The organism is Pseudarthrobacter arbutini (assembly GCF_054510915.1).
Map to the genome: position 1 here is coordinate 230,687 of NZ_JBTNDQ010000003.1, position 57,671 is coordinate 288,357.

Consider the following 57,671-nt stretch of genomic DNA (forward strand, 5'->3'; position numbering starts at 1 on the left):
AAATCGTGGCTACCGCGAAGCTCGTCTCGGCGGACCTGACCGCACGGCGCTAAACGCCCGGTGCTGGCCGCGGCAGGCAGCCGCGCGAACAGGCAGCAAATGCCCCCAAAACGCGAATCTGAGGGAATTAGCTGCCAGTTCGCGCAAGGGGTCATAGACTCGAGCCAACTACGTCCGTAAGGGAGTTGGCGGTTTGAAACTGGGCATACCGCGGGAACGTCATGAGGGTGAGCGGCGTGTGGCCGCCACGCCGGAAACGGTCAAGCAGCTGGCGGGGCTTGGCCTGGACGTCCTGATCGAGGCAGGTGCAGGGGCCGCCGCCGGCCACTCAGACCACGATTACGCCGACGCCGGCGCCCGCATCGTCCAGGACCTGGATCCCGGCGAACTGAACGTCCTGGTCCACGTCCGCCCGCTGGAACCCCCGACGGCGGCAGCCCTGAAGAGGGGCGCCGTCACCGTTGGCCTGGCCTCGCCGTCGTCCGAACTCGCCACCGTGCAGGCGCTCGTGGAGGCCGGCGTCACCGCCTTCGCCCTGGAACTGGTGCCGCGCATCTCGCGCGCCCAGTCCATGGATGCGCTCAGCTCCCAGGCCCTGGTGGCCGGCTACCGCTGCGTGCTCGAAGCCGCCATCCGGCTGCCGCGCTTTTTCCCGCTGTACATGACCGCCGCCGGCACCGTCCCGCCTGCCCGCGTGCTGGTGCTCGGCGCCGGGGTTGCCGGCCTGCAGGCCATCGGCACGGCGAAACGGCTCGGCGCCCGCGTCTCTGCCAACGACATCCGGCCCGCCTCCGCTGACGAGGTCGCGTCGATGGGCGGCACGTTCATCAAACTGGATCTGGAAACGGCGGAGGCTTCCGGCGGCTACGCCCGTGAACTCAGCGCCGACCGCGGCGCGCTCCAGCGTGAACTCCTCGCCCCGCACGTCGCCGTGGCGGATGTGCTGATTACGACGGCGGCCGTCCCGGGCAGGCGCGCACCGCTCCTCGTGAGCCGCCAAATGGTGCAGGGCATGCGCCCCGGCTCCGTCGTCGTCGACCTCGCTGCGGAGTCCGGCGGTAACGTCGAGGGCGCTGTTCCCGGCGAGGACATCCTGGTTCCGACCGCCGACGGGCAGGGCCACGTCACGCTGGTGGGGCTGAAGGACGCACCGTCCGCGATGGCGCAGGACGCGTCCCGCCTGTATGCCAAGAACGTGGCCAACCTGCTCGCCCTGATGGTCCGGGACGGCACCGTTGCCCCCGATTTCGACGACGACGTGATCGCCTGCGCGTGCCTCACGCACGACGGCGCGGTGCGGCACCTGCCCACGGCCGAGGCCCTGGCGGCACTTGTCCCCGCCCTGCCCAACCATCCGCCCCGGGTCCAGGACGATCAGGTCCGGAACGACGGGATCCGGATCGAGGGGCTCCAGCACGACAGGGTCCAGAACGAGGGGGGAATCTGATGGACGGCATGAGCCTGCTGACGGTCACCGTGCTGGCGGTGTTTGTGGGCTTCGAAGTGGTTTCCAAGGTCTCCAGCACCCTGCACACGCCGCTGATGTCCGGCGCCAACGCCATCCACGGCATCATCCTGGTGGGCGCCATCATCGTGGCCGGCCAGGCCGCGGACCCGGGGATCCTGGCCGTGGCGCTGCTCGCCGTGGTGCTGGCCACCGCCAACCTGGTGGGCGGCTTTGTGGTGACGGACCGGATGCTGCATATGTTCCGTGCCCGGAAAGACGTGGTCCGCCAGGGAGCCTCGGCTAAGGACGCCACCGGCAGGGAGGACGCAAAGTGACCCTCCTCGACCCGGTCTGGACCTCGCTCCTTTACCTCGCCGCCGCGGTGTTCTTCATTCTTGCCCTTCGCGGCCTCAGCTCGCCCCGGACTGCCCGCCGCGGCAACCTGATCGGTGCCTTCGGTGCGCTCCTCGCCGTCGTCACGGTCTTCCTATCCGCCCGGCTGGACAACATCCCCTGGATCATCGGTGCCATCGCGGTGGGGTCCGCCGTGGCCGCACCGGTGGCCCGGCGCGTGCAGATGACCCAGATGCCGCAGCTCGTGGCACTGTTCAACGGCGTGGGCGGCGGCGCCGCAGCCCTGGTGGCGCTGCTGGAACTCAGCCACACCGCCGACCCCTGGGTCCGCGTCGCCATCGTGTTCACCCTCCTGGTGGGGGCCGTGTCCTTCGCGGGCTCCGGGGTCACCTTCGCCAAACTCCAGGAGCTTATGACCACCCGGCCCATCGTTTTTCCGGGCCTTCCCGTGGTGATGGCCGCGGTGCTGCTGGCCGCGGTGGGCACCGCCATCGCCGTCGTCCTGACCGGTTCCCTGGCGCTCGCGGTGCTGCTGATGGTGCTGGGTTTAGCCGCCGGCGTCCTGCTGGTGCTGCCGGTGGGCGGCGCGGACGTGCCCATCGTCATCTCGCTCCTGAACGCGTTCACAGGCCTGGCCGTGGCGGCGTCGGGCGTGGTGCTGGGCAACGTGCTGCTGGTGGTGGCCGGCACGCTGGTGGGCGCCTCCGGTACCATCCTCACACGGGCCATGGCCGCCGCGATGGGCCGCAGCGTGGCCGGCATCCTGTTCGGCGCCTTCAAGGGAGGTTCGACGGCGGGATCCACCGCCGTGAGCGAACGTCCCGTCAGGTCCTCCAGCGCGGAGGACGTGGCCGTGCTCCTGGGCTATGCGCAGCGGGTGATCATCGTGCCCGGCTACGGCCTGGCTGTGGCGCAGGGCCAGCACACCGCGGCCGAGCTGGCCCTGGCCCTCGAAGCCCGCGGCATCGAGGTGGACTTCGCCATCCATCCCGTGGCGGGCCGCATGCCCGGGCACATGAACGTGCTCCTGGCCGAAGCCAATGTGCCGTACGAATCGCTTAAGGAGATGGGCGAGATCAACTCCGAGTTCCGGATGGCCGACGTCGCTTTGGTGGTGGGCGCCAACGACGTCGTGAACCCGGCCGCGAAGACGTCCTCCGGCTCGCCGATCTACGGCATGCCCATCCTGGAAGTGGCCGACGCCCGCCAGGTGATCTTCCTGAAGCGCTCCATGCGGCCAGGATTCGCAGGCATCGAGAACGAGCTCCTGTACGAGCCGCAGACCTCGCTGCTCTTTGGCGACGCCAAGGATTCCCTGGCCAAGGTGCTGGGCGCGGTGAAGGCGCTCTAGCGAAGTACGCTGTCCCCAAGGCCCAATTCCCATGTCAGCGAAGGAAACCATGACAGCCAACAGCCCCACTGCCCTCAAGCGCCCGGCCATCATCATCAATCCTGCCAAGCCGGTGGACATCGACGTGCGTGCCCTGGCGGCCAAGCACTGCTCGGAGAACGGCTGGGGAGATCCCATCTGGCTGGAGACCACCAAGGAGGACCCCGGCGTCGGCCAGGCGAAGGAGGCACTCAAGCAAGGGGCCGACGTTGTTATTGCCGCCGGCGGCGACGGCACCGTGCGGTGTGTGGCCGAGGTCCTTTCCGGCGGGGACGTGCCCATGGGGTTGCTTCCGTTCGGCACGGGAAACCTCCTGGCCCGGAATCTGGGCATGGACGTCACGGACTTTGACGGCGCCATGGCCGGGGCCCTGGCGGGCACGGAGCGGAAGATCGACGTGGTCCGGGCCGCCCGCAATGATCCGGACAAGGAGCAGGTCTTCCTGGTCATGGCCGGAGTGGGCTACGACGCCACCATCATGGCCGACACCAACGAGGACCTCAAGGACAAGGTGGGCTGGCTGGCCTACGTGGACGCCGGCATCCGGAACCTGCCCGGCAAACCGGTGAAGGCAACCATCGTCCTCGACGGCAAAACAGTAGTGCACCGCGGGGTCCGCAGCGTGATGGTGGGCAACTGCGGCAAGGTCCAGGGCGGACTGGAGATCTTCCCGGACGCCAAGATGGATGACGGCCTGCTGGACGTGGCCGTGCTGGCACCGAGGGGGAAATTCGGGTGGTTCTCCGTGGTAGCCGGCATGATCGGCAAGGGGAAGGGCAAGGACACATCCGTGGAGTACTACCAGGGCAAGTCCGTGGAGATCACCCTCGAACACAACGACGACTACCAGCTCGACGGCGACCACGAGGGCGACGGCAAGCACGTCCTGATGACCATTGAGCCCGGCGCGCTGACCATCCGGATGTAACCCAACTGACTCGCATTTAACGTCGTCAAACGCGGGAATGACGACGTTAAATGCCAGTCACTTGGGACGCAGGGCGGTGGTGGGACAGGATTTCGGCGAGCTCGGCCAGCCGGTGCGCGCGGGCTGACTCGGCGGGTGTGAACGGTTCGCCGGGACGGGCGAAGGTGATGGGGCCGTCCCAGGCGGTGGGGATCTTCAGTCGGGTGCCGGCGTCGTCCGCTTCCAGGGTGGCTTCTGCGGGGGTGAGAATGCGGGCGCCAAGCAGTTCGGCTACTGCCAACGGCAGTTCGTCCGGGGCGTCGGCGATCCGCGCCGCCAGGCTCAGCGCCTTCGTCTGGCCGTCCGCCATGGCCAGCGCGGTGGTGGGCCAGACCCGCGAACTTGAGCCGCCGCCGTCGTGCAGTGCCTCCAGCAGGTGCCGTTCACTGAGGTTCCCCGGCGCCGAGAGCACAAACTCGTCCAGCACACCGCCGGCAACGGGGTGGACGTGGATGCTGAGGATGTTGGTGTCCAGTCGGGCCAGCGCCCGGGTGATTTTCTGCAGCGAACCCGGGTGGTCCTGGAGCACCGTGCGCGCCCGCCACAACGCCGGTGCGCTGCCCAGCTTCCTGTGGTGCCGGAGCGCCGGCGCGTGCAGCCAGCCGCGGAGCATCCGGGCGGCGGAGGGCTCCGCCACCCAGATCACCAGCACGGTGGCCGTGAGCGTGAGGACCAGCACCTTGGCAAGATACGGCAGGTGCGTTCCCACCACGAGGGCGTGGACCAGCAGTTCGATCGGGAGCATAACGGCCACGTTGGCCAAGGTCAGGCGGGTCTTGGTGGGTTCCGGCATCAGGCCGCAGACTTCACAGCTCAAATCAGCCGCGGCAGGGTTCGTTGCAGTGGGCTTCATGCCTCAAGGATCACAGCGGGGTGTTTCGGCGGCGTTGCCCTGCCGTTCCGATTGTGGGAACAGGCGGCGGCGTAGGATCGATGGGGACGTCAGCGCGGCCGCCCGCCAGTGATGTACCGGTTGTACTGCAGGAAGGCGCCATCAGCACGTGAAGATCCTCGCTGAGATGTTCAGCATCGCTCCCGCCAACAAGGACCACCACCCGGCCCTCCGCTGTGCGGTCGGAGTGTTCGTCCCGCTTCTGACGCTGGTGCTGCTGGGCCGGCTGGACCTCGCGATCTTCGCCTCGTTCGGCGCATTCACCGGGATCTACGGCCGCGGCGAGCCCCACGGTTCGCGCTTCTCCCTTCAGCTCCGCGCCGGCCTGCTGATGCTGTTGGTCATTCTCCTGGCCTCGCTCGCGGCCCGCGCCGGCGGGGCCTGGGGACTGGACGGGGCCAGCACCACGTGGCTCCTGGTCCTGGCAACTACCGTGGTGGCCGGCGGCTGTTCCGTCGCCATCTCCTGGCTTCGGCTGCGGCCTGCCGGGTCACTGTTCCACATCTTCGCTTTCGCGGCCATTGCCTCGATCCCCAACCAGCCGCCGCTGTGGGAAGGCATGCTGGTGGCCGGCCTCACCACCGCGCTCTGCCTGCTGATCGGCTTCTCGTCGCGGGTGCTTCCCAGCCACCGCACCCCTTGGGTCTGGCCGCGTCCGCTCCGCCGCACTCCGGATGAGCGGCGGACGGCCTGGCTGGAGGGCCTGGGCTATTTCGTGGCAGCCGGGCTGGCCGGTTGGTTGGCCACCCTGGCCGGCCAAAGGCTGGGTTTTGGCCACAACTACTGGGCAATGGTGGCTGCGGTGGTGCCGCTGGTGGGGCACACCACGGTGCACCGGGTCCGCCGCGGCGTGCAGAGGATTATCGGCACGATCCTTGGGCTCGTGGTGCTGGCCGGGATCCTGCTGCTGGGCCTGGAACCGTGGCAGACCGTGCTGGTTATGGCCCTGTGCCAGTTCGGCGCGGAGTTGTTCATTGCCCGCCAGTACTTGCTGGCGCAGGTCTTCGTGACGCCGCTGGCCCTGATCTCCACGCTGCTGGTGGCGCCGGCCTCGCCAACCAGCCTGCTGCGCGACCGGATCGTTGAGACGGTGATCGGCGCCGCCGTCGGCATTGTGGTGGTGCTGGCGCCTGTCCTTTGGCGGCGGGTGCGGCGGGTGCCGCGGGGGCAAACTCAGGAGCCCAGGCGGCCGCCGGACTCCTCGAGATAGCAGGAGCCACACAAGGACTCGTACCAGACGTCCTGGCCGTCAATGGCCACCTGGTCGCCGTCGAACACCACCTCGTTGCCAACGCGACGGGTGTTGAAGATGGCCTTGCGCCCGCACCGGCAAATGGTCTTGAGCTCCTCCAACGTGTGGGCGACCTCCATAAGCCGGCGTGATCCCGGGAAGGCGCGGGTTAGGAAGTCTGTCCTGATGCCGTAGGCAAGTACCGGCACGTTGTCCAGGACGGCGACGCGGAACAGGTCATCCACCTGGTCCGGGGTGAGGAACTGGGCCTCGTCCACCAGCAGGCAGGCCACCGGCTTCTGGTCCACGTGCTCAAGCAAAGCATCGGGGTCATCGCCGGCAGCATGGGCGGCGAAGACCGCACGCACAGGCGTGGTGGCGGAGATCAGGAAGTCCACGGACCGGGTCATGCCCAGCCGGGACACAATGTCGGTATCGCCTTTGGTATCCACATCGGGCTTGGCGAGCAGGACACGCTGGCCCCGCTCCTCGTAGTTGAAGGCGGCCTGCAAGAGCCCGGTGGACTTTCCCGAGTTCATGGCGCCGTAGCGGAAGTAGAGCTTGGCCAAGGGGGTCCTTTCAATGGGTCCGGCTATCGATCTTATGCCGTACGCCCCAGGGACACGGCTGCAGCCCGTCCTGCGGACCTTGCCCGCCGTCGTCGGGCATGTTCCGCCAGCCGGTCAGCGCATGGGTGCGGCTGGCTCCTTGTCGCCAGAAACGTCCACCGACGACGAACCCGGAACCGGGGCCGTCCCCGGGATCCCGCGGTGCTTCTGCGTGGTGCGGCGTCTGCTGGTCCGGCCGTAGACCAAGTACATCGTCAAGCCGGTGATGACCATCAGCAGCACTGTGTACACGAACGTATTGGCCACGCCGGCCACGCCTTCAGCGCCATCGGTGTTGGCCTTGATGACCAGGCCCAGCGGCTGGACCAGCGGGTGAGCCAGGAAGATCGCGGTGTCGTAGTCATCCAGCAGGCTGTTGAAGTTCAGGGCTGCGATCGCTGCGGCGGCGGGGAGCACCAGGGGCAGCAGGATGCGGCGGAACACGTAGAGGGTCTTGGCGCCCATAATGGCCGCCGCTTCCTCCAGTGACGAGTTCACCGAGGCGAATGAGGCCTTAAGCATGCGGAGCGTGAACGGGATCTTGACGGTCACGAACGCGATCAGCAGGATCACAGTGGTGCCCGTGAGCACCGCCCCGCCCACCAACGGATTCGGGTGGTCGTAGCTGATGATCAGGCCCAGTGCGAGGAGCGCCGACGGCAGGATCCAAGGGATGTGGAGCAAGTACTCGAAAACCGTGGTGGCCCAGTTCTTGTACTTTTGCAGCAGCCGGGCCACAAACAGCAGTCCACCCACCGCGATGATGGCGGCGAGGGCGCTGTAGATGACGCTGACGATGAACGGCCGCAGGCCGGATTCCTGGGTCAGGACGCGGATGTAGTTGTCCAGTGTCAGGCTGCCCAGCGAGAGCTGCCCGGTTTGGATGGCGGCGCCATCGGCGAAGGAATAGAGCACAATCAGCAGTACCGGCAAGGTGTACACGGCGAACAGCAGGTAGGCGACGGTGTGGACGACGGCGTTGGCCAACGGGTTGGTGATCTGCTGTTTCTGCAGGGCGGACGAAACCTTGGACACCGAAAAGTAGGTGCCGCCCTTCTCCATCCGGGTCATCACGGCCAGCATCAGGATGGTGGCCACACCCAGGATGACGGCCAGCAGGGCTGCCAGGTCCCGCGATGTGGGGCTGTTGGTGAAGGTCAGGATCATGGGAGTGATGGTCTGGAAATCCCTGCCTCCGAGCACCTGGGGGGCGCTGAGGGCACCCAGGCCGGTGAGGAAGGACAGAATGGTGACGGCGAACAGCGTGGGCTTGAGCATCGGAAGGACAACACGGCGCAGAATGGTCCAGTCGGACGCGCCGAGGTTCTTGGCGGCCTCGATGGTCTGGAAATCCACACCCTTAAGCGCGTTGGCCACAAACAGCATGTGGTTGGTGGTGGTGGCGAAGGTCATGACCACCAGGACTGCAAAGAAGCCGGAGAACCACGCCGGATCCATGGTGGGAAACACTTGCAGCAGCAGGGACGTGACGATGCCCTTGTCCCCGTAGATGAACTTGTAGCCTGCCGCCAGCACGATCCCGCCGTAGATGAACGTGGACGCGTAGCCCAGGAACAGGATTCGTGATCCGCGGATCCTGAAGTATTGCGTGACCAGCACAATGAAAATCCCCACGACATTGACTGTGACAGACAGTGCAACGGCCAGCAGGAAGCTGTTGCCCAGGGACTTCATGGCCCGCTGCGAGGAGAACAGCTTTTCGGCGGCGCGGCCGGAGAAGCTGCCGTCCGGAAAGAACGTGGCAATCAGGACGTTGAGGTTGGGCCACACCAGGAACGCCGCAATGAACCAGGTCAGGATCACGCCCACGATCAGGATGAACGGGGAGCGGACCATGCCCTTGAGTGACGCCGCGCTCATGGCAGGGACACTGCCTGGTCCAGTCTGTCGAGTGCCTTGCCGCTGTCCGGTTGGTACTGCAGCACGTGCCCCGGCTGGACGTACACAGTGGTTTCCGCTCCTGCCTCCGGGTGGGCGGCGCCGTCTTCCTTAACCAGCAGGCGGAGGTCCGCGCCGTGGCTCCGCACAATGTAGCGGCTGTGGAGCCCGTGATACGTGCGCGAGATTACCTGCCCGGAAAGCCCGACGGCGGTGCCTCCGTCGGCGGGCTGCGTCAGGGACGCCTTTTCCACACGAAGGTAGGAGTTGGCGGTGGGGCTGAGGCCCGCGCCGGAGAGCCTGTTGAGCTTAGCGATGAACTCGGGAGTGAGGGCGGAACTGTCGCCGATGAAGTTGCAGACAAATTCCGTGGCTGCCTGGTCGTAGATGCTCTGGGGTGTGCCCACCTGCTCCACCACGCCCTTGTTGAAGACGGCCACCCGGTCGCTCATGGCCAGGGCCTCATCCTGGTCGTGTGTCACGTAGACCGTGGTGATCCCGAACTCGCTCTGCAGGTCCTTGAGCTGCTGGCGCAACTGGTGCCTGAGCTTCGCGTCCAGATTGGACAGCGGCTCGTCCAGGAGCAGGATCTTGGGCTTGAGCACCAGGGCGCGGGCAACTGCCACGCGTTGCTGCTGGCCGCCCGAAAGCTCGGCCACGTTCTTGTGCAGCTGTTCATCGCTGAGCTCCACGCGGTGCGCGATGTCACGCACAAGACGGTCGCTTTCGGCTGATTTCTCCTTTCGGACCCGGAGGCCGAACGCGATGTTTTCCCACACGTTCATGCTGGGGAACAGGGCATAGTTCTGGAACACCATGCCCACTTGGCGCTTGTCGCTCGGAAGCCTGGTGACGTTCTTCCCGTCCACATGGACCGTGCCCGCAGAAGGTTCGATGAACCCCGCCAACGTGCGCAACGCCGTCGTCTTACCGCACCCTGAAGGGCCAAGCAGGGTGAAGAACTCGCCAGGTTTAACGTGCAGGTCAAGGTTCGGGATGGCTACGAAATCGCCGAAGGTAACTTCGATGTTGTCTAGGCGGATCATGGGTACCTATCTGGGGGAAGCCGGCTGGCCCGGCTGCGGTGCGGGGACGAGGCGGTAGGTGAGGCCTACTGCATGTACTCCAGTTCGATTTTCTCCACCCACGAGCCCATGTTCTCCTGGACGAATTCCCAGTCGATGTCCTGCTGCTTCACGCTCGAGAAGAACTCCAGCACGTCAGGGTTGGCCTGCTCTGCCGCGACCTTGTTGACCGGCATCGAGTTGAACTGCTTGGCGAAGGCAGCCTGTACGTCCGCGCTGCCGAACCAGTCGATGAACTTCAGTGCCTCTGCCTTCTTGTCTGTTCCCTTCACCAAGGCAATCTGCTCAACAGCGAGCGGAACACCGACGGAGGGAACCACCGTTTCGGCGTTGACCTTGAACGACTTTTCACGCTCGGCAATGATCGAGGACGGCATCTGGCCCATGTCCACTTCGCCCGAAGCTATCCGTGCGAAAAGGTCGGTCTTGGCAACAGCCGGGCTGCCGTTCTGGAAGTACTGCTCCACCTGCTTCCAGCCCTCGTCGGAGATGCCAAGGTCCCCGGAATCGTCTTTGTAGCGGGAGAGGATTCCGGCGAACACCAGTTGCGCTGTTGCGGTTCCGAGCCCGGTGACCCGCTCGTAGCGGGACTTGAACTCGTCCTTGGTCCAGAGGTCCGTCCAGTCCTTGGGCGCGGCATCGGCGCTGAACTTGTCCGAGTTGTAGCCGAGGAGGATGGCCTGCTTCACGAGCGGCCAGTACGCCTTGCCGTCTCCGGCGTCTCCCACGGCGGTGTCCACTTCGCCGGCCCACGCCGGCTCGAAGGCCTCGATGGCATCGGCTGCCTTGATCTGGGCGAAGTACATGTTGTTCAGTCCGAAGGCCACATCAGCAATGGGGTTGTTCTTTTCCGCGATGAGCTTGTTCGTAGCGTCCGCGCCGCCGGCTCCCACTACTTCGATCTTGAAGCCGGCTTTGGTGGCCTCTGCGGTCAACCAATCGCCGCGACCTTCACCATTGGAGTTCGTGTAGACCACCAGGGTTTCGCCGGAAGGAACGGTTGACGTGGAGGAGGGAGCCTCGGACGCCGCCGGGGTTGCGGTGCCGGCGCCGCAGCCGGCCAACAGGCTGGCGGCGACGGCGGCTGCCATCAAAGTCTGGAATTTACGCACGATCAGGACTCGTTTCTGGACTTGACTCGGAGCATGGTCCGGCAAGCCTATAGCTGGACTCGACGGTTGCGGGCTATTGAATCTATCGATTCGATAAACAGCCAGGCTGTCGAGTCTGGTCCCATCGCCGGAACACTCAGGGCACAGTGCGTAAACGCGCGGTGAACGTTGCATGGAAGGCGGGCCGGGCCACGGGGACACGTCCCGCCGTCGTCAGTCCTGAATGAGGGTTTCCGTCAGGTGATGCGTGGGAATCCGGTCCCGCTCATAGGTGATTTCGGTGTAGCCGTGGGGCTCGGGCTTGCCGGCCGGGCTGAGGTTCACAAAGACGATCTTTTCGATGGTGAGGATGCTTTGGCGCGTGATCATGTTGCGGACTTCGGCGCGCATAGTCAAGGACGTCCGTCCGAAGCGCGTCGCCGTCAGGCCCATTTCCACCAGGTCTCCCTGCACTGCGGAGCTCACGAAGTTGATCTCCGAGATGTACTTCGTGACCGCACGGCCGTTGCCAAGCTGGAGGATGGCGTAGATTGCGGCTTCCTCGTCGATCCATTTCAGCAGGCTTCCGCCGAATAGGGTCCCGTTGGCGTTCAGGTCCTCCGGCCGGATCCATTTGCGGGTGCGGAAGGTGATGTCGGTGGATTCCATATGGCGAGGTTAGCGTGCCGCGGCGCAGGTTACGTGGTGGCAGTTGTTGTGTAACGGGCCGCCGCCCGGATTTGGCTCAGGCCATGGCAGTGTGGGCGGCGCTGTGCGAGTCAATCGACTTGGCGTAGCAGTACGAGTGCTCCACGCCCACGTAAGCGCCAAAGTTGGGGACGGATTCGAAGCCGGAGTTCTCGTAGAAGTTCCGGCCGTCCGGCTGCGCCGAGCCTGCTTCGGCCTTGATGCGTGTGATGCCCTGCTTGTGCGCCTCCGCTTCGAGGGCAGCCAGGATGGAGCTGGCCACGCCAGAGCCGCGCGTATACGGGAGCACGTAGAGCCGCTTGATTTCGGCCGTGGCGCGGTCCAGGAGCCTGAGTCCGCCGCAGCCCACGGGCTGTCCCGAGCCTTTGTCGTATGCCACCAGGAACACGGCACAGTCAGCGCCCGACGGCGGGGTCCCCGGTTCGTGGTCAGGGGTACCGAAGCGGGCGTCCAGTTCCGCCTGCTGGGCCCTGCGCAGATCGGCACCCACAGGGTTGGCCCAGGTGACCTGCCTGATGTTGAGCCGTGGGTTGGTCTGCATCGCTGCCTCGTTTCGCCGGAAGGGTGATGCAGATCAAGCCTACGAAGCCGCGGTTACCGTGGTGTTTCCTTGGCGTAAGCGTCCGGAGAACTTCGGGCTACGGGCGGACCAGGGTGCGCAGCAGCTTCAATGCCACGGAGATCGAGGCGATGTCCACTTGCCCCGGCTTGGTGACCTCCGCAAACGTGTCCTTGATCCGTGCCAGCTGCTCCTGGTGTCCGCGCTCCCACGCCACAATGCGTTCCATGCTGTCGGCGGCCGCGAAGTCACCGCCTTGGGTGGTCTGCAAGACGTACAACGTCATGTCCGCCACGGCGGAGTAGACGTCATCACGCAGGGCCGCCCGGGCGAGAGCCTCCCAGCGGCTGTGCCGGGGAAGGTCAGTGATGCGCAGCAGCAGGCTCACCGCACCGATCCGCTGAAGAACCGCCCAATAGAGATCGGCGATCGTGGTGATGGGTTCCTTTACCTGCTCCGACACCAGCGAAATGTCCAGTAGCGCGAAACTTTCGAGCAGATCTGAGACGCGCCGCCCCAAATCGCGCGGCAGGCCGACGTCGTCGAAATGCGCCAGCCGGTCATCGACGATGTAGCGATCGGAGCCGCGCAGAAAGTCCACGGCCCTGGTCCGCAGCAGGTCCAAAGTGGGCATGACCCGGTCCAGGGCCTCGGCGACGGGCTGGTCCCGGTGGTCATGCGTCACGTACCAGCGGGTGGCACGGTCCAAAAGCCTGCGCATGTGCAGGGCCACCTGGGCGGCGTGTTCGCTGGGAAACCCGGGGGGAAGCCCGGCAACCCGGTCCACTATCCATGGCAGGTCGTATGCCTCCCGTACCACAACAAAGGCCCTCGCGACGGCCGCGGCAGTTGCGGTGGTTTCTTCGATGGCACGGAAGGCGAAGGTGATTCCGCCCTGGTTGATCATGTCGTTGGCCACCACCGTGCACACGATCTGACGGCGCAGGGGGTGGGCGTCCAGCTCGGCGTCGAAGCGCTCGGACAGCTGGCGCGGGAAATAGCCGCGGAGAACCCGCTTGAACCAGGGGTCATCGGCAAGGTCGCTGGCGCTGAGCTCCCTTGCCAGTTCGATCTTCGCGTAGGCGGCGAGCACGGCGAGTTCGGGAGCCGTGAGTCCATGGCCGGACCGCAGCCGGTCCTGGAGCTCCTCCGTGCTCGGCAGGCCCTCCAGGCCGCGGTCCAGGTCCGTGGCGTTCTCCAGCCAGTCCATGATCCGCTCAAACCCGGGGCTCCACTCCAGCACCAGGTGCCGGTCGTTGAGCAGGAGGACGTTCTGGTCCGCGTTGTTTGCCAGGACAAGGCGGGCTACCTCATCGGTGAGGGAGTGCAGGAAACCGGCGCGTTCCGACGCGGGCATCTTCCCCGCCGCGATCATCCTGTCAACGAAAATCTTGATGTTGACCTCGTGGTCCGAACAATCCACGCCGGCCGAGTTATCGATCGCATCGGTGTTGAGCAGGACGCCGTTCAGGGCCGCTTCGATCCGTCCGCGCTGGGTAATGCCCAGGTTGCCGCCCTCGACAACGATCCTGGTCCGCAGTTCGTTGCCGTTGACCCGGATGGCGTCGTTAGCCTTGTCGCCCACCATTGGATGGCTCTCCGTGGAGGCCTTGACGTAGGTTCCGATGCCGCCGTTGTAGACCAGGTCCACGGGTGCCCGGATGATGGCCTGAAGGAGGGCATGGGGCGGAAGCGTTGCCGTTCCCGGTTCCAGGCCGAGAGACATCCGGACCTGCTCCGTGATCGCGATGGTCTTGGCCCTGCGGGAATGGACGCCGCCGCCCTCGCTGATCAGCGAGGGATCATAGTCGGCCCAGGACGAGCGGGGGAGGTCGAAGAGACGCCGGCGTTCCTCGAAGGATGCCGTGGCATCCGGGGCCGGGTCGAGGAAGATGTGCCGATGGTCGAACGCCGCCACCAGCCGGATGTGGGGCGAAAGCAGCATCCCGTTCCCGAAGACATCGCCGCTCATGTCGCCGATGCCCACCACAGTGAAGTCCTCGCGCTGCGGATCCACGCCAAGCTCGCGGAAATGGTGCTTCACGGATTCCCACGCCCCGCGGGCAGTGATTCCCATCTGCTTGTGGTCGTATCCCACGGATCCGCCGGAGGCGAAGGCGTCGTCGAGCCAGAAACCATATAGGTGGGCCACCTCGTTGGCGGTGTCGGAAAATGCCGCGGTCCCCTTGTCCGCGGCCACCACCAGGTAGTAGTCGTCGCCGTCGTGCCGGACCACGTCCTTGGGGGCCACTACGGTGCTGCCGGTTCCGGAACTGAGCAGGTTGTCCGTGAGATCGAGCATTCCCCGGATGAAAATCCGGTAGCTCTCCTGTCCCTCGGCCATCCATGCGGCCCGGTCAATCGCAGGATCCGGAAGCCGTTTGGGGTAGAAGCCGCCCTTGGCCCCGGTGGGCACAATGACCGAGTTCTTGACGTTCTGGGCCTTGACCAGCCCCAGGACTTCGGTGCGGAAGTCCTCGCTGCGGTTCGACCAGCGCAGGCCGCCGCGGGCCAGCATGCCGAAGCGCAGGTGAACCCCTTCCACGCGTGGCGAGTAGACCCAGATTTCGAACTTGGGCCGCGGAAACGGTGCGTTGGGGATGGCGGCCGGGCTGAGCTTGAAGCTCACATGGGGCCTGTCCAGGAAGTAGTTGGTTCTAACTGTGGCCTCGATCAGGTTCATGAACGTGCGGAGCAGCCGGTCGGCGTCGAGGCTGGGGATTTCCTCGATCGCGGCCATCAATTCCTTCCTGGCGGCGGCCGTGTCGCGGAGGCGCCGGGTCCAGTCAACGCCGGGAACGAATTTGGCGTGGAACAGCGCAAGCAGTGCGTGCGTGGCCCGGGTGTTGGACAGCAGGGTGTCCGCCATGAAGCCATAGGAATTCAGGGTGCCCAGCTGCTGCAGGTATTTGGCGTAGCTGCGGAGGACCACGGCCTGGCGCCAGCTGACCCCCTCCCTGATCACCAGGGCATCGAAGCCGTCGGACTCGATGTCTCCGCGCATTGCCGCGCAGAACGAATCCGCCAGCAGCATGCTGGTTTCCAAGGGATCGATGCCGGGCGGATACTTCAGCCCGAGGTCGTAGAGGAAGAGATCCTGGCCGCTGGCGCGCCGAAGCTCAAAGGGACGCTGGTCCAGCACCTCAAGCCCGAGGTTGTGGAGGAATGGCAGGAACCGGGTGAGGCTCTGGGCGCTGGTCAGGTAGAGGCGCATCCGTGCGTCCTCTGCCTGCGGCCGCGTGGCTTCTGGCCGGACATAGACAGTCAACAGAGGGTCGTCCAGCGCCCGCCCGCCCGTCCCGTCGAGATCGAATTCCTCGAACGTGGCGATGTCCCGGACCGCGGACTCTGCGTCGTGGTCCGCACGGTAGCCGGGCGGAAACGAGCCCGACCACAGTGCCCAGAGCCGCGCCGCCTCCTCTGCGGGGAATCGGTCCCGGAGGGACTCGTCCAGGCCCTCCGTCCACGACCGGCTTGCCGCCACAACACGCCGCTCCAGCTCCAGGGGGTCGACGTCGGGGGCAGGCGTGTCGGGGCCCAGCAGGATCCGGAAGAACACCCGGGCCATCGGGGAGTCGCCCAGCCGGACCTCGAACTCGATGGACGGGGATTTGAAGGCGTGCCTGAGTTCCTGCTCGATCCTGAGCCGGACCGCAGTGTTGTAGCGGCGCCGGGGAAGGAAAACCAGGACCGACATGAAGCGGCCGATGCTGTCCGGCCGCAGGAAAAGCCGCGTCTGGCGGCGCTGCTGCAGGCGCAGGATCTCCGTGGCCAGCTGGGCCAGATCGAGCTGTTCCATATGGAACAGCTCGTCGAGGGGAAACGACTCCAGCACCGCCAGCAGTTCCTTGCCCTGGTGCGAGGCAGTCTTGAAGCCAAGGCGCTCCTGCACGGCCAGGACCTTGTCCCGGACCACCGGAATGCGGCGCACCGACTGGCCTGTGGCGCCCGGGGCGAGCAGGCCCACAAAGCGCCGCTCTCCGGCCACGGCTCCGCCATCGTCGAAGATCCGCAGGCGGACCTCGTCCAGGTAGGCGGGCCGGGGGACCGAGGAACGCACATCCGAGGTGGCGAGCGTGAGTGCCCGCGGGCCGTGGAGGCTTGTGTCCCCGGCCTCCTCTGTGTGAGGTGCGCCGGACGCCGGACCGGTGCCGCCTTCCGGCCGGTCCTCCCGGAGCAGCCCCAGCCCTGCGCCCGCCCGCACCCGCAAGGCATCCAGGCCGCCCGCCGTCGTGCGTTCATATTCGCTGTACCCGAGGAACACGAAGTTTCCGCTGTCCAGCCAGAGCAGCAGTTCCCGGAGCTGATCCGGGGCCGGGACCGTGCCGCTGGGAAATCCATCAACGGAGCCGACGGCGGCCATCACCTGGGCATGGATGGCTGGGAGGTCTTCGGCGACTGCCTGCACATCGGCCAGCACTCCGTGGAGGTTCGCGATGACTTCCGCGGCGCCCGAGTCCCCAGGCAGCCTGCCGATTTCCACGGCCACCCAGGTCTCTGTGGTCCCATCCTGGACGCCGTCCAACTCGTCCGGGCGGACGTCCGGGACCTCCGCGTGACCGGCGTTCCCGGCCAGCAAACCTGCGCGCGACGGCCCATGAGCGACGTCCAGCAACGCATGCGTTTCCGGGTCCCGCCGCACCCGGAACGTCGGGTGCACGAGCAGCCGGATCGACGCACTCTCCCTGGTCAGCTCGGCTGTCACCGAGTGAACCAGATGGGGCATGTCATTGGCGACCACCATCACGATGCTCGCATCGGTTTCATTCAGGACCCCGACGACGGACTGTCCGGGAGCGCGGATGCCCGCTAATTCCGCGTGGTACCGAGCCCGCCGGCCCAGGGTCTCCGGACTGTAGTCCAGGAGGTCCTCCGCCGCGACGTGCTCGTAGTAGTCCGCGAAGAAGGAATCGTTGGCCTCGAACGGACCGGCAGCCCCTCCCTGGGCAGCCGGTGCGGTTTCGCGTGACATTCCACTGCGCCTCCACGGCAAGGGCTGGCACCACTGGCCGTGGTCCCCTGGGGAAGCCTCATGCCTGACTTCATCATGGACGCCCCGCTACATGGCGTCCAGTGTTTCGCATCGGCTACGCGGCGCCGCCCGTAGGGTCCTCAGCGGTCGGATCCGCGAGAGCGAGGCCGCCCACCGGGCTCCCGTCCCAGTGGATCAGCTTCCAACCGGCGCCGGGGTCCCCTTCCAGGGCCACGATGCCCGTGTTGGACAGGACGTGTCGGGCTGCGAACTCATGGTCGGCGCCGGCGGCGCGGAGCCCAGTCCAGGTGCGGATGGCCGCGCCGTGACTCACCACGGCCGCGACGGCGGAGCCACCATTGCTGGCCGCGCGCTCGGCAATCCGGTTGATCGCGGCATCGAACCGCTCAAAGAATTCGTGGCCGTCCGGGCCCGCTGGCATCCGGCGGTCCAGGTCACCGGCTGCCCATGCAAACACTGTCCCCATGTAGCGCATGTGCGACTCGTGGTCGGTCAGTTTCTCCAGCGCCCCTGCTTCGATCTCGTGCAGCCCATCCAGGACCTCAACCTCAAGCCCGTGGAGCCGGGACAGCGGGGCGGCCGTGATCTGGGTCCGCAGAAGTGTTGATGCGTACACTGCGCCTATCTGCTCGTTGGCCAGGGACCGTGCCATGGCCTCGGCCTGGCGTTCTCCCAGCTCGGTCAGCCCCGGCCCCGGGTGGGCGGTGTCCAGCTGGCCGAGTACGTTGCCGGGGGTCTGTCCGTGGCGGATGAGGAGCAGCTTCATGACTCCAGTTTCGCATCCGGCAGCGAGATCCGGCGTCTGCCTGCCGGGCCGACGTCGGGCGCGCCCACCGCAACCGGTTTCGGCAAGCTCAACCACCGAAAGGCGCCGGGCCCTCCAAGGACCCGGCGCCGCCGTCGTACTTCTTGTGCCCGCGGGCGTGCTTACTTGAGGTGGTCCACCAGCTGGTCCGCGATGCCGGTGTACTTGCCCGGCGTGAGGGCGAGCAGCCGCGCCTCGGCCTCGGGGGAGAGGCCCAGGCTCTGCACGAATTCCTGCATCCGGGCGGCATCCACACGCTGGCCGCGGGTGAGGTCCTTGAGCCGCTCGTACGGGTTTTCCATGCCTTCGACGCCGGCAATCGCCTCGGCGCGCATGACCATCTGGATGGCCTCGCCCAGAACTTCCCAGTTGGTGTCCAGGTCCCCGGCGAGCACGTCTTCGGCAACATCGAGGCGGTCAAGGCCCTTGGCCACGTTGGAGATCGCCAGGAGGGAGTGGCCGAACGCCACACCGATGTTGCGCTGGCTGGAGGAGTCCGTGAGGTCGCGCTGCCAGCGGGAGGTCACCAACGTGGAGCCCAGCACGTCCAGGAGGCCGGAGGAAATTTCCAGGTTCGCTTCGGCGTTCTCGAAACGGATGGGGTTGACCTTGTGCGGCATGGTGGAGGATCCGGTGGCGCCGGCCACGGGGATCTGGGCGAAGTAGCCGATGGAGATATAGCTCCACATGTCCGTGCAGACGTTGTGCAGGATCCGGTTGAACCGCGCGACGTCGGCGTAGAGCTCGGCCTGCCAGTCGTGGCTTTCGATCTGGGTGGTCAGCGGGTTCCAGGTCAGGCCCAGGCCCTCGACGAAGGACTTGGCCACCTGCTGCCAGTCAGCGCCGGGGACAGAGGCCACGTGGGCTGCATAGGTGCCCGTGGCGCCGTTGATTTTGCCCAGGTATTCGGTCTCCGCGATCCGGTCCAGCTGGCGGGTCAGGCGGTGCGCAATGACTGCCAGTTCCTTGCCCAGGGTGGTGGGCGTGGCCGGCTGGCCGTGCGTGCGGGACAGCATGGGGACCGCGCGGTTGTCCTCGGCCATCTTGCTGATCTGGGCAACGAGGGCGCGTGCGGCGGGCAGCCACACGTCCTCCACAGCACCCTTGACGCCCAGGGCGTAGGAGAGGTTGTTGATGTCCTCGGACGTGCAGCCGAAGTGGACCATGGCGGTCAGGTTCTCGATGCCGATGGCGGGCAGCCGGCGGCCGATGTAGTACTCCACAGCCTTCACGTCATGGACCGTAACGGCTTCGATTTCGGCGAGCTCGGACACCGAGGCGGAGTTGAATTCGGTGATGATCGCGCGGAGCTTTTCCTGCTGTTCCGCGGTGAGCTGGCCTGCGCCGGGAAGGACATTGTTGCTGGTCAGGTGGATGAGCCACTCGACTTCCACGGCCACGCGGTCACGGTTCAGGGCTGCCTCGGACAGGTAGTCAACGAGGGGCGCAACGGCGGACTGGTAACGGCCGTCCAACGGACCCAGGGCGATCTGGTCCGGTGACGCGGCGAGGGTCAGGCGTCCGGAGGGCGTGCGGGTATCAGCTGTGGCGGCAGTTTCAGGCATGTGCTGATTCTTTCATGAACTACTCACTGCCGCTTAAGCGTTCCGTCGCATGTGAACAGCGGCGTGACTTGTCCACATAGCCGACGGCGGTGCTTTCGTCGAGTGGGCGGCATTCCGTAGCGTCGGGGTTCAGGAGTTGGCCTTGACGGACGAGAAGTTCGGGCGGGTATCCGGGAGGGGGAACGGGCATGGGCAGTGACGTGACGGCAGCCGACATGGCGGCATGCATGTCCCGAGGTTATGAGGTTCAGCAGTTGGCGGCCCGGGTTGACCTCTGCTTGGGGAGGGTGGAAAAGGTCCTCGGCGGCTTTCGCGAGATCCAGCTTTTGGACTGGCAGTCACCTGCCGGGAGGGCGTACAGGAACTCGGTGGCTCTTCAGGAGGTGGCTCTAGGGAGGGCGAGGGTAGGGCTCGAGGATGCGCTGGCTTCGGTGAAACGCCACGCGCAGGCGGTGGGAACGTCCGCCGGCAACCCGGCGGGGCGGTACTGATGGCCGAGGTGACGCCATCCGGCAGCGGCGGCCCTATCCAGCTGACAGGGCCTGCCGTGGACGGTGGCATGGAAATCAGGGGCGGCATCGGAGGGATCAGTTTTCAGTTGGAGGAGCTCGTAGGCGGCGCGGAGAAGCTCGACGCTGCTGCGGGGGAACTGGCTGCCGTGGAAGTGGAGGTTCGCCGCATCTGGGAAGACCTGTGCCGGTACCAGCATGAAGCGCGTCCCACCGGAACGGCGGCCCTGACTGGCGTCGGAGAGGCGCAGTGGAGCGTCCAGGCCGTCCGTGCGGAGCTGCAGGGAATCAGCAGCCAGGTGCGGGACTGCAAAAGGGACTACGAAACGGCGGAAGCGTGGGCGGGATTCTCGCGCGGAAGTGGCGGCGGACTGACGAGCCCCGAAACCCTTGGCAGGCTGGCGGTAGACCTCGGCTTGGGTCCGGTTCCTAACAGGGAAGTCACGGAACTCGCCGTGGGACCTATTGCCATGGCTGCCTTGCTGGCAGTCTCCCCGGAGCGCTTTCGGGTAGCGCTCGCGGCAGACAAGGCGGCGGGCAGGCATATTGCGGCGGCGGTACCTTTGCTCGCCGGTGTGTCCGGGCGTTCAAACCGAATCCTTCAGCCGCGTTCGGTCACGTTGGAAAAGAAGGAGTCGCTGCCCATTGAATTCGACGGTTCTCCGGCTGCGTTGTTGGAACGGGCACGGATCATCGATGAACGCGGTGAAGGCTACATCGAAGTCATCGAGGTGGATAACGGCGGAACGAAGGCCTACGTGGTGGTCATTCCAGGAACGCAGGCCGGAGGTGAAATTGGCGGCGTTAATCCGTTCGACGAAGCCGGCATCGTTGAAGGGCTGGGCCACAACTCCGCAGAAGTCAACGCAGCGGTGTTTCAGGCCCTGCAGGCCGCCGGCGCGGAAAAGGGGGCACCCGTAGTGGCCGTGGGTTACAGCCAAGGTGGAATCCATGCAATGAATCTGGCGGCCAACAATCAATTCCTAAACGAGTACGACATGAAATATGTCCTCACCGCCGGGTCTCCCGTGGGCGGCATTGTTCCGGACTCCGACGTCACTGCTCTTCACCTGGAGCACAGGCAGGATTGGGTGCCCGGCACTGACGGTACACCGAACCCGGACGCCCGAAACCGGGTTACGGTGACCCTCAACAGCCCAGTAACCACGCCCGAAGGTGGCGAATTCGGTATTGGGCCGGGCCACAATCTCAACAACTACCAGGGAGCCGCGCGGCTCGTCGCAGCAAGCGACGATCCCTCTCTGGTGGCGTCAACCGCGGTTCTTGGCGGCGTCCTGGGGGCAGGCGGCACGGCAACGGCCACCCGCTTCGCGCTGTCCCGTTCGAAGCCTCCCGAGACTGCGATGGCCCCTGGGGCGGTGCCAACGCCCATGGCGCAGGCGCCACCTCAGCCGCCGCAACCCTCAGCGCAACCGTCCTCACCCCAGCCGGTGCGACATGATAGTCCGGTGCCGTCGCCGCAGCCGACACAGCGCTAAATGATGGTGCTAGGCAATCCGGCCGAGCAGATCTGGCTCGCCGGTCAGCGCCTGCCGGCGCCGGTCAGCCGCCCGGCAACCAGCGAAATGAGTGTGATGATGATGGCCGCGAGGACGGCCGTCCAGAAGAACGAATCGATGGTGAAGTTCACCGGCGTGTAACTGCTGAGCCAGGACGTCAGATACAGCATGGCGGCGTTGATGACGATGGTGAACAGTCCCAGCGTGAGGATGGTGATGGGCAAGGACAGGAAGCTGACCAGGGGGCGGACAAACGCGTTCACCACGCCGAAGATCAGCCCGATAAACAGGTACGCGAGAACGACGCCGATGGTCTCCGTGCCCTGCGTGACGCCCGTGGTGGCCACGGCCTCGGTAGTGGCGGAAGTTGAGATATCCAGGCCCGGCAGTATCCAGCTGGCAATCCAGAGGGCCAGCCCGTTGATAAGGACTCGAACAATAAAAGAGCGCATAGGCCCATGCTGTCACACCGCCCCTGGGCCCCGCCTGAGCGCCCACCCAGCCCGTGCCGGTCAGGCGAAGTAGGCTAGTTTGCATGACTTCATCGGAGATCCTGCCTGGCGAAATCCGGCCGCGCCCCGTGGTTAGCCGGCTACCCCGGTACGCCGCAGGAAAGCCTCCCGTCGCCGTGGATGGGCTGGCCAGCTACAAGCTGTCCTCCAACGAGAACCCCCTGCCCCCTCTTCCGGCAGTGCTGGAGGCAATTTCCAACCAGACGGACTTCAACCGCTACCCCGATCCCCTCAGCAGCAAGCTTCGTGCGGCGCTCGCCGAGTTCCTGGCGGTGCCGGCCGAAGACGTGGTCACCGGCGCCGGAAGCCTCGGCGCCCTCAACCAGTTGCTGTCCACGTTCGCCGGCCAGAACGACGACGGTAAAGCTGACGAGGTGATCTATGCGTGGCGGTCCTTCGAGGCGTATCCCATCAGCGTGGGCCTTGTGGGTGCGGAGAGCGTCCGCATTCCGCTGACGGCCGAGGGACGCCACGACCTGGATGCCATGGCTGCAGCCGTAACGGTCCGCACCAAAGTCATCCTGCTCTGCACCCCGAACAACCCCACCGGCCCCATCCTGACCATTGCCGAAACGGAGCGGTTCATCCAGGCGGTCCCGTCCGACATCGTGGTGGTGATTGATGAGGCCTACCAAGAGTTCGTCCGCGCCGGCGATGCTGTGGACGGCATCGCGATGTACCGCAAATACCCGAACGTTGTGGTGCTCCGGACGTTCTCCAAGGCACACGGACTGGCGGGCCTGCGGGTGGGCTACAGCGTCTCGAACCCTGTGCTGACCCAGTACCTGCGCGTGGCGGCCACACCCTTCGCCGTGTCACAGATCGCTGAAAATGCAGCCATTGTGTCGCTGCAGAATTACCCCCTGGTTGTAGAAAGGGTACAAAGCATCGTGGACGAACGAACCCGCGTAACCTCCGGACTGCGTGAACTCGGCTGGTTCGTACCCGAGGCGCAGGGCAACTTCGTCTGGTTGAACCTGGGCGAAAACAGCTCGGAATTTGCCGAACTGGCGGGCACGCAGGCGCTTTCGGTGCGCGCCTTCGGCGGCGATGGCGTGCGGGTCAGCATCGGCGAGGCAGAGGCCAATAGCCGGTTCCTCGATCTCTGTGCAAACTATACAAAGGCGCCACGACGTTCCTAGCGCTTAACATGCATCAGGAGCGGCACCTACTGAAGATAAAGTAAGGACCAGTAAGCCAATATATATGCCAGCACGGGAATGCATTCCTCTAGTGGCATATATCCCAGCGACATTGCAATGCATCCGCATGCGGCAAGCAAGGAGACGGTATGGGCGCCACACATCTGCCCTCCACCGAGTTCGATGAGACAGCGGCAGACGACCAACTCGAGGCCGAGGCCGAGGCCCAACTGGGCAGTCCGGCCGAGCCTATGGTGCAGCTGCTGGCGCCTGACGGGACCCTGGGGACGGATCCGGTCTTCTCCGCGTATGCGGATCGGCTGGACGGTGAAAAGCTGCGTGGCTTCTACGCTGACATGGCCAAGATCCGCCGCTTTGATGTGGAGGCAACCGCACTCCAGCGCCAAGGCCAGCTGGCCCTGTGGGTCCCACTGACCGGCCAGGAGGCCGCGCAGATCGGCTCCGGGCGGGCCAGCCAGCCGCAGGACTACATCTTCCCCACCTACCGCGAGCACGGCGTGGCGCTGACCCGCAATGTGGACCTGGCGGAGCTCCTACGCCAGTTCCGCGGGGTTTCGAACGGCGGCTGGAACCCGAAGGACACCAACTTCCATCTCTACACCCTGGTCCTCGCCGCGCAGACGCCGCATGCCGTCGGCTACGCAATGGGGATCCAGCGGGACCAGAAGGCGGCCGCCGCAGTCGCCGCGGATGGGGCGCCGGACCGGCCGGCCGAGCCCAAGGCCGCGGTGATGGTCTACTTCGGTGACGGGGCCAGTTCCGAGGGCGATGTCCACGAATCCATGGTGTTCGCTGCCTCCTACAACGCGCCTGTGGTGTTCTTCTGCCAGAACAACCACTGGGCCATCTCCGTTCCCAGCTCGGTGCAGACCCGCATTCCGCTGTCCAACCGTGCCAAGGGTTACGGTTTCCCGGGAATCCGGGTGGACGGCAACGATGCGATCGCCGTCCACGCCGTGACCGAGTGGGCGCTCGAACATGCCCGCGAGGGCAAGGGGCCGGTGCTGATCGAGGCGTTCACCTACCGCGTCGGTGCGCACACCACGGCTGATGACCCCACGAAGTACCGGGAATCCGCCGAGGAAACCCTCTGGCGGGCCAAGGATCCGCTTGACCGTCTGGAAAAGTACCTCCGTGCCCAGGGGCTGGCCGATGACGCGTTCTTTGACCAGGTCAAGGCCGACGGCGACGAACTCGCCGCCTACGTCCGCAAGACCACCTACGACCTCGAGACCCCGGACATCCGGACCGCCTTCGCCAACACCTATGTCGAGGCCCACCCCCTGGTGGCCGAGGAACTCGCCTGGTTTGAGGAGTACAGCGCAGGCTTCGCCGAAACGCCGGTGCACAACAGCGCTGAACCCGGCAGCCCGGACCCGGATGACGCAGCGACAGGAGTGGCCCGCTGATGACCACCATGACCATAGCCAAGGCCATTAATGAGGGCCTGCGCGCCACCTTGGACAACAACCCGCGGACCTTGCTCATGGGCGAGGACATCGGGGCCCTGGGCGGCGTCTACCGCGTCACGGACGGACTCCTCGCGGAGTTCGGTGCGGACCGCGTGGTGGACACGCCGCTCGCCGAGTCCGGCATCATCGGCACGGCCATCGGCCTGGCCCTGCGCGGCTACCTGCCCGTCTGCGAGATCCAGTTCGACGGGTTTGTGTTCCCGGGCTTCAACCAGATCACCACCCAGCTGGCCAAGATGCACGCCCGCAGCAACGGCAACCTCACCGTTCCCGTCGTTGTGCGGATCCCTTACGGCGGCGGCATCGGCTCCATAGAACACCATTCGGAATCACCGGAGGCGCTGTTCGCCCATACCGCAGGCCTGCGCATCATCACGCCGTCCAACGCCCACGACGCCTACTGGATGATCCGGCAGGCCGTGGAGTGCCAGGACCCCGTGATCGTCTTCGAACCGAAGCGCCGCTACTGGCTCAAGGGCGAGGTCGACACCCAGAACCCGGGCGCGTCGGCCGATCCCTTCAAAGCGCATGTGCTTCGCGAGGGCACGGACGCCACAGTGGTGGCCTACGGCCCGCTCGTGCCGGTGGCCCTTGCCGCTGCCGACGCCGCCGCCGAGGACGGCCACAGCATCGAGGTCATCGACCTGCGCTCCATTTCGCCGATCGACTTCGACACCGTCACGGCGTCCGCCAAGAAGACAGGCCGACTCGTGGTGGCGCATGAGGCACCGACGTTCGGCGGCATCGGCGGCGAGATTGCTGCCCGGATCAGCGAACGGGCATTCCTCTCATTGGAGGCTCCCGTGATCCGTGTGGGCGGCTTCCACATGCCTTACCCGGTGGCCAAGGTCGAGGAAGACTACCTCCCCGACATCGACCGGATCCTCGAGGCGCTGGATCGCGCCCTGGCCTACTAGGCGCAGGCACCTTCCCCGCTCACGCTTCCCGCTCACGCTTGCCGCGAAAGAGGACACCATGACTCTGAACAAGTTCAACCTGCCCGACGTGGGCGAAGGCCTTACCGAGGCGGAAATCGTCGCCTGGAAGGTCAAGCCGGGGGACACCGTTGCCATCAACGACGTCCTGTGCGAGATCGAGACCGCCAAGTCGCTCGTTGAGCTGCCGTCCCCCTTCGCCGGCACCGTCACCGAACTGCTGGTCCCCGAGGGCGTGACCATCGACGTCGGAACCGCCATCATCAGCGTCTCTGACGCTGTCTCCGGTGACCCGACGCCGGCCGATGTCCCGGCCCCTGCCACTCCCGTCCAGCCCCTCTATGGCAAGCTTCCCGCGGACGACGGCGGCACTTCAGGCAGTGCCTTGGCCGGCGGTCCGCTGGTGGGATCGGGCCCCAAGGCCGACGCCGTCAAGCGCCGTCCCCGGAAGGCGGCACCTGCCGCCCAGGCCGGGTCAGCCCCGGTCCCAGCGATTTCGACAAGGTCAATCACCGAAAACCCGGTGGTCGAGCCTGTCGAGACCCAGACGAGCTCAACCAGCGGAATAGTCGATAACCGGCCCACCCTCGGCGGAACCATCACAGGCCTCGTGAACCGCGTCCTGGCCAAGCCTCCCGTCCGCAAGATCGCCCGGGATCTGGGGATCGATCTCGCCGATGTGGTGGCCACCGGCTCCCGCGGCGAAGTCACGCGCGAAGACCTGGTCAGCTACCAGTCCCAGCGCGATGCAGAGCTGGACCAGGCCGAGGGCTTCTGGGGCAAGGCAGGCAAGCCCCAGGACCAGCGGATTGAACGGATTCCGGTCAAGGGCGTCCGCAAGGCGACGGCCAAGGCGATGGTGGAGTCGGCTTTCTCCGCGCCGCACGTGAGCATCTTTGTTGATGTTGATGCCAGCCGCACCATGGAATTCGTCAAGCGGCTGAAGGCTTCACGCGACTTTGAGGGAATCAAAGTCTCCCCGCTGCTGATCCTCGCCAAGGCCGTCATCTGGGCCGCCGCCCGGAACCCCAGCGTCAACGCCACATGGGTGGACAACGTGGACGGGACCGACGCCGCCGAGATCCAGGTCAAGCACTACATGAACCTCGGCATCGCCGCAGCCACCCCGCGGGGACTAATGGTGCCGAACATCAAGGATGCGCAGGACCTGTCGCTCAAGGAGCTGGCGCTTGCCCTGAACAACCTGGCCACCACAGCCCGGGCGGGCAAGACCCAGCCAGCCGAAATGCAGGGCGGAACGCTCACCATCACCAACATCGGTGCGCTTGGCATTGATACCGGAACGCCGATCATCAACCCGGGTGAAGTGGCCATTGTTGCCTTCGGAACCATCAAACAGAAGCCCTGGGTCCTGGATGGAGAGGTCATCCCGCGCTGGATCACCACCCTCGGCGGCTCCTTTGACCACCGGGTGGTGGACGGGGACCTGTCCGCCCGCTTTATGGCCGACGTCGCCGCGATCCTTGAGGAGCCAGCGCTCCTGCTGGACTAGGACGCCGGGACTCAGAACATCAACACCGTGAACCAAACCGCCATTCAGTCCAGGAACCGGGCAGCCAGATGGCTGACCGAGGTGTTCCAACCACCGGTGGTGGTCACGCTTCAGCTGCTGATCAGCCCCGTGGTCGAGGCCGGATTCCCAGGCACCATCGGCTATGGAGCCTTGGCTGCGCTGTTTGTGTGCGTACTGCCGCTCGTTGTGCTCCTGGGGCTCGTAAGGCGGGGCAAGGTCACGGACCACCACGTCAGCAACCGCAAACAGCGGGCACCCGTACTCCTCATGGCGCTGGCCTCCGTGGCCGCCGGCCTGACGGTGCTGCAAGCCGCCGGTGCACCGCGAAGCGTGATGGTGATGGTGCTGGCCATCGTCGGCGGCATCGTCGTGCTGGCCGCCGTGAGCCCCTTCTGGAAGATCAGCGGCCACGCGGCGGCGGTGTCGTCGGCGGCAGTTATTTCCGTCCTGATGCTTGGTCCGGCCTGGCTGCCGTTACTCCTGCTGGTTCCCGCCGTCGGCTGGTCCCGGGTGGTGCTCCGCGCACACACCCTGGCGCAGGTGGTGGCCGGTTCGCTGTTTGGCGGCCTGGTGATGGCGGGCCTGTGGTGGCTTCTGCGCGGCTGGTTCCTCTAGCGGAAGCCTGGCGTCAGTAGCCGTAGGCGGAGTAGGCCGTCATCATCTCGACCATCTCGGGATTACCCGCCATGGCGCCAGCCAAGGCAGGCAATGTGGCGAACATCAGGCCGCCCAGAACCAGGGCAATGCCTGAGAGGGCCGCGAAGAATTTCCAGTCGCCGCGCAGCACGCTCTCCAGGGTCTCCGGCAGAAGCAGCCCCGGCGCGATGAGGTTGGGGGCGCTGGCGGCGCTGAAGAGTAAGCAAGGGGGCCCCTTTGGCTGGAGTGGAGAGTGGTTGTCCGCTCCGTTGAGGGCACTTCCATTTTATTGCCTGCCTGCCGGGTGCCGGAACGGCCTAAAAGGGGTGAGAACGGACACCATGCACCGCTGCGGTGCGGCTGGTGCATGGTGTGCCGTTGCCAGTTAGTCGGCGTCGTAGGTGTTGGCGATATAGACGTCGCAGGTGGCGTTGTGGGCCACGCTGTTGGCCACGCTTCCCAGGACCCGGCCAATGCCGCGCATCCGCCGGTTGCCCACCACGATCATCTTGGCGTCCAGGCGCTCGGCTTCCTTGATGAGCGCTTCGGCAGGCTTGCCGCGGGCGGCGGAGTAGGTCACCTTGATGGAACCGGCCAGGGCCTCGGCCACTGTCTTGGCAACATGCTCGGCACCGTCGGCGTCGGAAACGATCCACTGGTCGCTGCCAGAGCCGAAGACCTCGGTACGGTCGCTGTCGAAGGCTGAGACGACGTGCAGCGAGGCGCCCACGGCGGCGGCGAGATCCCGGGCCGATTCGGCGGCCTTCTTGGCGGTGCCGCTGCCGTCAACGCCAACAACAATAATTCCGCTCATGCTTTGTACTCCTCTTTCAGTTTCACTCTTGGCCACACTCAGTCCGGCCAACGTTACAGCGCTCCAAGGGCTTCGCGCAGTACCGGGGCCAAACGGCGGACACCTTCCTTGATGGCGTCGGGCGGCACCGCGCTGAACGCCAGCCGCAGCTTATTCGACGGCGAATCGGACGGTGTGAAGGCAGCCCCGGGGATAAAGACCACGCCGGCGTCGATCGCCTTCTGCAGCAGGGGATAGGTATCCACGCCTGCCGGCAGCGTGACCCAGACGAAGAAGCCGCCTTCCGGGCTGGTCCAGCTGGTGCCGGCTGGCATGTGTTCGTCCAGGGCGGCCAGCATCGCCGTGCATCGTTCGGCGTAGAGTCCGCGGTAGGTCTCGATCTGGCCCTTCCAGTCATAGTCGCTGAGGTAGGCGGACACCAGCATCTGGTTCAGCGTCGGAGGGCACAGCGTGACAGATTCGGATGCCAGGTAGTAGCGCCGCTGGAGGTGCTCCGGGACCAATGCCCAGCCGATGCGAAGACCAGGGGCGAAGATCTTGGAGAACGATCCCATGTAGATGACATCGGCGGGGTTGGCCGCGCGGAGCGGTTCCAGCGGTGTCCCGTTGTACCGGAGGAGCCCATACGGGTTGTCTTCCAGCACGAGAATATTCGCGTTCCGGCATATATCAACAACCCGCTGGCGGCGTTCCCCTGCCAGGGTGATTCCTGAGGGGTTGTTGAAGTTGGGGATGGTGTAGAGGAACTTAATGTTCTTCCCGGCTGTCTGGAGGGCGGCGATCCGGGCCTCCAACAGCTCAGGCACCAGGCCGTGGTCGTCCATCTCCACGGTGGCCACCTCCACCTGGTACGCCTCAAACGTATTGAGGGCGCCCACGTAGGTGGGGTTCTCGACCAGCACCACGTCGCCCGGGTTGCAGAAGACCTTGGTGGCCACATCCTGGGCCGACTGGGAGCCTGCGGTGATCACAACATTCTGCGGGACCGCGTCCAGGATTCCTTCTGCCGCCATCACCTCGCAGATCTGGGTGCGCAGTTCTTCCGTGCCCTGCCCGCCGCCGTACTGCAGGGCCGTGAGCCCTTCGTTGGCGATGATGCTTGCCGCCGTGGCGGCCAGCCGCTCAAGCGGAAGGGATTGCAGGTACGGACTGCCCCCGGCAAGGGACACCAGTCCGGGGCGCATCGAGATGTCGAAAACGTCCCGCACTGCTGACTGCTTAATGTTGGCTGCGCGCTCCGAAAACAGCGCCTCGTGGGGATGGGCGGCGCGGTGGGCGGACGTGGCCGCGCGCTCGATGGCATCAATGGCTTCGGCCGGTAACTGCACTTCGCCGGCATCAAGTGTTTCGTGGCTCACATCCTCAGGATACAGCCGGCAGTTGCCGATAAGGCAACATCTGTTGATCAATTGCGCTACTTGAGGCGTAGTGCGTCGGCGAGCATCACGCCGTTGACGTAGACCTCGGCGCGGATGGCGCCCACCGAGGCGACGGCAGTCTGCGTGAGTTGGGCCTCGATGCGCGGGATGTCGCACACCCCCGCCGGACGGATCGAGCCGGACAGGTAGACCGTTACGGCCGTGCCGTCGAAGGTGCCGGACAGGAACGTGAGGGTTGAGTCGGACAGGGAGTTGTACAGGCCGGGGGCAGGTTCTGCGGCGCTGTCCAGCAGGGCGCGCATGGCATTGGCCAACGGCTCCGTGGAGCCGGCCACGGTGCGGCGGTCGCCGGCCAGGCTGTCGTTGCAGCCAAAGCGCACACCTCCGGCCCCACCGTCGTCGAGCAGCACGTAGTAGACAGTCACCGTCTGGGATCCGCCGGACTGGCCAGGGGCCGGCTGGGCCGGGGGCGGCGCCGAAGGCTCGGGGGCCGGCGAGGGGCTTGCTCCCATGGGCGTAGTTGAACCGGGAGCCGCACCGCCTCCGGGCGAAGCCGTTCCGGACGAGGGAGTGGTGACGGAGCTCTGCTCGGGTGTTCCGAGTGTCCCGCCTGAGGCGTGGCCCGAGGGTTCGGGGGGTGAAGCGGCGGACGGGCCGGTGGTTTCGGCGGGCGCAGCGGTGACCGGCGGAGGTGCCTGCGGCTGGGGAATTGGAACCAAGGGCGGGTGGGCGCGGTCAGAGTGTTCAATGGTGGTTGCGCCGGGCGCGACGCTGCTCCCGGCAGACGGGTTGGGGTTGGGGGCGCAGCATCCCAGCCACAGCGGAAGCGTAAGTGCTGCCGCCGTCGCCATCAGCTTTCCGGCGCTCCGCCTGCCTGCCATGTCCGCACCGCGTTCCATCCCCGAATGCTTTCCGTGCATTAAACGTTACGGCGGTCCCTCAGCCCTGAAAATGCCCGCGAGGTACCGGTTGGAACAAGACTTGGTCACACGTACGGGCGTGAGCGCCGGTCCGCTCACGGTGCGATAACAAATGCCCCGGCCACCTTGCGGTGCCCGGGGCTTTTGGTTGCTTGGCGCTGCTGCGTGCGGCTGCCTTACGCTGCCGGCTGGGCGACGGCGAGTGCGTCGAAGACGCCCTTGATCTGCTCCACTACCTCGGCATCGTCCTTCGGGTGCAGCTCGGCAAAGCGGACCATGGAGCCCGGGACGGCGAGCTTGACGTCCTTGAGCACCTGGGCGCCGGCAATGCCCACTGCCTTGCGGGCTTCGTCCTGTGCCCACACGCCACCGAACTGGCCAAATGCGGTACCGACGACGGCGGTGGGCTTGCCGGAGAGGGCGCCGGCACCGAAGGGGCGGGACAGCCAGTCGATGGCGTTCTTCAGCGATGCCGGCACGGTGCCGTTGTGCTCCGGGGTCACGAGGAGAATGGTGTCGGCGTCGTTGGCTGCTGCGCGGAGGGCGGCGGCAGCGGCGGGAACCTGGCCCTCGACGTCGATGTCCTCGTTATAGAACGGGATGTTGCCCAGGCTTTCGTGGATGACCACGTCAACCTGCTCGGGAGCGTTCAGCTGGATGGCTTCGGCGAGCTTCTGGTTGGTGGATTCGGCGCGGAGGCTGCCAACAAGGGTAAGGACGGTGCTCTTCTTCGACATACGGACTCCTTTAGTGGGCCGCGGCGGGACCGCTGGCCGGTGGAAGGGTGGAGGCTTGGTGCCTTCATGGACTAAACGGACCGTAGTCCGATTATTATTCCCGGGTCTAGGATATGGACTGTGAGCTTTATCCCGCTGCTGCCCGGTTCGCTCTCCGGCCCGCCCGCTGAGCGCAGTGATGCTGCCCGGAACCGTGAGCGGCTGTTGGGCGCGGCGCGGGAACTGATTGCCGAGTGTGGCCCGGACGCCCTGACCATGGACAGGCTGGCCGAGCGGGCCGGCGTGGGCAAGGGCACCGTCTTCCGCCGATTCGGCAGCCGCGCCGGGCTGATGATGACGTTGCTGAGCGATTCCGAGGCCGCCTTCCAGGCCCGCTTTATGTTCGGCCCGCCGCCCTTGGGGCCGGGCGCCCCGGGCCTGGAGCGGCTGATCGCCTTCGGTGCGGAGCGGATCGCGTATGTGATGGAGCATGGGGACCTTGCGAGGGCCGCCGAGGCTTCGGCCCGCAGCCGGTACGAGGTCCCGGCAGCCAAGCTGTGGCAGCGCCACATCGAGCTCCTCCTCCGGGAGGAGGGCATGGATGCGGATCCGCTGCTGATGGCCATGTCCCTGACCGCAACACTGGATCCGGACCGGCTCCTGCACGCCGTCCGCGTCCACGGCCTGGCGCCCGAGCGGCTGACGGACTCCTGGCGGGAACTTGTTACGCGGGTGGTCCGCGGGCGGTAGGGTACGCCTGAATCCAGTGGCTCGTCCAGTCATATCAATTCCACTGAATTATTCATAACAATCTGATACGGAGCGCACGGATTCCGCTCAGGTGCCCGCATTTCCGACGCTACTCTGTGGTAGTTTCCTCTGGAATGTGACCCGCAACATAGTCCACCCGGACTTACTCTGCGCTGGTCGCGGGAGGCCGGCCACACGCTGGTGGAGACCCGGTGGCGGCGAGACCCGTTGCTGGCGGGGAAATCGGAAGGATCTGGAACGTGGATGTAGTGAAGGCAGGAAGTCCGTTGCCGGCCGAGGGGCATCCCTTGGAGTGTTCTTCCAGAATCCCGGCGGCAGCGAACCTGAAGTAGCTGCCACATGATCAGGTACCTCGCCAAGCGCGGCATCACCTACGTCTTCATGATTTTCCTGACCACGTCAGCCGGCTATTTCCTGGCGGTCAGCTCCCTCAAGCCAGCCCTCCTCGAACAGGAACGGATTCCCCGTCCCACCCCCGAGCAGGTCGCCAATTCCATGCGTCTGAAGGGTCTGGATCCGGACCTGGGCCCATGGGAGCGCTACGTTGAGTGGCTCACCGGGATCGTGACCCGCTGGGACTGGGGACGCAGCCCCAACGGCGCCTTCATCAACGCTGAATTCGGGGACCGTGTGTGGATCTCCACCCGGCTCTTCCTTGCATCCATCGTCCTGACCCTGGTCATCGGCGTCGCGCTTGGGGTGTACTCGGCGGCCCGGCAGTACAAGTTCCAGGACCGCGTGATCACGTCCTATAGCTACCTCGCGTACATCGTGCCCGCCCCCATTGCCTACTTCCTGGTTCAGCTCGGTGCCATCAACATCAACGAAACCGTCGGGGAGCGCATCTTCTTCGTGACAGGCATCTCCACGCCCGGCATGCAACCCGGGTGGGCGCAGTTTGTGGACATGGTGGCCCACTACGCAGTTCCTACCATCGCCATCACGCTCGTCGGGTGGGGTTCGTACCAGATCGCGCAGCGCCAGTATCTGCTGGACAACGTCAATGCGGACTTCGTCCGGACGGCACGGGCCAAGGGGCTCACCCGGAACCAGGCCATCACCCGGCACGCCCTCCGGGTTTCCTTCATCCCGGTCGCCCAAAGCATCGCCTTCACTATCCCGGCCATCTTCGCCGGCGGCTTCTTCGCCGAGAAGATCTTCGCCTGGCCAGGAGTGGGGTCCTGGAGCATTGACGCCATCTCGCTGCAGGATGTGAATGCGGCCACGGCCACCCTCGCCTACGGCTCGGTCATCTTCGCCCTGGGCGCCATCCTCGCCGACTTCGCCACCACGCTTGTTGACCCGAGAGTGAGGGTGCAGTAGCCATGACCAACCTCAACGCCGTTGATCCGGCAGCCGTGGCGCAGGACGCGCACCTCGAAAGCGCCGATGTGGTGATCGCCAAGTCCACCATCATTTTCCGCCGCTTCATGCGGAACAAGACTGCCGTCGCCGGGCTTGCGGTTTTCCTGAGCCTCACCATCTTCTCCTTCGTCGGCGGGTACCTCACTCCTTGGGACAAGGAGACCATCGACCCGTTCAATATCGGCATGCCGCCTTCCGGCGACCACTTCCTCGGCACGTCGCAGGCCGGCATCGACCTCTACGCCATGACTGTCGAAGGCACCAGGATCTCGATCCTGATCGGTCTGATCGTGGGCCTCGTGTCCGTCCTGGTCGCCGCGGTATATGGCTGCACCATGGCCTATTTCGGCGGAAAAGTGGACAAGGTGATGCTCTTCGTCCTGGAGGCCCTCATCATGATGCCCGCCCTGCTGGTGGTGGCAGTGGCCACCAGCGGCGGAGGGGACGGCCTGAAGAAGAACCTCCCCAGCTGGCTCCTGCTGATCATCGTGCTCCTGGTGTTCAGCTGGATGGGGACCGCGCGGCTTATCCGCTCGATGTCCATGTCGCTGATGCAGCGGGACTTCGTCAAGGCGGCCCAGTACATGGGCGTCCCGCCCCGGCGCATCGTGTGGCGGCACCTGGTCCCCAACATCGGGTCGCTGCTGGTCCTGGACATCACCCGCGGCGTCACCGGGGCCATCCTGGCCGAAGTGGCGTTCTCCTTCATCGGCATCGGCATTAAGGTGCCGGATGTTAGCCTCGGCGTGCTGATTGGCGGCGCCACGTCCCAGGTCCAGACCTTCCCGTGGATGTTCTGGGTCCCGCTCACTGTGATGTTCCTGCTTACGGGGTCCCTGGCCATGATGAACGATGGCCTGCGTGACGCCTTCGACCCGAGCTCCAGTTCGGTTGGCCGGGCCAAAAAGAACAGTGCAGAGAAGAAGAGCAAATGAGCACCTTCCTTGAGCCGGCTGACCCGGCCCCCACAGCAGCCGAGCGGCTCCACATCGCCGGTCTCCACTCGCCGTCGGACGCTGTCCTGTCCGTCCGGGACCTGAACGTCAGCTTCAACTCCGAAAACGGGGCCGTGCATGCCGTCCGGGGCGTCAACTTCGACCTGATGCCCGGCAAAACGCTGGGAATCGTGGGGGAGTCCGGGTCCGGCAAATCGGTAACATCGCTGGCGATCATGGGCCTGCTGCCCGCCACGGCCGAGATCTCCGGCTCGGTCAGGCTCAAGGGCAAGGAACTGCTGGGCCTCAGCGACAAAGCCATGTGTGCGTACCGTGGCAACGACATCGCCATGGTGTTCCAGGACCCGCTGTCCTCCCTCACGCCGGTGTACACCGTGGGAACCCAGATCACCGAGGCCCTCACCATCCACAACCCCGGCATGAGCAAGGCGGCGAAGGAAACCCGCGCCGTCGAACTCCTGGCAATGGTGGGCATTCCCAGCCCCCGGAACAGGCTCAGGGCTTTTCCGCACGAGTTCTCCGGCGGCATGCGCCAGCGCGTGATGATCGCCATCGCCATCGCCAACAACCCGCGCGTGCTGATCGCGGATGAGCCGACGACGGCCCTGGACGTCACCATCCAGGCCCAGGTGCTTGAGGTGCTGCATACGGCGCAGGAGGAAACGGGCGCCGCCGTCGTGATGATCACGCACGATCTGGGCGTGGTGGCGGGCATCGCCGACGACATCATGGTGATGTACGCCGGCAAGCCGGTGGAAACCGGCAGCGTGGATGACATCTACTACGATCCCCGGATGCCCTACACGATGGGCCTGCTCGGGGCGGTGCCACGCGTGGACGTCGCGGAGAAATCCTCGCTGGTCCCCATCGACGGCATCCCGCCGAACCTCCTGCACACCCCCACCGGCTGCTCCTTCGCGCCGCGGTGCCCGCTGGTGACCGATGCCTGCCTGGACGGCGAGCCCTCTTTGAGCCCGGTTCCGGGAACTGGTTACCACCAGGCGGCCTGCATCAAATCCGGTTCCCTCGGCGGGGACGTGGATGTCCACGAGATCTTTTCCGCCCCGCCGGTCCCGGTCTCGCGCTTTGACCTCATCCCCCGGGGGGAACGCTCAACCGTGCTGGAACTCAGGGATGTCCGCAAACACTTTGCGCTGACCAAGGGTGCCCTGCTCAAGCGGCGCATCGGCACCGTGAAGGCCGTGGACGGCCTGAGCTTCGACATCCGCGAAGGTGAGTGCTTCTCCATTGTGGGGGAGTCCGGGTCGGGCAAAACCACCACCCTGCTGGAAATCATGGAGTTCCACAAGGACCAGGACGGCGAGGTGATCATCGGCGGCATCAGCAACAAGCAGGCCGCCGACGCCAAGACCAAAAGCGCCATGCGCCGGGAAATGCAGATGGTTTTCCAGGATCCCACCGGCGCCCTGGACCCCCGCTTCACCGTCTACGAGGTCCTGGCCGAGCCGCTCCAGAACGCCGGCATGGATAAGCGGGCCATCAAAAAACGCATCATGGAACTGATGAATCTGGTGGGCCTGCAGCCGGACCACGTCAACCGGTTCCCCAACCAGTTCTCCGGCGGCCAGCGGCAGCGCGTGGGCATCGCCCGGGCACTGGCCGTGAACCCCAAATTGGTGGTCCTGGACGAGCCCGTGTCCGCGCTGGATGTCTCGGTCCAGGCCGGCGTCATCAACCTCCTGGACAAGCTCCGCGCGGAGCTGGGCCTGAGCTACCTGATGGTGGCCCACGATCTGTCCGTGGTCCGCCACATCTCCAACCGGGTGGCGGTGATGTACCTGGGCAAGATTGTGGAGATCGGGGAGGTGGACCGGGTTTTCGACAACCCACGCCACCCGTATACCCGCGCGCTGCTGTCCGCGATCCCTGTCCCGGACCCGCAGTTCGAGCGCACTCGGGAGCGGATCATCCTTCAAGGCGACCTGCCTTCTCCGTTGGATGCCCCGAAGGGCTGCAACTTCGCCACCCGCTGCCCCGTCTTCGCGGCGCTTCCCGCTGCGAAACAGGAGCATTGCCTGACCCTGGAGCCCCCGCTCGAGGCCGTGCAGCCTTCCGCTGCCGTGGAGATTTTGGAGGCCGGCCCGGCGCCTACACCGGATCAGCAGTTCGCCTGCTTCTTCCCGGATGGTGAACTGGACGAGCACATGCTGGTGGTCCACGAAACGGCGGAACCCCATGCACCCTAGATTTTTTCGACCCATCACAAGCACCACCCGCACCTATGAAGGGAAAACCATGAGGAATCTGACCAAGATCGGCGGCGCAGCGGCCATTGCCGCAGCCCTGGCGCTGACGGCCTGCGGCGGTGGCGGAACACCCACCGGACCGGAATCCGCCAAGGGGCAGGGAACGGGCAGTGACCTGGCCAAGCTCATCAGCATCAACGAGAAGCCAGCCGCTGATCTTGAGCCTGGTGGCAAGGTCACCCTGCCGCTGGGCAGCATCGGGCCGGATTTCAACGGGTTCTCCAACAACGGCAACAGCTCTGACAACTCCGCGATGATGGCCCCGATCAACCCGGTGGCCGTGACCAGCGGCGGCATCGGCGGTTGCTGGAAGGTTGACTTCGTCGGCAAGGCAACGCCGAACAAGGACTTCTGCGAGTCCGTGGACAGCAAAGTGGTGGACGGCAAACAGACCGTCACCATCAAGGTCAACGAAAAGGCCACGTACAACGACGGCACGCCGATCGACGTCAAGGCCTTCCAGAACACCTGGAACACCCTCAAGAGCCCGGATGCCGGCTACGACATCGTGACCTCTGGCGCCTACGAGTTCGTTGAGTCGGTTGAGGCCGGCAGCAGCGACAAAGAAGTCATCGTCAAGACCACCCAGCCGGTCTACCCGCTGGATGCGCTCTTCTTCGGCCTGATCCACCCGGCCGTGAACACGCCGGAGATCTTTAACGAGGGCTTCAACGGCGAAATGCACCCGGAATGGATGGCCGGCCCCTTCAAGGTGGACCAGTACGACGCCGCAGCCAAGACCGTCACCATGGTTCCCAACGACAAGTGGTGGGGCACCAAGCCGGTGCTGGAAAGCGTCGTCTTCCGCCAGCTGGAAACCAGCGCACAGATCGCTGCTTTCAAGAATGGCGAGATCGATGCCATGTCCGCCAACACCATCGCCCTGTACAAGCAGCTTGAGGGCACCAAGGACTCCGAGGTCCGCCGTGGCCAGCGCCTCTTCGCCGGTGGCATGAACATCAACGCCCAGAAGATCACCGACGTCGCCGTTCGCGAGGCCATCTTCGCCGCTGTTGACCGCGAAGCCCTCCGCAAGGTCCGCTTCAATGGCCTGAACTGGGAAGAGCCCAGCTCCGGTTCCATGATGGTCCTGCCGTTCTCGGACTACTACCAGGACAACTACCCGGTGAAGGAAACCGGCGCGGACGTTGCCAAGAAGGTCCTGACCGACGCTGGCTACGCGCCGAACGCCGCCGGAATCATGGAGAAGGACGGCAAGCCCGCCGCCTTCAAGATCAGCAACTTCGGTGACGACCCCACCACCCTCGCCTTCACCCAGACCCTGCAGAAGCAGCTCCAGGCCGGCGGCATGGATGTCGGTATTGACCAGCGTGCCTCCGCCGACTTCGGCAAGGTCATCGGCGGCCGCGACTTCGACATGAGCGTCTCCGGCTACACCGTTGGCCCGGATTCCACCGATGCTGTCAAGCAGTACTACGACTCCAAGGTCAACGAAAACGGTCTTGGCGATGCCGAGCTGGACAAGAAGATCGCCGATCTCGCCTCCATCGAGGACAACGCCGAGCGCAACAAGGCAGCCATGGAAGTTGAAAAGGAGCACATGGCCAAGTACTTCTCCATGGGTGTTGTGATGAACGGCCCGCAGATCTCCTTCGTCCGCACCGGCCTGGCCAACTACGGCCCATCCCTGTTCCAGAGCCTCTCCCAGGTTCCGGACTGGTCCACCCTGGGCTGGATCAAGAAGTAACACCCTCCCTGCAACGCTCTCTCACTTAACGCAGGGTTTTCGCCAACGCTCTCTCACTTCCGGCCAGTCATCCGCGGGAGGTGAGAGAGTGTTTGGCTTTAATGCACGTTAACTGCGAGAGCGTGCGGGTACCGTTTCCCCTATGACATGGACTGAACCCGAACGCCGTATCCGCACCGCCGTCGTCGGCTATGGACTCTCAGGGAGCGTTTTCCACGCGCCGCTCATCGCGGCGGATCCCCGCTACGCGTTGGACGTCATCGCGACGTCCGACGCCGGCCGGCAGGCTGCCGCGACGCAGCGGTACGCCGGCACCAAAACAGTGCCCGACGGCGATGCGGTCCTTGCGCTCGCCAGTGACCTTGATCTTGTGGTGCTGGGGACCCCGCCGGCCACTCACTTCCCGCTGGCGAAGGCCGCCCTGGAGGCCGGGCTGGATGTCGTGGTGGACAAGCCATTCGCGGTCCGATCTGCCGAGGGACAGGAGCTGATCGCCCTCGCGGAGCGGCTGGGGCGGGTGCTCACGGTCTTCCAGAACCGGCGTTGGGACGGCGATTTCCTCACGGTCCGGAAATTGCTGGCCGGCGAAGCACTGGGCAGCGTGACCCGCTTTGAGTCCAGCTTCGAGCGCTGGTCCCCGGACATCTCCAAGGCGTGGAAAGCCAGCGCCACGGCGGCGGACGGCGGCGGCGTGCTGTTCGACCTGGGCACGCACCTTATCGACCAGGCGCTTTTGCTTTTCGGTCCAGCCGCCGTGGCCCACGCGGAACTGCAGGCGCGGCGTCCGCACGAGAAGGTGGACGATGACGTTTTCCTGGTGCTCAGCCACGAGTCCGGGGTGACCAGCCACCTCAGCATGAACATGCTTTGCGCCCAGCAGGGCCCGCGCTTCCGCATTCTCGGATCCACCGGCGCGTTCACCAAGCACGGGATCGACCCGCAGGAACCGTACATCGTTGCCGGCGGCAGCCCGCTGGACACTGAATACGGCGTTGAGGCACCGGAATGGGCAGGATCCCTGGGCCGCGACGGCCACCTCGATCCGCTGCCCACGGAACGAGGTGCCTACCCCGAGTTCTACCGGCTCCTGGCAGCCAAGATCGACGACGGCGGAACCGCCTCCGCGCTGTCCCTCCCGGTAGATCCGGCAGACGCCGTCGAGGTGCTGAAGATTATCGAATCAGCCCGTTCTTACGAAACCGCCGGCTATTGAAATTGCGTGAGGTGAGTCACTAATGTCACTTGTTGCGGGTGATACCGAATTGTTGGGCAGGTGTAGCCCGGAAGGATCCGAGGCAAACAGCCGTCAGGATCGTGATCGATTGACTGTTGCCAGCGGCACCTGCGATCGCGTGGTGCCCGCCGGCAGAATTGGAGCAACACCATGCAAAGATTCACCAAGCTTGTGGCGCCAATCGGGGCACTAGCCCTCGCCATAGGCCTTTCGACCGCCGCGGCTCCTGCGGCGTTGTCGGCCAATGGGCAGCCTGCCAAAACCGGAATGCAGGCAAATGCCCAAGCGGGAACCCAAACCTACATCGTCCTGTACAAGGCCAACGGGGTTTCCGGCAGGTCGCTTGCGGCTGTGCGGGACGCTGGCGGCACCGTGGTGCAGGCCTATCCGCAGATCGGTGTGGCTATCGTGAAGTCAGACCGAGGCGGCTTCGATGCGGCCCTGCGCGCCGCAGACTCTTCCGTACAGGGGGCCGCGTCCACAGCGGGCTTCGCCGTGGCTGTCGAAGACGACAACTCCGGTGCGGCTGCAGCGGCTATCGACCCCGGAACGCCCGCGCCGGGTGACGACAACCTGGCCGCGCTCCAATGGGATATGGACCAGATCCAGGCCCCGGCGGCGCGCGCCATCAACGGCGGCAGCGCCTCGGTGGTGGTGGGCGACATCGACACCGGACTGGACTACACCCACCCGGACCTTGCCCCGAACGTTGATTTCTCCAGGAGCGTTTCCTGCGTTGGCGGCGTCCCGAACACGGATCCGGCGGCGTGGATGGACAACAACGGCCACGGCACCCACACGGCCGGCACCATCGCCGCCGCCAAGAACGGCATCGGGATGGTGGGCGTTGCCCCTAACGTCAAGATCGCCGGAATCAAGGCCGGCAACGATGACGGCTTCTTCTTCCCCGAGGCAGTGGTCTGCGCCTTCATGTGGGCAGGCACCAACGGGATCCAGGTGACCAACAACAGCTACTTCGCCGATCCCTGGCTCTTCAACTGCAAGAATGACCCCACCCAACGGGCCATCTGGGAAGCCGAGCGCCGGGCCATCAAGTTTGCCCAGCAAAACGGCACCACAATTGTGGCGGCGGAGGGCAACCAGTCCGATGACCTCGCCCATCCCACACAGGATCAGACCAGCCCGGATAACACCACACCTGTCACGCGCGAGATCAGCAACGCCTGCGCCGTGGTGCCCGTAGAAGTACCCGGAGTGATCGGCGTGAGCGCCAACGGCAACAAGCTGATCAAGTCGTTCTACTCCAGCTACGGTGTGGGCGCCGTCAGCGTGATCGCGCCTGGTGGAGACTCGATCCTGCAGCGGACGGCGGCCGCCGAAAACGGCCGGGTCCTGTCGACCTGGCCTTCAGCCGCCGCCGCATCCTGTCCCGAGGTGTTGACTGTGACGGACGGAGCCGCCCGCTACTGCTACCTGCAGGGTACCTCCATGGCTGCCCCGCACGTGGCCGGTGTCGCGGCGCTGGTGGTCAGCACCGGAGTCAGCAACCCGGGCACCGTGGCATCGCGGATCAACACCACCGCCGACAAGATGGACTGCCCGGCTGACATGAGTGTGTACGCCCCGTTCCCTGCAACGGACAACAACGCACCCCAGGTGTGCCAGGGCGGTTCCGGCTACAACGGCTTCAACGGCCACGGCCAGGTGAACGCTCTCCGCGCGATCGGCGGCTAACCCTGTCGAAGTCCGCCGGAATGGCAGTCATCCAACGCGTGCTGCTCCTTCGTCGCTTTGACGCACGCTTACTGGATGGCTGCCATTCCGGCGATAAGTGCGCAGCGATTCCCGCGGTCGTTCTCGCACCAGCGGTCGTTCTCGCACCATGGGGAGAGTTACGCGGAAACCAGTTCGTGCCAGTCCGAAACGAGGGGCAGGTTGTGCGCCTCGGAGACCGAGCGGTGAGCAACCTTGCCACCGGCGATGTTCAGGCCGGCGGCGAGGGACGGGTCGCGGTCGAATGCGGCCTTGACGCCCAGGTTGGCCAGGGCCACGGCGTAGCGCAGGGTGACGTTGGTCAGCGCGTAGGTGGAGGTGTTCGGGACGGCGCCCGGCATGTTGGCAACGCAGTAGAAGATCGTGTTGTGGACCTTGTACGTTGGTTCCTGGTGTGTGGTGGGGTGCGTGTCCTCGAAGCAGCCGCCCTGGTCCACGGCAATGTCCACGAGCACGGAGCCGGGCTTCATGCGGGACACGAGTTCGTTGCTGACCAGCTTGGGGGCCTTGGCGCCGGGGATCAGGACGGAGCCGATGACGAGGTCGGCGTCGACGACGGACTTCTCGATCTCGTAGGAGTTGGAGGCAACTGTCTTGAGTCGGCCCTGGTACTGGGCGTCGAGCTCGCGGAGGCGGTTGATGTTGATGTCCAGGATGGTGACGTCGGCGCCCAGGCCCAGGGCCATCGCGGCGGCATTGGTGCCGGCAACACCGGCGCCCAGGACAACCACCTTGGCCGGGCGGACGCCCGGTACGCCGCCGAGCAACACGCCCTTGCCGCCGGCGGGTGCCATCAGGGAGGTGGCCCCGACCTGCACGGACAAACGGCCGGCAACCTCGGACATGGGGGCCAGCAGCGGCAGCGTGCGGCCTTCCTGCACGGTCTCGTAGGCGATGGCGGTGACGCCGGAGTTGATGAGCGCTTGCGTGAGCTCCGGTTCGGCGGCGAGGTGGAGGTACGTGAAGAGGATCATGCCCTTGCGGAAGCGGTGGTACTCGGCCTTGATGGGTTCCTTGACCTTCATGACCATGTCGGCCCGGCCCCAGACGTCGTCGGCTTCGGCAACGATTTCGGCGCCGGCGATCGCGTATTCCTCGTCCGTGATCCCTGAGCCCAAGCCTGCGCCGCGCTCTACCAGGACCGTGTGGCCGTGGGTGCGGAACTCGTGAACGCCAGCAGCGGTGATGGCGACGCGGAATTCGTTGTTCTTGATCTCTTTGGGGACACCGATGATCATTTGTGGCTCCATATTCTCGGGCCGGGTAGGCCCGAAATTGCGGGGGAAGTTGTGATTCCAGAATAAATCCGGTTGTGACCCAACTGACAGGAAAGCAGGGTTCGGGGCGCGTAAGCTCCCCGTGATTCCGGGAATTTCTGCTTTCATGGGTCGACAAATGTTCAGCGTCAGGGCGTCAGGTGTCGCCTGCTGTTCGTTCGCCCGGATGCCTGCCGGAGCAGTAGGGTTACCCCATGCAGCAGGACGTGGAACAACTGGTGGAGCAGGTGGCGCAGAAGCTTGGCCGGGGACTGTCGCTGGAGGACCTGGACGGCCTGCTGCTCGCTTACAGCTCCAACCAGTCCCACGCGGACCGGGTCCGGGTGAACTTTTTGTTGAGCAAGCGGGTCCCGGCCGATGTCAGCGCCTGGCAGCTTTCCCATGGCATCGCCACGGCGGTCCGCCCGGTAGCGATTCCCGCAAACCAGGAGCTGGGGATGCTGGGCCGGGTGTGCGTCCCCTTGATGGTGCGCGGTTTCCGCGTCGGCTACCTCTGGGTGCAGCAGGACTCGGCAGAGGAAAGTCCGACGGCGATCCTCTCCCAGTTGCCGGACGTGACCCCGGAGATCGAGCTGCTTTCCGGCCTGCTGCTGGACTCCAACACCGCCGAATCCGAGTTCCGGCGGGGCCGCGAACGCGAGTTCCTGGCCGCCTGTTCCGGCGAGGCCAACGCGGTGGCCGCCGTGGCGGGCTGGAAGGAAATCCAGGGCAAGGGGCCGTGGCAGATGGTCACGGTGCTCGACGCCGACGGCTGGGCCGGCGGCCCGGATCCCATCGCTTCCACGCTGATCCACCGCTCAGCCGCCCTTCAGGCCACGGTGGGGGTGGACGTGGCGCTGTTCAGCGCCGGCACGGAAACCCATTCGGTGGTGCTGTTCCGTGAGTCTGTGGGCCGGGCCAACCATGCCCAGGTGCTGGTCCACTACCAGCTGGAGCTGGCCAAACGCTCGGGCCGGCCGGTGCACCGCATCATCCTGGGCATCAGTGAGGGTTTTGCCAAGCCGCGCGAGCTTGCCGAGGCCTACCGGCAGTCCCGGCTGGCGGCGCAGGCGGCGGCTGTGGACCCCCAGCTCGGCGAGTTGGTGGACTGCCGTGCCACCGGGGTGTACCAGCTGCTGGCATCGGCGGGCGGGGGAGCTGGCGCCTGGGCTGACTCCGGGTCCGTCTATGTGCGGATGCTGGAGGACCACGACCGCAACGACGAGCTCCTTCCCGTACTTGAGCTCATCTACGACAACGACGGCTCCGTCCAGGACGTGGCCACCAAACTCCACCTGCACCGCAGCAGCATCTACAACCGGCTGAGCCGCATCCGGCAGCTCCTGGGCGTGGACCCGCTGAAGGGAATGCCCCGGCTGGAACTCCACGCCGCACTGAAGATGCGGCGCTGGGCGGCGCGCCCGCGGATCTAGCTCGCGCGCCGGGACTCAACACCCGGGACCCGCCCACCCCTGAGCCAGCTCACGACGGGGCTAGGCCTGCTCTGGCTGCTCTGGCTTCTTCTGCCGGTCCAGCCAGGCCATGACGGCGGCCAGCCTGATCCGGCGGTGCGTGCCGCGGTATTCCACGGGGATCTCGCCGCGATCGGTCATGTTGCGCAGGTACGTGTGGGAAATCCCGGCGAGTTCGGCCGCCTGGGAGGTGGTGAGCATTTCCTCCACGCTGCTGACGGTCACCGCTTCGCCGCGGCCCAGCCGAGCGAGCAGGTCCACGACCGCGTCCCTCGCCTGGGGCGTCAGCCGGTGGACCGTGCCGTCCACGAACACGGTGATGTCGTTGCTGTCCCGGAGGGAACGGGCGAGGTTCAGGGCGTCGTCGGCGGGCAGGCCAGCCGTGACGCGTGGAGCTATCAGTGCCATGCCAGAAGCCTAACCCTGTACCTCCGGGCGGCGGCGGTAAGCTCGCGGAATGAAGCTCAGTGATGGCGAGGACATTGAATCCGGCGGGCTAGCGGGCAGGCTGTACCGCTCCGTGGCGCCAGCAGGCGATGTGCAGCGACCGACGTATGTCCTGCTCCACGGCATCGGCGTTTCCCACCGCTACTTCGCTCGGCTGCACCGGGAGCTGGCCCTCGCAGCCGACGTCTACTCCTTTGACCTCCCAGGGTTTGGCGACGCGCCCAAGCCCCGGCGCCAGGTGCCGGTGGGTGAGTATGTGGCTTTCGTGCGGGCAGCGCTTGCCGCCGCCGGCGTGACGTCCTGCGTGGTGATCGGGCATTCCATGGGGACCCAGCATGCCGTTGAACTCGCCCTGCAGGAGCCGGAGCTCGTGGACGCCGTGGTGCTGATGGGTCCCGTGGTGGACCCCCGCCGCAGGTCGGTTGCGCGGCAGGCGCTGGCGTTGACCCGCGACGCCATGTTCAGCGAGAGCCCGTCGGCGAATGCCATCGTCTTCGCGGACTATTTCCGGGCCGGCCCACGCTGGTACCTCACCGAGCTGCCGGTGATGATGCAGTATCCCCTTGAGGCCAGGATCCGCGGAATCAGCCAGCCGCTGCTGGTGTTGCGGGGCAGCAGGGACCCGGTGGCCGGGCCCGACTGGTGCCGTCGGCTGGCTTCCCAGGCCCCCCAGGGCAGCATGACGGAAATCTCCGGCCATGGCCACGTTTTCCAGCACACCGCCCCGGGACCAGCGGCCGCCGCGATCACCAGCTGGGCCCCTATTCGGCGTCGAGGTCCGTTTCCAGGAGCTTGACCAGCGAATCCAATGCCGCGTCGGCGCCGTCACCTTCAGCCCGGAGCACCACAACATCGCCCTTGGCGGCGCCCAGGGTCATCAGCGACAGGATGCTGGATGCGTCCAGTGCGTCGTCCTCCGGGTCGCCCTGCATGGCAATGGTGACCTCAACTCCCACGCCTCCGGCGGCTTCCGCAAACAGCGCGGCGGGGCGCGCGTGCAGGCCGGAGCGGCTGGCGATGGTGGCGATGCGTTCGGGCATTGTTCCTCCTGGTGGGTGCTTCTTTGTGGCTGGCGGCGGGCGGTGGGTCGAAGGCGGGCGGTTGGTACGAACCGGCCGGTCAGAGGCCGAGTTCCTCAAGGACGGGCAGTTTTTCCCGTACCCAGGCCTTGGCTTCGGTGGCGCTGGGCGCGGACAGCGCCAGCTTGGCCAGCTGCTGCGCCTCGGCCAGCGTAACGGTCTTCAGCACCGCGGCCACGGCGGCCAGGGACCGCGCGGTCATGGACAGCGTGTTGACGCCAAGCCCGGTAAGTACGACGGCGAGGGCCGGGTCAGCGGCCGCCTCACCGCAGACGCCCACGGGTTTGTTGTGGCCTTCCGCGCGGGAGCCTTCCACGGTCAATCCCACCAGGCGCAGCACGGCGGGCTGCCAGGGTGTGTTCAGTCCTGCCAGCGGGCCGAGTTGGCGGTCGGCGGCCATGGCGTACTGGGTGAGGTCGTTGGTGCCCAGGCTCGCGAATCCCACCTCGCGCAGGATGGCCTCGGCGGTGAGCGCCGCGGAGGGGACTTCCACCATCACGCCGGGCGTCTTGATGCCGGCGTCGGCGCACATTGAGGCGAAGCGGGCCGCCTCTTCCGCCGTCGAGATCATTGGGGCCATGACCCACACGTCCGCTTCGGACTGCTTCTCGGCCAGGGCGATGGCCTCCAGCTGGCGGTCCAGCACGCCCGGTGTGGTGAAGTCCGTGCGGTAGCCGCGGACGCCCAAGGCAGGGTTGGGCTCCGTGGAGTCGGTCAGGAACGGAAGCGGCTTGTCGGCGCCGGCGTCGAGCGTCCGCAGAACCACTTTCTTTCCCGGGAACGCATCAAAAACGCTCTTGTAGGCCGCGGCCTGTTCCGCCACGCTGGGCTCGGAGTCCCGTTCAAGGAAGCAGAATTCGGTGCGGAAAAGGCCCACGCCCTGGGCGCCCAGCTTGGCTGCCGCCTCGGCGTCCTTGCCGCCGCCAACGTTGGCGAGCAGCGGCACCAGGTGGCCGTCCGCCGTCGTGCCCGTGCCGCTGAATTCGGCCAGCATGGAAGCCGTGGCCGCCCATGCTTCCGCTGCGGCACGCAGTGATTCGTCGGGCTCCGCCGTGATGGTGCCGGCCGCGCCGTCCACATAGACGTCCGTGCCGTCCGGGAGTTCGTCCACGCCTACGGCTGCCACCACGGCCGGCAGGCCAAGGGAACGGGCGATGATGGCGGTGTGGGACTGGGGGCCGCCGCCCGCTGTAACGAGTGCCAGTACTTTGTTCGGGTCCAGGGTCGCGGTGTCCGCCGGCGCCAGATCCTCGGCCACCAGGACGAACGGCGTATTGGAGGCCGGAATGCCGGGCGCGGGCACGCCGCGCAGCTCGGCGACGATCCGTGCGCGCACATCCAGGACGTCAGTGGCGCGTTCGGCCATGTAGCCGCCCAGGTTGTGAAGCATTTCAGCAACGGAGGAACCGGATTCCCAGATGGCGCGCTCGCTTGAGGCGCCGCGGGCAACGAGCTTGGCCGCACCCTTTATGAGCATGGTGTCCTTGGCCATGAGTGCCGTGGCTTCAAGGACTGCTTTGCCGTCTCCGGTGGCGTGGGCTGCACGGGACTTCAGTTCGTCGTGCACCGCCTGGGAGGCCGTCTTGAGGGCGGTCGTCGCTTCCTCGGCCGTGACTCCGGGGGGCAGTTGCTCGCCTGCAGGGGGTTCGCTGATCGGTTTGGGCATCTGCCGGACGGTTCCGATGATGCGGCCGGGGCTGACGCCAACTCCTGGGAAGGTCTGCACTGAAGGTCCTCATTCTCTGCCGGTAGCCAGGCCCGCCAAGGTTATCCCGGCGCCATGCCGGGCCGCCGCGACCACTATGTGCGAGGGCGGAAACGTGCCTGAAAAAATTGTATGTGATTCAGTTCATATAGCAATGCTATAGGTGATAGGGTAGCGGCTATGAGTTTGGATGGCCAGCTTCCCCCCAAAATGCGTCTGTTGCGTGCAGCGGCCGAATTGCTGGCAAAGTCCGCGGGAGCATCCGTCTCCACCCGCCAGATCACGCAGCTGGCAGGGGTTACGGCGCCCACGCTGTACCACCACTTCGGTGACAAGGAAGGTCTCTTCGACGCCGTCGTCGCCGCAGGTTTTGAAGAGTATGTTGCGGGCGAAAGGGACTTCGCCCCGTCCGGAAATCCGCTGGAAGACATCCGGCGGATGTGGGATAACCACGTCCAGTTCGGGCTCAAGCAGCCGGAACTGTACCTGGTGATGTTCGGCAATATCCGCCCGGAAAGCCGCCCCGCCATCGTTGCCGATGCCGAGGCGCTCATGGAGGAGATGCTGAACAAGGCAGCGGCAGCGGGCCAGCTGAACGTCCAGCCGCGCGAAGCAGCCAGGTCCATCCTGGCCGCCAACGTGGGTGTGACCCTGATGCTGATTGCGGAACCCGCCGCCGAACGGAACCTTGAACTGTCCACCATGACCCGGGACGCCATGATCTTTGCGGTGTCTGCGGCACAGGCCGAAGGGGCCGCGCCGGAAGACTCCGGCAAGTCCTCGGTAGTGGTGGCAGCGATTGCCCTGAATGCCGCACTTCAGGCTTCGCACTCAGACCAGCTTTCAAGCTCGGAACTCAAACTGTTCCTCGAATGGCTTCACCGAATCTCCACCAGCACCTCGTCGTAAGTATCGGACCCATCCTGCGCTGCAGCAGGAATGACGGTTAGGAAAGCACATGGCAACAGAGACAGTTGCGAAACCCCGCACCAGCCTGCGGGTTCACGTCCAGAAGTTCGGGACGTTCCTGTCCGGCATGATCATGCCCAACATCGGCGCGTTCATCGCGTGGGGCCTCATCACGGCCCTCTTCATTGAGAAGGGCTGGATCCCGGTCCCTGCCCTCGGCGGCTTCGACACCAACGCCGAGGGAGTGCCCAATGTGGGCCTCGTTGGCCCCATGATCACCTACCTGCTGCCGCTGCTGATCGCCTACACCGGCGGCCGGATGGTCTACGACGTCCGAGGCGGCGTGGTGGGAGCCATCGGCACCATGGGCGTCATTGTGGGCGCCGGCATCCCGATGTTCATCGGCGCCATGATCATGGGCCCCCTCGGCGGCTGGACCATGAAGAAGATCGACCTCCTGTGGGAGGGCAAGATCCGCCCCGGCTTCGAGATGCTGGTCAACAACTTCTCGGCCGGTATCTGGGGCGCGCTGCTGGCGATGCTGGGCTTCTACGGCATCTCGCCGCTGGTCCAGGCCTTCAGCACGGCCGCCGGCAACGTGGTCCAGTTCCTGGTCAACAATGGCCTGCTGCCGCTCACCAGCATTTTCATCGAGCCCGCCAAGGTGCTGTTCCTGAACAACGCCATCAACCACGGCGTGCTGACCCCGCTGGGCATCCAGCAGTCGCTGGAGCAGGGCAAGTCCATCCTGTTCCTGCTTGAAGCCAACCCCGGCCCCGGCATGGGCATCCTGCTCGCGTACATGTTCTTCGGGAAGGGCCTGGCCAAGGGTTCGGCCTCCGGCGCAGCGATCATCCACTTCTTCGGCGGCATCCACGAAATCTACTTCCCGTACGTCCTGATGCGCCCGCTGCTGATCCTGGCCGCGATCGCCGGCGGCATGACGGGCATCGCCACCCTGGCCATCACCGGCTCCGGCCTCGTTGCGCCGGCGGCGCCTGGTTCAATCATCGCCGTGCTCGCCCAGACCTCCCGTGACAGCTACGTCGGGGTGATCCTCGCGGTGGTGCTCGCCACCTCGGTTTCGTTCCTGGTGGCCTCGGTGATCCTGAAAACCACCAAGCACAGCGACGAGGTGGACCTGAGCGATGCCACGTCCAAGATGGAAGCGATGAAGGGCAAAAAGAGCTCCGTCTCGTCGGTGCTGACCGGCGCCGGTGCAGGCGTGGGCACGGCTGTCCTGGCCGGCCCCATCAAGAACATCGTGTTCGCCTGCGACGCCGGCATGGGCTCCAGTGCCATGGGCGCCTCGGTGCTGCGGAACAAGATCAAGGCTGCCGGGTTCCCGGACGTCAAGGTCACCAATGCCGCGATCGCCAACCTCAGTGACACCTACGATGTGGTGATCACGCACCAGGACCTGACCGAACGCGCCAAGCCCGTCACGTCCAGCGCCGCGCACTTCTCGGTGGATAACTTCATGAACAGCCCGCGGTACGACGAGATTGTGGAGCTGGTCAAGGAGCACAATACCGAAGGCGCAACGCCCGACGCCGGTGCTGCCGGCACCGCAGCTGCCGCCGGCCACGGCGCGCACGTTGCCAGTGCCCCGGTGGATGCGGCACCCGCCGCTGCCAGCGGTACGGAACCCACCGCCGTCGCGCCCTCCGACATCCTCGTGGCCGACAGCGTCATCCTCAACGGCACAGCCACCACCCGTGACGCGGCCATCGACGAAGCAGGCCAGCTTCTCCTGGCCCGCGGCGCCGTGGACGAGGGCTACCTCGCGGCCATGCACGAGCGCGAGGAATCCGTATCCACGTACATGGGCAGCTTCCTGGCCATCCCGCACGGCACCAACGCCGCCAAGGACCACATCCTGAAGTCCGCGGTGTCCGTGATCCGCTACCCGGACGGCATCGACTGGAACGGTAAGCAGGTCAAGTTTGTGGTGGGCGTGGCCGGCATCAACAACGAACACCTCCACATCCTGTCCTCCATCGCGAAGGTCTTCACCGACAAGGCCCAGGTGGCGCAGCTGGAAGCGGCCACGTCCGTTGAGGAAGTCCTGGAGCTGTTCGGAAAGGTGAACGCATAGTGAAGGCGGTACATTTCGGAGCCGGGAACATCGGCCGCGGCTTTGTGGGGCTGCTGCTGCACCAGGCCGGTTATGAGGTGGTTTTCGCGGATGTCGCGGACGCGCTCATCGACCAGCTCGCGGCAGCAGACAGCTACAACGTCCACGAGGTGGGGGAGAACCCCACCGTCCGGACGGTGGACAACTTCCGCGCGCTGAACTCCGGCACGCAGGAAGCGGAGCTGGTGCGGGAAATCGCGACGGCGGACATCGTCACCACCGCCGTGGGGCCGCACATCCTGAAGTTCGTGGCCCCCGCCATCACCAAGGGCATCGCGGCGCGGGCTGCCGTGCTGGCGCCGCTGCAGGTCATGGCCTGCGAGAACGCCATCAACGCCACGGACATCCTGCGGGCCGAAGTCGCCGCCCTCTGGGACGACGCCGCCGGGTCCCTGGACGCCGCGGCGGTGTTTGCGAACACCGCCGTGGACCGGATCGTGCCCAACCAGGCGCCGGGCCAGGGCCTGGACGTCACGGTGGAGACGTTCTACGAGTGGGTCATCGACCGGACAGCGTTTGGCCATGCGGCCCCGGTCATCCCGGGCGCAACCTTCGTGGACGAGCTCTCGCCCTACATCGAGCGGAAGCTCTTCACCGTGAATACGGGGCACGCCTCCGCTGCGTACTTCGGCTTTGAGGCCGGGCTGGAAAAGATCTCCGAGGCCATGGCCGACCAGGACGTGGCGGAAGACGTCCGCGCGGTCCTGGAGGAAACCAAGCAGCTCCTTGTGGCCAAGCACGGCTTCAACAACGACGAGCAGGAAGCCTACGTCCAGAAGATCCTGGTCCGGTTCTCCAACCCACACCTTCCGGACACCGTGAACCGGGTGGGCCGCGCCCCGATGCGCAAGCTCAGCCGGCACGAACGGTTCATCGGCCCGGCTGCCGAACTGGCCGAACGCGGGATCGTGCCGGAGGCGCTCCTGGGTGCCATCGCCGCTGCCCTGCGCTTCACCGACCCCGCCGACGCCGAGGCCACCGAGCTCGCGCAGATCCTGGCGGCATCATCGGCGGCTGACGCCACGGCCAAGATCACAGGGCTGGCGCCGGAGCACCCGCTGTTCGCGGCGGTGTCCACGCTGGTGGAGGAACGCCAGGCGGAAGGGGCGAAGGCCCCGGCCTGACCCTCCACCCCCAGGACGCTCTCTCACTTCCTGCGGGTTTCCCGGAACGCTCTCTCACGTCCTGCGGGTTTTGGCCGACGCTCTCTCACTTGGATGAGAGAGCGTTGGCGTTTAAGGCACCGAAAGTGAGAGAGGGTCTCGGGGGGATAGGGTCGCAAGCCTTGTGGAATGCTGGGGAGATGACCACGAACCCCGGCGCCCTGACCGCCTTGCTGACTGCCGACGTCGACGGCGGGACCTTCCGCCTCAGGCACGCCGTGTCCGGAGACCTGCCCGCCATCGTGGCTCTGCTGGCCGACGATTCCCTGGGCGCCAGCCGCGAACTGGGCCACGGGATGGAGCCCTACGAGCGGGCCTTCGAAGCGATCGACGCCGACCCGTGCCACTTGCTGGTGGTGGGCGAGTTCGTTCCGGCTGGGGCAGCTGACGGCCGCGTCGTGGCCTCCTTCCAGCTGAGCTTCCTGCCCGGCATCTCGCGGCAGGGCTCCTGGCGCTCGCAGCTTGAGGCGGTCCGCGTGGCGGGCAGCCTTCGTGGCCAGGGCCTGGGAAACCTGATGGTGGGGTGGGCGATCGAGGAATCCAGGCGCCGCGGCTGCACGCTGCTGCAGCTGACCACGCACAAGTCGCGGACGGCCGCCCACCGGTTCTACGAGCGGCTCGGCTTTGACGCCAGCCATGAGGGCATGAAGCTCACGCTCTGACCCGGGGACGCTATGCCTTCTTGGAACCCTTGGGCACAAACAGCGTCTCGGCCTGCTCCAGGGACATGCCGTTGGTCTCCGGCACCTTGAACATCACAAAGAAGAACGACGCCGCCGCGAACAGCGCGTACATGGCGTAGGTCAGGGGCAGGGAAGCGGCGGCCATCACGGGGAAGCTGAGCGTGATGGCAAAGTTGGCCACCCACTGCGCGGCTGCGGCCAGGCCCAAGGCGCGGGCACGGATCCGGGACGGGAAGATCTCACCGAGCAGCACCCAGACCAGCGGGCCCCAGGACGCGCCGAAGCTGACCACAAAGATGTTGGCCGCCACGAGGGCCACCGGACCCCAGACGCCCGGCAGGGAGATCTCGGAGCCTGAACCGACCGCGGCGGAGAACGCCAGCGCCATGGTGCCCAGTGAGACTGCCATGCCGATGGACCCGGCCAGGAGAATGGGGCGGCGGCCGATCCGGTCCACCAGGGCGATGGCCACGAGTGTCACGAGGATGTTGGTGATGGAGGTTGCCACCGAGATGGTGAGCGAGTCCTTCTCCTGGAAACCGACGGCCTTCCACAGCGTGGTGGAGTAGTAGAAGATCACGTTGATGCCAACGAACTGCTGCAGGACGGAAAGGACGATGCCCACCCAGACCACTGCCTGCAGGCCGAAGGTCTTGCCGCGGAGCGAGCCTTTCTGGCCGGACAGCTTGTCCTCGTCGATGGCATCCTGGATCTCGCGGATGTGCCGGTCGGTGTCCTCGGACGGGGCGATGGAGTCGAACACCTTGCGGGCTTCGTCTTCCTTGCCCTGGAACACAAGGAACCGCGGGGATTCCGGGAGGGTGTAAGCGATCCAGCCGTAAACCACGGCGGGAACCGCTGCGGCGAGGAACATCCAGCGCCAGGCCTCCAGGCCCAGCCAGAAGGCCTGGTCCGCCCCGCCGGCGGTGGTGGCGAAGAGGGCATCGGACAGGAGTGCGGCGAAGATACCGGTGGTGATGGCCAGCTGCTGCAGCGACGCCAGCCGGCCACGGACCTGCCGCGGGGAAATCTCGGAAATGTAGGCCGGTGCGATCACCGAGGCCAGGCCGATGCCCAGGCCGCCCACCAGGCGCCAGAAGATCAGGTCCCAGACGCCGAAGGCGAAGCCGGTTCCTATGGCGCTGACCAGGAACAGCAGCGCGCCGAGCTTCATGGCGGGGATGCGGCCGTAGCGGTCGGCGACTTTGCCGGCGAGGAACGCGCCTGCCGCGCAGCCCAGCAGGGCGATGGCCACGGCGAAGCCGGTGATGGCCTCGGAGAGCGCGAACTCATCCTTGATGGCGTCCACTGCACCGTTCACCACGGAGGAGTCGAAGCCGAACAGGAAGCCGCCCACCGCGCCTGCGAGTGCCAGCCAGATCACCCGCTGCGGGATCTTGGCGGTGGTCTGCTCCTTGGCGGTGGGCATGTTGCTCCCTGGGTTTGGGGGTCGGGTGGATGCGGTGCGGACGTCGTCGGCTGCGGTACCGGCTCACAGGCCGGCGCACACGCGCTAAACAGTGTGGCACGTCACCGCCCGCCGTTCCACTTCGGACCTGTGCCCGCCGAAACAGAAAGACGACGACGGCGGGGTGCGCCGCCGTCGTCGTCTTCCGTCTCAGGGCAGCGGCTTAGTGCGCCGCCACAGGCTCTTTGGCGACCTTCGGATCCGTCAGCTTCTTGTTCGGCAGGGCGAAGCTGATCAGGAACGCGATCCCGGTGAGGACAGCAGCGGTGATCATCACGGTGTCGATCGCGTACGCGAAGCCCTCCGTGATGGGGCGGGTCAGCACGCTGTTGGCCGTATGGAGCCAGCTGGTGTCATTGAGCGATTCGTTCGATGCCCCGTTCTGGAAGAACTCGTACAGCTTGGCGTTGGCGGGGTCCGCGGCCACGGCCGGGTCGCGCAGAACGGCCTGGTAGTCGGCACTGGACATGGCTGACTTCATCGTTTCGGCGATCCGGCTCGCGGCCAGGCTGAACAGCATGGAGATGAACACGGCCGTGCCCACCGCGCCGCCCATGGACCGGAAGAACGCCGCGGAGGAGGTGCCTACACCCATGTCCTTCGGGGGCACGGAGACCTGCATGGCCAGCGTGAGCGGCTGCATGCAGAACCCCAGGCCCATGCCGAAGAACACGGCGATCACGCCGGGAACCCAGAGGCCCGTGTCCACGCCCAGGGACAGTCCCATAACCAGCGCGGCGGCGGTGAGGATGCCCGTACCCACGATGGGGAAGATCCGGTACGTGCCCGACGCCGAAATGGTGCGGCCCGCGGTGATGGAACCGGTCAGGATGCCGAGGGTGAAGGTGATCATCATCAGGCCGGCTTCGGTGGGCGTGAGCCCCTTGACCAGCTGCAGGTACATGGGCAGCATGGCGATGGCGCCGAACATGCCGATGCCGATGATGAAGTTCAGCAGCGAGGACAGGCCAAAAGTAGCGTTCCGGAAGAGCCGGAGCGGGATCAGGGCGTAGTCGCCGGCGCGCTTTTCAGCCAGCAGGAACCAGACGATGCCGATCGCGCCCAGGCCGTAGCAGAGGAAGGAGTTCAGTGACATAAAGCCCCAGCTGCGGCCCTGTTCCGCCACCAGGAGGAGCGGGACGATGGCGAGCGTGATGGCGGCTGCGCCGAAGTAGTCGATCTTCTGCTTCACGTGCTTGGCCGGCAGGTGCAGGAACATGAACACCACGGCCAGGGCCGCCAGGCCGATGGGCAGGTTGATGAAGAACACCCAGCGCCAGCCGTCAAAGCCCAGGATGCTGGCAGACCCTGCGAAAGCGCCGCCCACCACCGGGCCGAGCACGGAGGAGATGCCGAACACGGACATAAAGTAGCCCTGGTATTTGGAACGGTCCTTCAGGGACACGATGTCGCCGATGATGGTCAGCGCGAGGGCCAGGAGACCGCCGGCGCCCAGGCCCTGGACGCCGCGGGCGATGGCCAGTTCCGTCATGGAGTGCACGGAGCCGGCGTAGAGCGAGCCGACCAGGAAGATCACAATGGCGATCAGGTACAGCGGGCGGCGGCCGAAAATGTCGCTCAGCTTGCCGTACAGCGGCGTGCTGACGGTGGAGGTGATGAGGTAGGCGGTGGTGGCCCACGCCTGGAGGGACAGCCCGTCGAGGTCGTTGGCGATGGTGTAAATGGACGTGGACACGATGGTCTGGTCCAGGGATGCCAGGAACATGCCCAGCATGAGCCCCACCATCACCGTGACGATCTGACGCTGTGTCAGGGTTTCGCCGGCGGCACGCACAGCGGTTGTTTTGGACATGGCTACTCCAGGAAAGAAAAAGGGATAACGCTCGATAGTTGCTTTCAGTAACTATGTTAGTTCGCGTTTCATTCCCGCAGCCAGATCTTTCTTCCGGACGGGCAGCCCCCGCCCGGGCCCCCGCCCGAACTGGAGGACCCAAATCAGCGCTCCACGAGGATGCCGTCCGGATCGCACCAGACGGTGACACCGGGACGGAAGGTCACGCCGTCGAGCACTACGTCCACGTCAACCTCACCGGCGCCGGCCTTGGCGCTCTTGCGCGGGTTGCTGCCTAGCGCCTTGACGCCCAGATCCAGTTGGGCGATCGCCTCGCGGTCGCGGATGGCGCCGTTAATCACGACGCCGGCCCAGCCGTTCGCCACGGCGCTCTCGGCGATCATGTCCCCCATCAGGGCTGTGCCCAGCGAACCGCCGCCGTCCACCACCAGCACGGCGCCATTGCCGGGGGTGGCCAGGGTGGACTTGACCAGGGCGTTGTCCTGGAAGCAGCGGATAGTCCGAACCGGGCCGCTGAAGTGTGAACGGCCGCCGAGGGACTGGAACTGGAGTGAAACGGACGCCAGGTCCTCGCCGCGCTCATCGTACAGATCGGCGGTGTTGACGGGGCTGTTGGTGTTGCCAGCAGATGCGGTCATTGGATCTCCAGGTGTTGTCGTGGCGGGCTCCGCGCTTCCTTAGCCGCACAAGTTGGGCTCCGAATAACAAAGCGGGGCGGTGCAGCCCACGATAGTCTGATTTTCAGCATCACCAACCGTTCCAGGGGGAACCAGCCATGAGCCTGTCCGACACACCCGCAGTACCGGATCCCAGCGCCGCATCGGCTCCCGAAGCGGGAGCGGAAGGCCCGACGGCGGCACTCGCCGAGCCGACGCAGAGGGTCACTGCGCGCTGGGTGACCGGCTTGGTGCTGGTCAATGTTGGCATCAATGCCGCGTTCTTCGGGCCCATCAACATCTTTATCAGCCAGCAGGCCATTGGCGTCGACGAGGCCAACAAGGAAGCCATCCTGTCCCTTGTGCTTGGGTGCGGCGCCGCCGTATCCCTGGTGGCCAATCCGCTGTTCGGGGCGCTGTCCGACCGGACGGTCTCGGGTTTCGGCCGGCGTTCCCCCTGGGTCCTGGCCGGTGCCGTCCTGGCCACGGCAGCGTTGCTGGCGTTGTCCGGGGCCACGGCTGTTGCCCTGATGGTGCTGTTCTGGTGCCTGGTCCAGCTGGGCGCCAACGCGGCCTATGCGGCCATCACCGCCGCCATCCCGGACCGGGTGCCGGTGCTGCAGCGCGGCGGAGTGGGGGGACTGGCGGCCCTGGGCCAAACGGCGGGCATCCTCCTGGGCGCAGTCTTCGGGGCGGTCGTGTCGGGAAACTTCATGGTGGGGTACGCGATGTGTGCGGCCGCCCTGCTGTTCTCCGTGGTGCCGTACCTGTTCCACCGGAATGACCCGCCGCTGCCCAGGGAGCTCCGGCCGCCGTTCTCGTGGGGCAGCTTCCTCCGTGGCTTCTGGATCAGCCCGGCCCGCCACCCGGACTTCGCCTGGGCCTGGCTCACCCGCTTCCTGGTCAACGTCTGCAACCAGCTGACCATTGTCTACCTGATCTTTTTCCTCGGGGACGTCCTCAAGCTTGAGAACCCGGCGCTGGGAGTCCTGATCCTGACCGGCATTTATGCGGTGTTGGTGATGGTTACTGCGGTGATTGCGGGGCCGTGGAGCGACCGGGTGGGCAAGCGAAAGCCCTTCGTCATCGCCTCCTCCGTCATGATCGCCATGGCGGGCCTCACTATGGCGTTCTTCCCCGTGTG

50 protein-coding genes (2 of these 50 running past the window's edge) are annotated in these 57,671 nt (G+C 65.8%); 27 read left to right on the forward strand and 23 right to left on the reverse strand.

Features of this window, described 5'->3' with window-relative positions; genetic code table 11:
- The 5 genes from ACX80V_RS05050 to ACX80V_RS05070 form a co-directional block, all read left to right on the forward strand.
- Positions 1–53, forward strand: partial view of an IclR family transcriptional regulator domain-containing protein gene (locus tag ACX80V_RS05050; RefSeq protein WP_485842225.1) — the 3' end only. Its footprint begins 760 nt before the window's first position; the window shows 53 of its 813 coding nt (coding positions 761–813); its start codon lies off the left edge, out of view; it ends in the stop codon at positions 51–53.
- Between the two features lie 140 nt (positions 54–193).
- Entirely contained in the window at positions 194–1,447 is a 1,254-nt protein-coding gene (locus ACX80V_RS05055; protein ID WP_485842226.1) for a Re/Si-specific NAD(P)(+) transhydrogenase subunit alpha, read from the forward strand.
- Positions 1,447–1,782, forward strand: coding sequence for an NAD(P) transhydrogenase subunit alpha part 2 (locus tag ACX80V_RS05060; RefSeq protein ID WP_485842227.1), 336 nt, complete (start codon positions 1,447–1,449; stop codon positions 1,780–1,782). The genes ACX80V_RS05055 and ACX80V_RS05060 overlap by 1 nt, the downstream gene beginning before the upstream one ends.
- The gene (locus tag ACX80V_RS05065) at positions 1,779–3,152 is read left to right on the forward strand and encodes an NAD(P)(+) transhydrogenase (Re/Si-specific) subunit beta (protein ID WP_485842228.1); all 1,374 of its coding nucleotides are present in this window, start codon (positions 1,779–1,781) and stop codon (positions 3,150–3,152) included. The genes ACX80V_RS05060 and ACX80V_RS05065 overlap by 4 nt, the downstream gene beginning before the upstream one ends.
- Before the next feature lie 49 nt (positions 3,153–3,201).
- Positions 3,202–4,119: a diacylglycerol/lipid kinase family protein gene (locus ACX80V_RS05070; RefSeq protein WP_485842229.1), complete on the forward strand. Its 918-nt coding sequence runs from the start codon at positions 3,202–3,204 to the stop codon at positions 4,117–4,119.
- Between the two features lie 46 nt (positions 4,120–4,165).
- Here the strand turns inward: ACX80V_RS05070 and ACX80V_RS05075 are convergent, their stop codons facing one another.
- Positions 4,166–5,011, reverse strand: coding sequence for an ACT domain-containing protein (locus ACX80V_RS05075; protein ID WP_485842230.1), 846 nt, complete (start codon positions 5,009–5,011; stop codon positions 4,166–4,168).
- 148 nt (positions 5,012–5,159) lie between these two features.
- On the opposite strand from ACX80V_RS05075, the gene ACX80V_RS05080 reads away from it, so the two are divergent.
- The gene (locus ACX80V_RS05080) at positions 5,160–6,260 is read left to right on the forward strand and encodes an FUSC family protein (RefSeq protein ID WP_485842231.1); all 1,101 of its coding nucleotides are present in this window, start codon (positions 5,160–5,162) and stop codon (positions 6,258–6,260) included.
- Here ACX80V_RS05080 and ACX80V_RS05085 read toward each other — a convergent pair.
- The 9 genes from ACX80V_RS05085 to purB form a co-directional block, all read right to left on the reverse strand.
- A complete protein-coding gene (locus ACX80V_RS05085; RefSeq protein WP_058930715.1) occupies positions 6,224–6,850 on the reverse strand; it encodes a thymidine kinase in 627 nt (208 codons plus the stop codon). The two genes, ACX80V_RS05080 and ACX80V_RS05085, sit on opposite strands and share 37 nt — an antisense overlap.
- A 114-nt stretch (positions 6,851–6,964) precedes the next feature.
- Positions 6,965–8,770 carry an ABC transporter permease gene (locus ACX80V_RS05090; protein WP_485842232.1) on the reverse strand — a complete coding sequence of 602 codons (1,806 nt, stop codon included), beginning with the start codon at positions 8,768–8,770 and terminating at the stop codon, positions 6,965–6,967.
- A complete protein-coding gene (locus tag ACX80V_RS05095; protein WP_485842233.1) occupies positions 8,767–9,834 on the reverse strand; it encodes an ABC transporter ATP-binding protein in 1,068 nt (355 codons plus the stop codon). The genes ACX80V_RS05090 and ACX80V_RS05095 overlap by 4 nt, the downstream gene beginning before the upstream one ends.
- 65 nt (positions 9,835–9,899) lie before the next feature.
- The gene (locus ACX80V_RS05100) at positions 9,900–10,964 is read right to left on the reverse strand and encodes an extracellular solute-binding protein (RefSeq protein WP_485842234.1); all 1,065 of its coding nucleotides are present in this window, start codon (positions 10,962–10,964) and stop codon (positions 9,900–9,902) included.
- Positions 10,965–11,198: 234 nt separating this feature from the next.
- The gene (locus ACX80V_RS05105; protein ID WP_485842235.1) at positions 11,199–11,633 is read right to left on the reverse strand and encodes an acyl-CoA thioesterase; all 435 of its coding nucleotides are present in this window, start codon (positions 11,631–11,633) and stop codon (positions 11,199–11,201) included.
- A 76-nt stretch (positions 11,634–11,709) separates the two neighbouring features.
- Positions 11,710–12,213 carry a GNAT family N-acetyltransferase gene (locus ACX80V_RS05110; RefSeq protein WP_485842236.1) on the reverse strand — a complete coding sequence of 168 codons (504 nt, stop codon included), beginning with the start codon at positions 12,211–12,213 and terminating at the stop codon, positions 11,710–11,712.
- 97 nt (positions 12,214–12,310) lie between these two features.
- Positions 12,311–17,203, reverse strand: coding sequence for an NAD-glutamate dehydrogenase (locus ACX80V_RS05115; RefSeq protein ID WP_485842237.1), 4,893 nt, complete (start codon positions 17,201–17,203; stop codon positions 12,311–12,313).
- 115 nt (positions 17,204–17,318) lie between these two features.
- Positions 17,319–17,990: a histidine phosphatase family protein gene (locus ACX80V_RS05120; RefSeq protein WP_485842238.1), complete on the reverse strand. Its 672-nt coding sequence runs from the start codon at positions 17,988–17,990 to the stop codon at positions 17,319–17,321.
- Between the two features lie 161 nt (positions 17,991–18,151).
- A complete protein-coding gene (gene purB / locus ACX80V_RS05125; protein WP_485842239.1) occupies positions 18,152–19,594 on the reverse strand; it encodes an adenylosuccinate lyase in 1,443 nt (480 codons plus the stop codon).
- Positions 19,595–19,782: 188 nt separating this feature from the next.
- Between purB and ACX80V_RS05130 the strand changes: the two genes are divergently transcribed.
- Positions 19,783–20,085 (forward strand): hypothetical protein, encoded by a 303-nt coding sequence (locus ACX80V_RS05130; protein ID WP_485842240.1) that lies wholly within the window; start codon positions 19,783–19,785, stop codon positions 20,083–20,085.
- On the forward strand, positions 20,085–21,602 hold the full coding sequence (locus ACX80V_RS05135; protein WP_485842241.1) for a hypothetical protein: 1,518 nt from the start codon (positions 20,085–20,087) through the stop codon (positions 21,600–21,602). The genes ACX80V_RS05130 and ACX80V_RS05135 overlap by 1 nt, the downstream gene beginning before the upstream one ends.
- Positions 21,603–21,646: 44 nt before the next feature.
- Here the strand turns inward: ACX80V_RS05135 and ACX80V_RS05140 are convergent, their stop codons facing one another.
- Entirely contained in the window at positions 21,647–22,075 is a 429-nt protein-coding gene (locus ACX80V_RS05140) for a phage holin family protein (protein ID WP_104062888.1), read from the reverse strand.
- Positions 22,076–22,158: 83 nt separating this feature from the next.
- On the opposite strand from ACX80V_RS05140, the gene ACX80V_RS05145 reads away from it, so the two are divergent.
- From ACX80V_RS05145 to ACX80V_RS05165, 5 genes are all read left to right on the forward strand, one after another.
- A complete protein-coding gene (locus ACX80V_RS05145; protein ID WP_485842242.1) occupies positions 22,159–23,277 on the forward strand; it encodes a histidinol-phosphate transaminase in 1,119 nt (372 codons plus the stop codon).
- Between the two features lie 149 nt (positions 23,278–23,426).
- Positions 23,427–24,707 (forward strand): thiamine pyrophosphate-dependent dehydrogenase E1 component subunit alpha, encoded by a 1,281-nt coding sequence (locus ACX80V_RS05150; RefSeq protein ID WP_485842243.1) that lies wholly within the window; start codon positions 23,427–23,429, stop codon positions 24,705–24,707.
- Positions 24,707–25,687 carry an alpha-ketoacid dehydrogenase subunit beta gene (locus tag ACX80V_RS05155; protein WP_058930726.1) on the forward strand — a complete coding sequence of 327 codons (981 nt, stop codon included), beginning with the start codon at positions 24,707–24,709 and terminating at the stop codon, positions 25,685–25,687. The genes ACX80V_RS05150 and ACX80V_RS05155 overlap by 1 nt, the downstream gene beginning before the upstream one ends.
- A 58-nt stretch (positions 25,688–25,745) precedes the next feature.
- Positions 25,746–27,218 (forward strand): dihydrolipoamide acetyltransferase family protein, encoded by a 1,473-nt coding sequence (locus ACX80V_RS05160; protein ID WP_485842244.1) that lies wholly within the window; start codon positions 25,746–25,748, stop codon positions 27,216–27,218.
- Positions 27,219–27,245: 27 nt separating this feature from the next.
- Positions 27,246–27,854 (forward strand): phosphatase PAP2 family protein, encoded by a 609-nt coding sequence (locus ACX80V_RS05165; protein WP_485842245.1) that lies wholly within the window; start codon positions 27,246–27,248, stop codon positions 27,852–27,854.
- Between the two features lie 13 nt (positions 27,855–27,867).
- On the opposite strand, the gene ACX80V_RS05170 is transcribed toward ACX80V_RS05165, so the two are convergent.
- The 5 genes from ACX80V_RS05170 to ACX80V_RS05190 form a co-directional block, all read right to left on the reverse strand.
- Complete coding sequence (locus ACX80V_RS05170; RefSeq protein WP_485842246.1) at positions 27,868–28,026, reverse strand: hypothetical protein; 159 nt, start codon at positions 28,024–28,026, stop codon at positions 27,868–27,870.
- Between the two features lie 234 nt (positions 28,027–28,260).
- Positions 28,261–28,689, reverse strand: a complete 429-nt coding sequence (locus ACX80V_RS05175) for a universal stress protein (protein ID WP_485842247.1) — start codon at positions 28,687–28,689, stop codon at positions 28,261–28,263.
- A gap of 53 nt (positions 28,690–28,742) precedes the next feature.
- Positions 28,743–30,047, reverse strand: coding sequence for an aminotransferase-like domain-containing protein (locus tag ACX80V_RS05180; protein WP_485842248.1), 1,305 nt, complete (start codon positions 30,045–30,047; stop codon positions 28,743–28,745).
- Positions 30,048–30,103: 56 nt separating this feature from the next.
- Positions 30,104–30,967, reverse strand: a complete 864-nt coding sequence (locus ACX80V_RS05185) for a GerMN domain-containing protein (protein WP_485842249.1) — start codon at positions 30,965–30,967, stop codon at positions 30,104–30,106.
- 197 nt (positions 30,968–31,164) lie between these two features.
- Complete coding sequence (locus ACX80V_RS05190; protein WP_485842250.1) at positions 31,165–31,725, reverse strand: NAD(P)H-dependent oxidoreductase; 561 nt, start codon at positions 31,723–31,725, stop codon at positions 31,165–31,167.
- Positions 31,726–31,845: 120 nt separating this feature from the next.
- On the opposite strand from ACX80V_RS05190, the gene ACX80V_RS05195 reads away from it, so the two are divergent.
- From ACX80V_RS05195 to ACX80V_RS05225, 7 genes are all read left to right on the forward strand, one after another.
- Positions 31,846–32,454 carry a TetR/AcrR family transcriptional regulator gene (locus ACX80V_RS05195; protein ID WP_058930732.1) on the forward strand — a complete coding sequence of 203 codons (609 nt, stop codon included), beginning with the start codon at positions 31,846–31,848 and terminating at the stop codon, positions 32,452–32,454.
- A gap of 360 nt (positions 32,455–32,814) precedes the next feature.
- Entirely contained in the window at positions 32,815–33,798 is a 984-nt protein-coding gene (locus ACX80V_RS05200; protein WP_485842251.1) for an ABC transporter permease, read from the forward strand.
- A 2-nt stretch (positions 33,799–33,800) separates the two neighbouring features.
- A complete protein-coding gene (locus ACX80V_RS05205) occupies positions 33,801–34,775 on the forward strand; it encodes an ABC transporter permease (protein WP_485842252.1) in 975 nt (324 codons plus the stop codon).
- Entirely contained in the window at positions 34,772–37,003 is a 2,232-nt protein-coding gene (locus tag ACX80V_RS05210; protein ID WP_485842253.1) for an ABC transporter ATP-binding protein, read from the forward strand. Before ACX80V_RS05205 ends, ACX80V_RS05210 begins: the two co-directional genes overlap by 4 nt.
- Positions 37,004–37,052: 49 nt before the next feature.
- On the forward strand, positions 37,053–38,771 hold the full coding sequence (locus tag ACX80V_RS05215; RefSeq protein ID WP_485842254.1) for an ABC transporter family substrate-binding protein: 1,719 nt from the start codon (positions 37,053–37,055) through the stop codon (positions 38,769–38,771).
- 142 nt (positions 38,772–38,913) lie between these two features.
- A complete protein-coding gene (locus ACX80V_RS05220; protein ID WP_485842255.1) occupies positions 38,914–39,984 on the forward strand; it encodes a Gfo/Idh/MocA family protein in 1,071 nt (356 codons plus the stop codon).
- A gap of 171 nt (positions 39,985–40,155) precedes the next feature.
- Complete coding sequence (locus ACX80V_RS05225; protein WP_485842256.1) at positions 40,156–41,700, forward strand: S8 family peptidase; 1,545 nt, start codon at positions 40,156–40,158, stop codon at positions 41,698–41,700.
- Positions 41,701–41,858: 158 nt separating this feature from the next.
- Here the strand turns inward: ACX80V_RS05225 and ald are convergent, their stop codons facing one another.
- A complete protein-coding gene (gene ald, locus ACX80V_RS05230; protein WP_058930739.1) occupies positions 41,859–42,977 on the reverse strand; it encodes an alanine dehydrogenase in 1,119 nt (372 codons plus the stop codon).
- Between the two features lie 233 nt (positions 42,978–43,210).
- Between ald and ACX80V_RS05235 the strand changes: the two genes are divergently transcribed.
- Positions 43,211–44,428: a PucR family transcriptional regulator gene (locus ACX80V_RS05235; RefSeq protein WP_485842257.1), complete on the forward strand. Its 1,218-nt coding sequence runs from the start codon at positions 43,211–43,213 to the stop codon at positions 44,426–44,428.
- A gap of 60 nt (positions 44,429–44,488) precedes the next feature.
- On the opposite strand, the gene ACX80V_RS05240 is transcribed toward ACX80V_RS05235, so the two are convergent.
- A complete protein-coding gene (locus tag ACX80V_RS05240) occupies positions 44,489–44,875 on the reverse strand; it encodes a helix-turn-helix domain-containing protein (protein ID WP_485842258.1) in 387 nt (128 codons plus the stop codon).
- 49 nt (positions 44,876–44,924) lie between these two features.
- On the opposite strand from ACX80V_RS05240, the gene ACX80V_RS05245 reads away from it, so the two are divergent.
- Positions 44,925–45,710 (forward strand): alpha/beta fold hydrolase, encoded by a 786-nt coding sequence (locus ACX80V_RS05245; RefSeq protein ID WP_252599627.1) that lies wholly within the window; start codon positions 44,925–44,927, stop codon positions 45,708–45,710.
- Here ACX80V_RS05245 and ACX80V_RS05250 read toward each other — a convergent pair.
- Together ACX80V_RS05250 and ptsP are read right to left on the reverse strand one after the other, a co-directional pair.
- Positions 45,676–45,954, reverse strand: a complete 279-nt coding sequence (locus tag ACX80V_RS05250) for an HPr family phosphocarrier protein (protein WP_058930743.1) — start codon at positions 45,952–45,954, stop codon at positions 45,676–45,678. The genes ACX80V_RS05245 and ACX80V_RS05250 overlap by 35 nt on opposite strands.
- 79 nt (positions 45,955–46,033) lie before the next feature.
- Positions 46,034–47,719 (reverse strand): phosphoenolpyruvate--protein phosphotransferase, encoded by a 1,686-nt coding sequence (ptsP, locus tag ACX80V_RS05255; protein ID WP_485842259.1) that lies wholly within the window; start codon positions 47,717–47,719, stop codon positions 46,034–46,036.
- A gap of 159 nt (positions 47,720–47,878) precedes the next feature.
- On the opposite strand from ptsP, the gene ACX80V_RS05260 reads away from it, so the two are divergent.
- From ACX80V_RS05260 to ACX80V_RS05275, 4 genes are all read left to right on the forward strand, one after another.
- On the forward strand, positions 47,879–48,607 hold the full coding sequence (locus ACX80V_RS05260) for a TetR/AcrR family transcriptional regulator (protein ID WP_252599625.1): 729 nt from the start codon (positions 47,879–47,881) through the stop codon (positions 48,605–48,607).
- Between the two features lie 49 nt (positions 48,608–48,656).
- Positions 48,657–50,705, forward strand: coding sequence for a PTS mannitol transporter subunit IICBA (locus tag ACX80V_RS05265; protein ID WP_485842260.1), 2,049 nt, complete (start codon positions 48,657–48,659; stop codon positions 50,703–50,705).
- Entirely contained in the window at positions 50,705–51,868 is a 1,164-nt protein-coding gene (locus ACX80V_RS05270) for a mannitol-1-phosphate 5-dehydrogenase (RefSeq protein ID WP_485842261.1), read from the forward strand. Before ACX80V_RS05265 ends, ACX80V_RS05270 begins: the two co-directional genes overlap by 1 nt.
- Positions 51,869–52,047: 179 nt before the next feature.
- A complete protein-coding gene (locus ACX80V_RS05275) occupies positions 52,048–52,569 on the forward strand; it encodes a GNAT family N-acetyltransferase (protein ID WP_485842262.1) in 522 nt (173 codons plus the stop codon).
- A 10-nt stretch (positions 52,570–52,579) separates the two neighbouring features.
- Here the strand turns inward: ACX80V_RS05275 and ACX80V_RS05280 are convergent, their stop codons facing one another.
- From ACX80V_RS05280 to rraA, 3 genes are all read right to left on the reverse strand, one after another.
- Complete coding sequence (locus ACX80V_RS05280) at positions 52,580–54,019, reverse strand: sugar porter family MFS transporter (protein ID WP_485842263.1); 1,440 nt, start codon at positions 54,017–54,019, stop codon at positions 52,580–52,582.
- Positions 54,020–54,221: 202 nt separating this feature from the next.
- Positions 54,222–55,871, reverse strand: a complete 1,650-nt coding sequence (locus ACX80V_RS05285; RefSeq protein ID WP_485842264.1) for an MDR family MFS transporter — start codon at positions 55,869–55,871, stop codon at positions 54,222–54,224.
- 143 nt (positions 55,872–56,014) lie between these two features.
- Positions 56,015–56,509, reverse strand: a complete 495-nt coding sequence (gene rraA / locus ACX80V_RS05290; protein WP_252599619.1) for a ribonuclease E activity regulator RraA — start codon at positions 56,507–56,509, stop codon at positions 56,015–56,017.
- 137 nt (positions 56,510–56,646) lie between these two features.
- On the opposite strand from rraA, the gene ACX80V_RS05295 reads away from it, so the two are divergent.
- A protein-coding gene (locus ACX80V_RS05295) for an MFS transporter (protein WP_485842265.1) crosses the window boundary here: on the forward strand, positions 56,647–57,671 show its 5' portion. 280 nt of this gene lie beyond the right edge of the window; only the first 1,025 of its 1,305 coding nucleotides appear in the window; it begins with the start codon at positions 56,647–56,649; its stop codon lies off the right edge, out of view.

Excerpts from the sequence above, each read along its gene's own strand:
- ACX80V_RS05060 (WP_485842227.1), top strand. The coding sequence starts at position 1,447 with ATGGACGGCATGAGCCTGCTGACGGTCACCGTGCTGGCGGTGTTTGTG.
- ACX80V_RS05070 (WP_485842229.1), top strand. The coding sequence starts at position 3,202 with ATGACAGCCAACAGCCCCACTGCCCTCAAGCGCCCGGCCATCATCATC.
- ACX80V_RS05075 (WP_485842230.1), bottom strand. The coding sequence starts at position 5,011 with ATGAAGCCCACTGCAACGAACCCTGCCGCGGCTGATTTGAGCTGTGAA.
- ACX80V_RS05090 (WP_485842232.1), bottom strand. The coding sequence starts at position 8,770 with ATGAGCGCGGCGTCACTCAAGGGCATGGTCCGCTCCCCGTTCATCCTG.
- ACX80V_RS05095 (WP_485842233.1), bottom strand. The coding sequence starts at position 9,834 with ATGATCCGCCTAGACAACATCGAAGTTACCTTCGGCGATTTCGTAGCC.
- ACX80V_RS05100 (WP_485842234.1), bottom strand. The coding sequence starts at position 10,964 with ATGGCAGCCGCCGTCGCCGCCAGCCTGTTGGCCGGCTGCGGCGCCGGC.
- ACX80V_RS05105 (WP_485842235.1), bottom strand. The coding sequence starts at position 11,633 with ATGGAATCCACCGACATCACCTTCCGCACCCGCAAATGGATCCGGCCG.
- ACX80V_RS05110 (WP_485842236.1), bottom strand. The coding sequence starts at position 12,213 with ATGCAGACCAACCCACGGCTCAACATCAGGCAGGTCACCTGGGCCAAC.
- ACX80V_RS05115 (WP_485842237.1), bottom strand. The coding sequence starts at position 17,203 with ATGTCACGCGAAACCGCACCGGCTGCCCAGGGAGGGGCTGCCGGTCCG.
- ACX80V_RS05120 (WP_485842238.1), bottom strand. The coding sequence starts at position 17,990 with ATGAAGCTGCTCCTCATCCGCCACGGACAGACCCCCGGCAACGTACTC.
- purB (WP_485842239.1), bottom strand. The coding sequence starts at position 19,594 with ATGCCTGAAACTGCCGCCACAGCTGATACCCGCACGCCCTCCGGACGC.
- ACX80V_RS05130 (WP_485842240.1), top strand. The coding sequence starts at position 19,783 with ATGGGCAGTGACGTGACGGCAGCCGACATGGCGGCATGCATGTCCCGA.
- ACX80V_RS05135 (WP_485842241.1), top strand. The coding sequence starts at position 20,085 with ATGGCCGAGGTGACGCCATCCGGCAGCGGCGGCCCTATCCAGCTGACA.
- ACX80V_RS05140 (WP_104062888.1), bottom strand. The coding sequence starts at position 22,075 with ATGCGCTCTTTTATTGTTCGAGTCCTTATCAACGGGCTGGCCCTCTGG.
- ACX80V_RS05145 (WP_485842242.1), top strand. The coding sequence starts at position 22,159 with ATGACTTCATCGGAGATCCTGCCTGGCGAAATCCGGCCGCGCCCCGTG.
- ACX80V_RS05150 (WP_485842243.1), top strand. The coding sequence starts at position 23,427 with ATGGGCGCCACACATCTGCCCTCCACCGAGTTCGATGAGACAGCGGCA.
- ACX80V_RS05155 (WP_058930726.1), top strand. The coding sequence starts at position 24,707 with ATGACCACCATGACCATAGCCAAGGCCATTAATGAGGGCCTGCGCGCC.
- ACX80V_RS05160 (WP_485842244.1), top strand. The coding sequence starts at position 25,746 with ATGACTCTGAACAAGTTCAACCTGCCCGACGTGGGCGAAGGCCTTACC.
- ACX80V_RS05175 (WP_485842247.1), bottom strand. The coding sequence starts at position 28,689 with ATGAGCGGAATTATTGTTGTTGGCGTTGACGGCAGCGGCACCGCCAAG.
- ACX80V_RS05185 (WP_485842249.1), bottom strand. The coding sequence starts at position 30,967 with ATGGAACGCGGTGCGGACATGGCAGGCAGGCGGAGCGCCGGAAAGCTG.
- ACX80V_RS05190 (WP_485842250.1), bottom strand. The coding sequence starts at position 31,725 with ATGTCGAAGAAGAGCACCGTCCTTACCCTTGTTGGCAGCCTCCGCGCC.
- ACX80V_RS05200 (WP_485842251.1), top strand. The coding sequence starts at position 32,815 with ATGATCAGGTACCTCGCCAAGCGCGGCATCACCTACGTCTTCATGATT.
- ACX80V_RS05205 (WP_485842252.1), top strand. The coding sequence starts at position 33,801 with ATGACCAACCTCAACGCCGTTGATCCGGCAGCCGTGGCGCAGGACGCG.
- ACX80V_RS05210 (WP_485842253.1), top strand. The coding sequence starts at position 34,772 with ATGAGCACCTTCCTTGAGCCGGCTGACCCGGCCCCCACAGCAGCCGAG.
- ACX80V_RS05215 (WP_485842254.1), top strand. The coding sequence starts at position 37,053 with ATGAGGAATCTGACCAAGATCGGCGGCGCAGCGGCCATTGCCGCAGCC.
- ACX80V_RS05220 (WP_485842255.1), top strand. The coding sequence starts at position 38,914 with ATGACATGGACTGAACCCGAACGCCGTATCCGCACCGCCGTCGTCGGC.
- ACX80V_RS05225 (WP_485842256.1), top strand. The coding sequence starts at position 40,156 with ATGCAAAGATTCACCAAGCTTGTGGCGCCAATCGGGGCACTAGCCCTC.
- ald (WP_058930739.1), bottom strand. The coding sequence starts at position 42,977 with ATGATCATCGGTGTCCCCAAAGAGATCAAGAACAACGAATTCCGCGTC.
- ACX80V_RS05235 (WP_485842257.1), top strand. The coding sequence starts at position 43,211 with ATGCAGCAGGACGTGGAACAACTGGTGGAGCAGGTGGCGCAGAAGCTT.
- ACX80V_RS05240 (WP_485842258.1), bottom strand. The coding sequence starts at position 44,875 with ATGGCACTGATAGCTCCACGCGTCACGGCTGGCCTGCCCGCCGACGAC.
- ACX80V_RS05245 (WP_252599627.1), top strand. The coding sequence starts at position 44,925 with ATGAAGCTCAGTGATGGCGAGGACATTGAATCCGGCGGGCTAGCGGGC.
- ACX80V_RS05250 (WP_058930743.1), bottom strand. The coding sequence starts at position 45,954 with ATGCCCGAACGCATCGCCACCATCGCCAGCCGCTCCGGCCTGCACGCG.
- ACX80V_RS05260 (WP_252599625.1), top strand. The coding sequence starts at position 47,879 with ATGAGTTTGGATGGCCAGCTTCCCCCCAAAATGCGTCTGTTGCGTGCA.
- ACX80V_RS05265 (WP_485842260.1), top strand. The coding sequence starts at position 48,657 with ATGGCAACAGAGACAGTTGCGAAACCCCGCACCAGCCTGCGGGTTCAC.
- ACX80V_RS05275 (WP_485842262.1), top strand. The coding sequence starts at position 52,048 with ATGACCACGAACCCCGGCGCCCTGACCGCCTTGCTGACTGCCGACGTC.
- ACX80V_RS05280 (WP_485842263.1), bottom strand. The coding sequence starts at position 54,019 with ATGCCCACCGCCAAGGAGCAGACCACCGCCAAGATCCCGCAGCGGGTG.
- ACX80V_RS05285 (WP_485842264.1), bottom strand. The coding sequence starts at position 55,871 with ATGTCCAAAACAACCGCTGTGCGTGCCGCCGGCGAAACCCTGACACAG.
- rraA (WP_252599619.1), bottom strand. The coding sequence starts at position 56,509 with ATGACCGCATCTGCTGGCAACACCAACAGCCCCGTCAACACCGCCGAT.